Origin of the sequence: Streptomyces sp. NPDC001890 (assembly GCF_042891445.1) — a bacterium.
Classification (GTDB): domain Bacteria; phylum Actinomycetota; class Actinomycetes; order Streptomycetales; family Streptomycetaceae; genus Streptomyces.
Map to the genome: position 1 here is coordinate 111,862 of NZ_JBIATE010000007.1, position 54,377 is coordinate 166,238.

The following is a 54,377-nucleotide window of genomic DNA, read 5'->3' on the forward strand; positions in this document are numbered from 1 at the left end:
TGCTGACGGATGTCGCCGGGCTGGACTCGGGCTGGGTGCCGACGGTGCTGGCGCTGTTCGGGATCGGGGCGCTGGTCGGTACGACGATCGGCGGCCGGGTCGCGGACGCGCATCTCTTCGGGGTGCTGATGAGCGGTATCGCGGCCTCGACGGTCTTCCTGGCCGCGCTGGCCCTGTTCGCGTCGAACCAGGTCGCGGCGATCGGGCTCTCGTTCCTGCTGGGCCTGTCGGCGTTCTACACGGCCCCGGCGCTGAACGCCCGGATGTTCAACGTGGCGGGCGCCGCCCCGACGCTGGCCGGTGCGACGACCACGGCCGCGTTCAACCTGGGCAACACCGGCGGCCCCTGGCTGGGCGGCGCGGTGATCGACGCGGACTTCGGTTTCGCGGCGACCGCGTGGGCCGGGGCGGCGATGACGGTACTGGCGCTGGTGGCCGTGGTGTTCTCGCTGCGGCTGCAGCGCAGCCGCGCCTCGTCGTCCCGGCTGGTGGCGGGCGCCCCGGCCGCCGCGTCGCAGGACGCGGCGCAGGCGGTCGCGCCTTCGACGACCGCCTGAGCGGTCTCCAGCCCGGTGCGGCCCCAGCCCTGTGCGGGCCGCACCGGTGCGGTCTCAGCCCTGCGCGGGAAGCCTCCAGGCGGTCTCAGCCCTGTGCGGGAAGCCCCTCCGCGGGAAGCCCTGGTGCGGGCCGCCCCTTGGGACGCCGCAGTCCCGCCTGCGTGATCCGGCGGACGAGCTCCTTCGAGCCGATCTGCCGGGCCCCGGCCCGCACCGCGTCCTCGTACCGCGTCTCCGGTACGTCGTAGTGGTCCCGCTCGAACGCGCGCGGTGGGCATCCGATGGACGCCGCGAAGGCGTGCAGCTCCTCGAAGGAGACATCGCTGACCAGGTGCGACCAGAGCCGCCCGTGCCCCGGCCACTCGGGCGGGTCGATGTAGACGGTCACCGCCGCAGTATCCCGCTCAGCGAACCGACCGGCGCCACCGCCACCGCGGCCTTGGTGCACACCCAGTGCGGGTCCGGGCCCAGTTCGGGTTCGACGTCGAGGGCGTGCGGGTCGCCCGCGTCACAGACCGGGCAGAGCGGCCACCGCCCGTACCGTTCGAGCAGCGCGTCCTGCACGTCCTGGGCGACGAGGCCCACCACGAACGCGGCACCGTCGGGCCACTGCTCGACCCACCAGCGGCGGTGCGTCACCGCGTCCTCGACCAGCGAGACGATCCCGGCCTCGGCGACGTCACCTGCGGCGAGATCGGCCATGACCAGCGCACGGGCCGTATGCAGCGCCTGTTCCAAGGGGTTCATCTCCATGGGCCCATTGTCACCTGCCCGCGAATCCGCCTCGCGCGCCTGCCCTCACCGTTTCCGCGCTGTCGGAGGTGCTGTCGAAGGTGCTGCCGAAGGTGCCGTCGGAGGTACTGCTGGTGGTGCTGCCGGACGTATGGCCGGAGAGGGGGTTGACGGGCCACCGGGTTGAAAATATCTTTCAAATGTGACCCATGACCTGAAGGAAAGTTTCAACGCTGACTCCCCGCCCGCCCCGGCGGCCCTCGCGGCCAAGGTTCGTACGCTCGCGCCGTCCATGACCCGTTCCATGCAGCGCGTCGCCGAGGCCGTCGCCGGTGATCCGGCCGGCTGCGCAGCCCTCACGGTCACCGGTCTCGCCGAGCTCACCGGCACCAGCGAGGCGACCGTGGTCCGCACGGCCCGCCTGCTCGGCTACCCCGGCTACCGCGATCTGCGCCTGGCCCTCGCCGGGCTCGCCGCGCACCAGCAGTCCGGCCGGGCCCCTTCCGTCACGGCCGACATAGCGGTCGACGACCCGATCGCCGACGTGGTCGCCAAGCTGGCCTACGACGAGCAGCAGACCCTTGCCGACACCGCCGCCGGGCTCGACACCGTCCAGCTCGGCGCCGCCGTGGCCGCCGCCGCCACCGCCCGGCGCATCGACATCTACGGCGTGGGCGCCTCCTCCCTCGTCGGCCAGGACCTCGCGCAGAAGCTGGCCCGCATCGGCCTGATCGCGCACTCCCACACGGACCCGCACCTCGCGGTGACCAACGCCGTGCAGCTGCGCTCCGGCGACGTCGCCATCGCGATCACGCACTCCGGCTCCACGGTCGACGTGATAGAGCCGCTGCGGGTCGCCTTCGACCGGGGCGCGACGACGGTAGCGATCACCGGCCGCCCCGACGGCCCGGTCACGCAGTACGCCGACCACGTACTGACCACGTCCACCGCCCGGGAGAGCGAGCTGCGGCCCGCCGCCATGTCGAGCCGTACGAGCCAGCTCCTCGTCGTCGACTGCCTGTTCATAGGCGTCGCGCAGCGTACGTACGAGACGGCCGCACCGGCGCTCGCCGCCTCCTACGAAGCCCTGGCCCACCGCCACACCCCACGCCCGCGCTGACCGGCCCCGCCGATCCGCGATCCCTCCGCACCCGCTGACCGGCCCGCCGGTCCGCCGGTCCGTGAACCCCCCGCACCCGCTGAACCGCACGAGACCGAGAAAGCAGAGCCGCCCTCCATGACCTCCACCACCGACGCCGACCCCACCGCCTCCGACGGCTACGGGGAACTGCGCGCCCAGCTCGCGACACTCACCACCGAGGCGTTCCGGCCCGAGCTCGCCGAGATCGACCGGCTCGGCACACTTGAGATCGCCCGCATCATGAACGGCGAGGACCAGTCCGTCCCGGCCGCCGTCGGCGCCCGGCTGCCCGAGATAGCCGCCGCCATCGACGGCACGGCGGAGCGCATGGCGCGCGGCGGCCGGCTGATCTACGCGGGCGCGGGCACCGCCGGCCGGCTCGGCGTGCTCGACGCCAGCGAGTGCCCGCCCACCTTCAACACCGACCCCTCCGAGGTCGTCGGCCTGATCGCGGGCGGCCCGACCGCCATGGTCAAGGCCGTCGAGGGTGCCGAGGACAGCAAGGAGCTGGCCGCCGCCGACCTCGACGCCCTGGGCCTCACCGCCGACGACACCGTGGTCGGCATCTCCGCCTCCGGCCGCACGCCGTACGCGATCGGGGCCGTCGAGCACGCCCGCGGCAAGGGCGCGCTGACCATCGGTCTCTCCTGCAACGCGGACTCCGCGCTGGGCGCCGCGGCGGAGCACCCCATCGAGGTCGTCGTCGGCCCGGAGCTGCTCACCGGCTCCACCCGGCTCAAGGCGGGCACGGCCCAGAAGCTCGTCCTCAACATGCTCTCGACGATCACGATGATCCGGCTCGGCAAGACGTACGGGAATCTGATGGTCGACGTCCGCGCCTCCAACGAGAAACTGCGCGCCCGCTCCCGCCGGATCGTCTCGCTCGCCACCGGGGCGTCCGACGAGGAGATCGAGGCCGCCCTCGCCGCGACCGACGGCGAGGTGAAGAACGCCATCCTCACCATCCTCGGCCAGGTCGACGGCCCCACCGCCGCCGAGCTCCTGACCGCGTCCGGCGGCCACCTCCGCGCCGCCCTCGCCGCCGCCCCCCGCACCACCTGAACCACCTGCTCCACCCCCGCACCCCCCCGCACAGCAAGGCACCACGCACCATGGCAACAGAAGACAAGAACCGCGCCACCGCCGCCGCGATCCTTCCGCTCGTCGGTGGCGCCGCGAACGTCAGCACCATCGCCCACTGCATGACCCGGCTCCGGCTGGGTCTGCACGACCGCTCGCTCGTCGACGACGAGGCCCTGAAGGCGGTCCCCGCCGTCATGGGTGTGGTCGAGGACGACACGTACCAGATCGTCCTCGGCCCGGGGACCGTCGCCCGGGTCACGCCGGAGTTCGAACAGCTGGTGGAGGAAGGCCGGTCGGCAGCCCCCGAGCCGGCCCCCGTCTCCGCCTCCGCCTCCGTCTCGGCGGACGAGCTGGCAGCCCAGGGCGCCGCGATGAAGGCGGCCCGGAAGGCGAAGAACGCCACCCCGTTCAAGCTGTTCCTGCGCCGGATCGCCAACATCTTCGTCCCGCTGATCCCGGCGCTCATCGGCTGCGGCATCATCGCCGGCCTCAACGGCCTGCTGGTGAACCTGGGCTGGCTGACCTCGGTCACCCCCGCCCTGGCTGCGATGGCGTCCGGTTTCATGGCGCTGATCGCCGTCTTCGTCGGCTACAACACGGCGAAGGAGTTCGGCGGTACGGCGATCCTGGGCGGTGCGGTCGCCGCGATCATCGTCTTCCCGGGCGTCGCGAACATCGAGGCGTTCGGCCAGAAGCTCTCCCCCGGGCAGGGCGGTGTGCTGGGCGCGCTCGGTGCGGCGGTGCTCGCGGTGTACGTGGAGAAGTGGTGCCGCCGCTGGGTGCCCGAAGCACTGGACGTGCTGGTCACCCCGACCCTCACGGTCCTGATCTCGGGCCTGGTGACGATCTTCGGCCTGATGTACGTGGCCGGCGAGGTCTCCACCGCCATCGGTACGTTCGCCGACTGGCTGCTCTCCAACGGCGGTGCGGGCGCGGGCTTCGTGCTCGGCGGTCTCTTCCTGCCCCTGGTGATGCTGGGCCTGCACCAGGCGCTCATCCCGATCCACACCACCCTGATCGAGCAGCAGGGCTACACCGTGCTGCTCCCGATCCTCGCGATGGCGGGCGCCGGCCAGGTCGGCGCGGCCGCGGCGGTCTACTTCCGCCTCCCGCGCAACGAGTCGATCCGCCGCACCATCAAGTCCGCCCTCCCGGCCGGTCTGCTGGGCGTCGGCGAGCCCCTGATCTACGGCGTCAGCCTCCCGCTCGGCCGCCCGTTCATCACGGCGTGCGTGGGTGGCGCGTTCGGCGGCGGCTTCATCGGCCTGTTCAACCAGCTCGGCGACAAGGTCGGCTCCACGGCCATCGGCCCGTCCGGCTGGGCCCTGTTCCCCCTGCTCGACGGCAACCACGGCCTGGGCACCACGGCCGCGATCTACGGGGGCGGCCTGCTGGTCGGCTACTTCGCCGGGTTCCTCGCGACGTACTTCTTCGGCTTCAGCAAGGACCTGCTGGCAGAGTTCAACGTCCCGCAGGAACCCGCCGAGTCCACGGTCACGGCAACGGGCACCCCGGCACCCCCGGCGCCCCCGGCGTCCCCGACATCGAAGGAACCGGCCGGGGTCTGACCCCGGGCACCCGGACATGACCGAGGGCGGCACCCGACCCGGGTGTCGCCCTCATCCGTATCCGCATCCACTCAGACCGGGAACTCATCCGTGAGCAGCGTCGTGCCGAACGGCTCGGGCAGGGTGAGCGGCTTCCCGAACGGCACCGGGTCGGAATGCTTGTACGTCCCGTCCTCATTGGGCTCCGTGAACAGCGTGGCCATCGCCCCACGCGTGTCGAACCGGTCGATGAGCAGATACATCGGCACGCCCGCCCGCGCATAGGCGCGGTACTTCTTCGTCCGGTCGTCCCGGGCATTGCCCTTCGAGGTGACCTCGACGACGAGCAGCGCGTCCGCCGCGTCCATCGGGTCGTTGACCTCCGGGTCGGCGGCGTCGGTGAGCTCGGAGGGCATGACCACGAGGTGGGGGACGTAGAGCTTGCCGAGCGCGGCCACGTGGACGGCGAGGACCTGATAGATCCCCCACGCCTCGGAAATGCCTTCGTAGAGCCTGCGCTGCACTCGGTCGACGATGGCGTGGTGATGCGCGTGCGGCGGCGGCACCAGGACGATCCGCCCTCCGTCGATCTCGGCGCGCCACCCCTCGGGCACGTCCAGTTCGCGCCATGTCCGCAGCAGATAGCCCCACGGGTGCCCTCCGGAGACCTGATCACTCTCAACCATCGCGGGCCCCTTCTTCTGTGCTGTCAGAGGAACGTGGATCGACGGTTCCGCGGAAGTTCGCCGCTCCCCCGGCGGCCGTCCCCATGGCCCCGATCGAAGGGCGGCACCCGACCCGGGTGTCGCCCTTCCGTGTATCCAAAGCCGAGTCACGCCCGGCGCAACAACACCTTCACGGCAGCCTCCCCTCCCTGTTGACCTCCCGGACCCGGGCCCGCAACACCTCCCCCAGCGGCGCCGGGCGCACCGACTCCGGCGGGCAGTCCCACTCCGCCCCACCACCCGGCGCCCGCAGCTGCACGTACGGCCCGACGCGTCCCATCACGCGTCCCACTCGCCCGTCCCGGGTGTCCACCGCGAACGAACCCGGCTCCGGCGCGCTCGACTCAGGTCCTTCACCGTTCATGACCCGCCAGTCCCTGCGCCTCCAGCACCACACTCAGCCTCAGCACCGTGTCGAGATTGCACCGCCCGAGGTCCACCAGTGGCATCACCGGGTCGTTCCCCGCACATGACACCGGGTCGATCCGCAGCGACGGCAGCGTGATCCCGACACCCGAGAACCCCTCCTTCAACCGCGCCACCGCGTCCTCCGCTGCCCGCACTCTGCCCTCCGCCGCCCTGCGCCGTTCCTTGATCGTCATGATCCATTCCTTTCCACGCTGAGTAATGACAATGCATACCCAGCGTGTCCAACGCGCCGCTAACCTGGAAGAGGCGCAGAACCAACAACCGCACATGTGTCACAGGGAGTTGTCATGCCGGGGCCCAAGAAGCTCGATCCCTCCTCTTCTCCCCGCGCCCTGCTCGGCGCGGAACTCCGCCACAGAAGAGAGGGCGCGGGCCTCTCGCAGGAGGAACTGGGCCTCTCGCTGTTCGTGAGCGGCTCCTTCATCGGACAGCTGGAGTCCGGTACGCGCCGGATGCAGTTGGACCAGGCCGAGAAGCTGGACCGGATCCTGACGGCGGACGGGTTCTTCGTACGCAACTGCGCGGCCCTGAAGAAGTCGAAGTACCCGGATCACTTCGCAGAAGCGGCCGATGCCGAGGCCCTCGCAAAGACGATCAGGGAGTACGCGCCTCAGCTGATCCCCGGACTGCTGCAGACGGAGGCGTACGCGCACGCAGTGATCCGCGCCTACCAGCCGACGGCTCCAGAGGACGTCATCAACGACCTGGTCGTAGCGCGGCTGGAGCGAGCGCAGGTTCTGGCCGACCCAACAACGCCCCTGTTCTGGGCAGTTCTCGACGAGACGGTGTTACGCCGCGTGGTCGGCGGCCCGGCAGTGATGGCAGAGGCACTCCGCCACATCCTGAAGCTGGCGCGTGAACACCGGATCATCGTGCAGGTGCTGCCGTTCAGTGCAGGCGCGCACATGGCCATGGAAGGCCAGCTCAAGCTGATGTCCTTCCGGGACGCACCGCCACTCGCCTACCTCCAGAGCCTCGGTTCAGGGACGTTGCACGACGATCCGGCGACCGTCAAACACCACGAACTGACCTACGATCTGGTGGCAGCCAGCGCATTGTCACCCCAGGCGTCCCTGGCCCTGATCGAGTCGGTGGCGGAGGATTACGCCCATGAAGATCAGCAGCTCTGACTACGACCTTTCCGCCGCGACCTGGCACAAGTCCTCCTACAGCGGCGGCGACGGCGGCAACTGCTTGGAAGTTGCGACCTGGCGGAAGTCCACGTACAGCGGGGGCAGCGGCGGCGACTGCCTCGAAGTGGCCGACGGCCACCCCGGCATCGTCCCCGTACGGGACTCCAAGGTGGCCGAGGGGCCGACGCTTGTGTTCCGGGACGCCGCGTGGACGTCGTTCATCGCGGACCTCAAGAGCGTGCGGGCCTGACGGGACGGAGCGGCCCGGCGGCCGGGGCCTGACCCGGCCGCCGGGCGGCGCACCCACTCGATCGAGTGGAGGTTTCAGGCCATATATGGGGTTTACGTGAGGAATACCCCCGGCTGACGCAATCATTCGGCGGTGAACTCAACATTCCGGACGGCCCACCGTCCCAAGTCACTGCGTGCGGCCGGGTTCGGCGCGCTCGCCGTACTGACTCTGCTTCCGGCGATCCCGGCCGCCGCCTCCACCGCGAAGGAGGCATCGCCGCGGCCCGCAGCCCAGGCGCTGCACCGCCCCGTCACCCCGGCCGAGGCCAGGACCTCCGCGCGCCTCGACTCGTTGCAGGGCAGGCCGGAGCGGCTGAAGGCGTTCTTCAAGGCCCTGCCCAAGGGGGGTGACCTGCACAACCACCTGTCGGGTGCGGTCACCACCGAGTACCTGATCCAGCTCGCGAGCGAGGCCGGGCTGTGCATCGACGCGACGGACACGGCCGTGGCGCCGCCGTGCGGGCCGGGCACGAGGCCGGCGGCCGACGCGCAGCACGACGACGCGTTCCGGCAGCGGATCATCCGGGCCTGGTCCATGCAGGACTTCCCGGCCGACCAGTCGGGGCACGACCACTTCTTCGACACGTTCGGCAAGTTCGGCATGGCCACCTGGTACACCCGGGGCAAGATGCTCGCGAACGTGGCCAACACCGTGGTCGAGCAGAACCAGTTCTACCTGGAGACCCTGGTCACCCCCGCTTCGGACGCCAGCCGGGCGCTCGCCGACAAGGTGGGCTACGACGCCGACCTGGCCGCCCTCCACGCCAAGCTCGTGGCCGGTGGCCAGCTCGACCGGGTGGTGGACGAGGCGGTCAAGGAGGCCGACGACACCGACGTGCAGTTCCGGGAGGCCGCGCACTGCGACACGCCGCGCCCCGACCCGGGCTGCAAGCTCCCCATCAGGTGGATCTCCCAGGTGTCCCGGGGCAGCTCCCCGGTGCGGGTGTTCACGCAGATGGCCGTCGGCATGCGCCTGGCCGAGCGCGACGAGAGGTTCCTCGCGGTCAACCTCGTGCAGCCGGAGGACGGCGAGAGCGCGCTGGCCAACTACAGCCTCCAGATGCGGATGCTGAAGTACCTGCGCGGCCAGTACCCGGACTCCCACCTCACCCTGCACTCCGGTGAGCTGGCCCCCGGCCTGGTCAAGCCCGAGGACCTGAAGTTCCACATCCGTGAAGCGGTGCTCGTGGCCGGAGCCGAGCGCATCGGCCACGGCGTGGACCTGGTCCACGAGGACGACTGGCGGAAGCTGGCCCGCACGATGGCGCGGCGCAACGTGGCCGTCGAGGTGCCGTTCTCCAGCAACAAGCAGATCCTCGGCATCGCGGGCGACGACCACCCGTTCAACGCCTACCGCCGCTACGGCGTCCCGATCGTCCTGGCCACCGACGACCCGGGCGTCTCCCGGATCGACATCAGCCACGAGTACCAGTACGCGGCCAAGACGTACAAGCTCAGCTACGTGGAGCTGAAGGACCTGGCCCGCGCCTCGCTGGAATACGCGTTCCGCGAGGGCCGCAGCCTGTGGGCCACCGGCTCCGCCCCGTCCGGCTATCGCCTGGTCTCCGCCTGCCAGGGCAACCGGCCGGGCACCGACCGCCCGAGCGCACGCTGCGCCCACTACCTCGCCGACAACCCGAAGGCGGCGACCGAGTGGCGCCAGGAGGCGGCCTTCGCCGTCTTCGAGCGCGACAACCGCTGACCCGAAACGCCCCGGGCCGGTTGGCCGGGCCCGGGGCTTGAGTCCCGGCCCGGTACGGGGGCTTGAGTCCCGGGCCCGGCCACACGTCTCGTACCGACGCCCGTGCTACTCGCCGCGATCATCCTGCTCCGCCGCCCACAGATGGCCGAGCGTTCCGAGGACCAGCCGGCAGACGTCGTCCGGATCGGCCCCGGCCAGGGGCTCCCGGGCGACGACCGTCCGCATCAGGCCGATTCCCAGCAGCCAGGCCATGGCGAGATCCGCACGCAGCGCGCCGTCCTCGGCTCCGGACAGCCCGGCCAGCGCGCTCTGGTACGCCTCGCCCAGCTCCCGCAAGGTTCCGGCCGCCTCGTCGCCCCGCCCGACCGACCGCAGATAGACCTCCAGGGAACGGTCCTCCGGCCCCTCCGCGCTCCGGGTCAGCATCGAGCGCAGGGCGGTCTCGAACAGCTCCTCCGGCGGCGTCGCCCGCAGCTGCTCCAGCCCGCCGAGCGCTATGACCTCGGTCAGCAGCCCCCGCTTCGAGCCGAAGTACCTGAACAACAGGGCCTGGTTGACCCCGGCCCGCGCCGCTATGTCGCGGACCGTCGCCCCCTCGTAGCCCCGTTCCGCGAACAGGTCCCGGGCCGCCTCCAGCAGGCGGCGACGGGTGGCCGCGGCGTCCCTGCGGCGCTCTTCGGGCGGCGGGGCGGAAGCGGTCTTCATGGCGGCATTCCTCTCGGAACCTCTCGGAACTTCTCTCGGAACTCCCCTCGGACGGCCCGTCAGGATAACGGCCGTAAAGCGTCGTTGACTGCCCGCGAGAGCCACTCCTACCGTTGTAAGCAGCTGCTTACATCCGGGAGGCCCGCAGTGACCACAGCAGATGCCGCACCCCTCGCCTACCCCTTCAACACCCCCGACGGGCTCCAGCTGGCCGATGCCTACGAGCACGTACGCGAACGGCCGGGGCTCTTACGGGTCCAGCTGCCCTACGGCGAACCGGCCTGGCTCGTCACCCGCTACGCCGACGCCCGGCTCGTCCTCGGCGACCAGCGCTTCAGCCGGGCCGCCGCCGCCTCGCACGACGAGCCCCGGCAGTCCGAGGGGCAGCGCGACGGGGGCATCCTCGGCATGGACCCGCCGGACCACACCCGGCTGCGCTCCCTGGTCGCCAAGGCGTTCACCGTCCGCCAGGTCGAGAAGCTGCGCCCCCAGGTCAGGGAGCTGACCGCCGGTCTGCTCGACGAGCTGGAGACCGCGGGGCCACCCGCCGACCTGGTCGACCTGTTCGCCCTCCCGCTGCCGGTCGCCGTGATCTGCCGGATGCTGGGCGTACCCACCGAGGACCGGCCGCGCTTCCGGGTGTGGAGCGACGACGCGCTGTCGACCAGCTCCCTCACCGCCGAGGAGTTCGACGCGAGCCGCGAGGAACTGCGCGCCTACATGGCCGGGTTGATCGACCAGCACCGCCGCGCGCCGCAGGACGACCTGATGACGGCGCTCATCGAGGCCCGCGACGGCGGCGACCGGCTCACCGAGCTCGAACTCGTCGATCTGTGCGTGGGCATCCTGGTCGCGGGGCACGAGACCACCGCGTCCCAGATCCCCAACTTCGTCCTCACCCTGCTCGACCACCCGGACCAGCTGGCCAGGCTCAGGGCCGAACCCGAGCTCGTCCCGAACGCGGTGGAGGAACTGCTGCGCTTCGTCCCCCTGGGCAGTGGAGCCGGTCAGCCCCGGTACGCCACCGAGGACATCGAGGTCGGCGGGACCCTCGTCCGGGCGGGCAGCCCGGTCCTGGTCGCCGTCGGTGCCGCCAACCGCGACGCACTGCGGTTCACCGCCCCGGGCGTCCTCGACATCGCCCGCGAGGGCAACCAGCACCTCGGATTCGGCCACGGCGTCCACCACTGCCTGGGCGCCCCGCTGGCCCGGCTCGAACTCCAGGAGGCGCTGGCCGCCCTCGTCACCCGCTTCCCGGAGCTGCGGCTGGCCGGCGATGTGACCTGGAAGTCCGAGATGCTGGTGCGCGGCCCGCGCGTCATGCCGGTGGAGTGGTGACCGCCATGGCCTGGAACGTACGCTTAGACACCCAGCTCTGCCAGGGCTCGGGCATGTGCGCGGGGACAGTCCCCGAGGTGTTCGCCCTGGACGGTGAGCGCGCCCGCGTCCGGTCCGACGGGATCGAGCCGGACGAACGGGTCCTGGACGCCGCCGACATCTGCCCGGCCCTGGCGATCACCGTGCACGACGGGAACACCGTCATCGGCCCCCGCCGCGACTGACCCGTCCCCCGTCTGCCCCGACGAGGTCGCGTCGCTCAACGGTCGGTCGGTGCGCGATGGGGTGCCCACAGCCGGTCGGCGTCACCGGCGGCGAGTCCGCCCCGGTGGCGTCGACCTTGTGGGCGATGAGCTTCAGGCGGGCTAGCTGAGCCGCTCCAGGACCCACCGGGGGGCGTCGCCGGGGAGGACGACCACGTTGTCGCGCTGCGTGGCCAGGTAGCCGAGCGCTCCATGGCCGAGGGCGATGGCGACCGGCTCGCCGTCGACCGCGCCCAGGATCGACCACTGGTCGGGGCTGTTGCCGCACCGGTCCACCCACACCACCGGCGGGTAGATCCGGAGCGGCGAAAGCGCCAGGCAGCGGTACTCGCTCCGCGGGTCGACGATGCGGACCAGGTCGTCGCCCTGGTTGCGGATGTCCCACGTGGTGTGGGGGCTGCACGGCTCGATGTGGCCCCCGAGCGGACCCGCGCCGCCCGCGAGGCACTTGCCGCTGCTCTGGTCGCGGATGAAGTACGTGCCGTCGGCGGCGGCCTGGGCCGGGGTGGCCAGCGCCACTGCCGCGACGGCGGACACGGCGAGGGAGAGGATCGAACGAATACGCACGGGACTCCTCGTACGAGTGTGTGTGTGGGGGGGAATTCCGGGCCGACCGGCCCGGCGCAGGACCAACCGGCCCGGCGCAAGACCGACCAGCCGGCGCGGGCCGACCGGCCCGGCACCCAGGGTCACAGGAGCCCGCCGCGCCTTCCCGCGCTCCGCGTCGCGCCCCCGCCCGTCCACCCCGCCAGCGGAGGCGTATTCGGAGTGCAACCGGCGCATTCGGATTGACGTGCGCGCCCCCTCTCGTCAGGGATGTTCCCGCCCGGGGCTCAAGCCGCGAAGTCCGAGCGCTCTTTCAGCGGAACGGGAGGCGGGCCACATCCCACCCACCCACCCCGAGCGGCGAGTTGACTTCTTGTGACCGACTTGCCACCGACAGTGGCGACGCTCTAGCGTGCCGAATACGGGGCGATGCTCCGTGACGCAGATCGGCCCCTGCCGGTGGTGGAACACCAGACAGGGGCCTGACCACTTCGACCGCTTACCTCAAGGAGCGATCCGATGGCTGTCGGCCAGCTTAGTGCCGCCCCGTGCGCCCCGCACGTACCCCTGCCAGCACCCCCGCACCCGATGGCCAATCCGGGGTACGGCAAGCGGTCCGCGCCCGGCCAACATCCGCGTACCGATGGCGATTTCGCTCACCTCCCGGCCCGCGAGGCGTCCATCGCCGCGTATCTCGACCGGCTGCCCGAGGGCTCCGACATCTCCGTGAAGACGCTCGCCAAGCACCTCCCGTACGGGCAGTGCGCACTGCGTACCGCGCTCAACCGGCTCCAGGACGCCGGGCATCTGCGGCGCGGCAGCGAGTGCGTCGCCAACGACGAGGTGCTGCTCTGGGTGACCCGGACGTTCTTCTCCCGGACCGCGCGGGACGACGACTGGTGGGCGGCGTTCACCCGGGGTGACGTACCGGTCGAGCAGCCCCGACGCCCCACCCGGTCCCGCGCGTTCGCACTGCTCGCCGCGCTGGGCCGTACCGCGCCCACGCTCACCCTGTCTGCGGCCGACTGCGCGGCGCTGGAACCGCAGGTCGGCGAGTGGTTCGAGCGCGGGGCCACCGAGGCGGAGCTGCTGCACGCCCTCACCGACGGGCTGCCCACGCCCGTCCACCACGCGGCGGCCCTGGTCCGCAGGCGGCTCGCCGACAAGATGCCACCCGAACGGTTCGCTCCGCCGCAACAGCGGACGGTGTTGCGCACCCTCGAATGCAGCGAGTGCCGCTCACCGGGCAGCGCGGAGGCCCTGATCGGCGGCCGGTGCGGGCCCTGCCGGGGCGAATCGGCCGCCGCACCCGCCGGGCCCAGCGGGGCCGTACCGGCGGACGGCGTACGAAATCGGATGAACGACGTACGGGCCGGGCTCGTGCGGCGATCCGTCAGGCCGGGGCGCCCCGGAAGGTCTTGAGCCCGCGAGGCCGAGCCGTCGCCCGGTGTCCCGTGTCCGGCCCGGCGTCCGGTGTCCGGTGTCCGAAAGCGGCTCCCACCTGGGAGTGGTTTGAATCGCCTTCGCTGACCGGTCGCTACGTTCCGTGTTCCTCTTGGCGCGGATCGTAATCAACTGGCCCAAAGGGGAACGAACCATGTCCGAACCCACCCATGAGCAGATCGTCTCCGGGCTCCACGACCGGCCCCCCATCGCACTGGCCCCCGGCCCCCGCCTGGACGCCGAGAGGCCCAGCTCCCTTCCGTTGCCGCCCAGCGATGTGTGGGAGCTGCCGGGCGGTACCGCCTGGGTCTACTACGGCGAGGGGAACCCCGGTCTCGTACGGCCGGTCATCTTCTCCGACGGCTTCGGCACGGGGCCGAGCGAGCTGGAATTCTCCTGGCAGATCATGGAGTTCGGTGACTACGCGCTGATCAGCGAGCTGCGTCGCCGTGGCCACGACGTCGTCCTGCTCGGCTACCACGAGCGCAGTGCGTCGATTCTGGACAACTCGCTCACCGCGCAGGCCGCGATCGCGCGGGCCGTCGCGGAGCGGCTGGGCGACACGCCGCTGGCGGTCGGCGGGTTCAGCATGGGCGGGCTCGTCACCCGGCACGCGCTGGCCAAGATGGAGAGCCAGGGCATCGACCACCAGACCTCGCTGTACTTCTCGTACGACAGCCCGCACCGGGGCGGCTGGATCCCGATCGCGCTCCAGGCGTTCGCGCACTACATCAAGGACCTCGACAGCCGGTTCTCCGACCAGATCAACAGCCCGGCCGCCCGCCAGCTGCTGTGGCGGCACATCGAGAAGTGGGACAGCGCTCCTGACCAGAGCGACGAGCGCGGCGTGTTCCTGGCCCAGATGCAGGCGGTCGGCGAATGGCCGCGCGGGCCCCGGCTGATCGGCGTCTCCAACGGGACGGCCGACGGGACCGGAACCGATGTGCGGGCGGGCGAACTGGCCCTTGAGGGCAAGGGCCTGACGGTGGTGGGGACCAAGCTCTACACCCAGGCGCCAGGGCTCGACGAGCTCGTCGCGAAGCTGCGGGTGGTGACGCTGAAGACCAACGAGGTCCGTACGAAGGGGCTGCCGTCGATCGACGGCGCGCCCGGCGGCTCGCTGGAGGGCTTCGGCATCCTCGCGGACGCCTTCAATGCCCTGAACCCGTTCCTCGGCTTCAAGACCGACGTACGCATCCGGTCGCACTGCTTCGTACCGTCCGTCAGCGCGGTCGACGTCGCCGACCTGGACACGGACGACGAGCTGTACAAGGACATTTCCTCGCTCCCGGAGGGCACCGGCGGGCTGGACGAGTTCAAGCTCGCTTCCCGGAACGAGGGGCACACCCTCGTGACGGAGGAACTCTGCACCTGGCTGCTCGACCGGCTGCCGTAGCGGGAGCGCGGCGCGGTGTCCCGTACCCACGGCGCTCCGGCGGGCATCGTGGGTGCGTCCGCCGCGCAGACGCACGGAGGGTGGCGGGGGCGTGAGGGGACGCGAGCGGCGCCGAAGGCGCCCTTGATGGGGGCCTACCCCTTGAATTCCTCGTCAGGGGGTAAGCCCACGAGTCGGGCTGCCAGTCCCTGGAAGCCGGGCTAGTCCGCGATCCTGGCGTACTGGTAGCTGGTCTGGCCGTTGTCGTCTCCGGAGTGCTGCCGGCCGACCATGACCTCGTATTCGCCCGCCTTGGAGTAGCTGTTGCTCTCCCGCTGGCCCGGGGTCCAGCGGTAGCTGGTCAGTTCCACCGTTCGCCCCCAGGCGCTCAGCGAGGCGGTCGCGTACCGGGTCGGGCCGTTCTCGTCGCCGGAGTGCTGCCGGCCGACCAGGACCTCGTTGCTGGGAGCCGAGAAGAACGAGTTGCTCTCCCGCTGGGCATCGCTCCAGTGCGGGGCGCCCACCCTGGCCATCTGGCCATCGATGAGGACGAGACCGCAGTAGTACGTGGTGCTCCCGTTCTCGTCACCGGAGTGCGACCGGCCGAGCAGGACCTGGTTGGTGGGACAGGTGACGGGGACACCCGACGATTCCTTCACCGTCTGGGTGTAGCCGTCGATGATGATGACTTCCGACGCCGCGGCGGCACTCGCTTCGGGCGCTGTCGTCGCGGCCAGCCCTCCGGACAGGAGAGCGGCGCCGACGAGGGCCATGGACCGCTTGGTGATGCGGGAGAAGTGGATCACGGAATGCCTTTCGCCTCGCGGTGCACTGTGTCAGTGCACTTCGCCGAGGCAGGCTATGCGGCGGGCGGAGCGCCAGATGATCTTCTGCCGTGGTGGCGCCGGGAGAGCACCCGATGGAATGAAAACGCAGCTCAACGCGGTGCGCGCGCCGTCTGCCCCGTAGCGATCGGTTCCGCTGCACCCTCGCGGGCGGTCGCACCGCAGGTGTATCCCTTGCGCTCGCGCGGCCCCCGGAGACGGCATCGGCCCCTTGGACCAGCTGGTCCAAGGGGCCGATGCGGCAAAGCTGTACAGGAACTACCGATCCGTCAGGATCAGAAGTCCATGTCACCGCCCGGCATGCCGCCCGGAGCGGCCGCGGCGGCCTTCTCCGGCTTGTCGGCGATGACGGCCTCGGTGGTGAGGAAGAGCGCGGCGATGGACGCGGCGTTCTGCAGGGCGGAGCGCGTGACCTTCGCCGGGTCGAGGATGCCCTCGGCGATCATGTCGACGTACTCGCCGGTCGCGGCGTTCAGACCGTGGCCGACGGCCAGGTTGCGCACCTTCTCGACGACGACGCCGCCCTCAAGACCACCGTTGACGGCGATCTGCTTGAGCGGGGCCTCCAGCGCCAGCTTGACGGCGTTGGCGCCGGTCGCCTCGTCACCCGAGAGCTCCAGCTTCTCGAAGACGGCCGAGGCCTGGAGCAGAGCCACGCCACCACCGGCGACGATGCCCTCCTCGACGGCGGCCTTGGCGTTGCGCACCGCGTCCTCGATGCGGTGCTTGCGCTCCTTGAGCTCGACCTCGGTCGCGGCACCGGCCTTGATGACGGCCACGCCGCCGGCCAGCTTCGCGAGGCGCTCCTGGAGCTTCTCGCGGTCGTAGTCCGAGTCGGAGTTCTCGATCTCGGCGCGGATCTGGTTGACCCGGCCCTGGACCTGGTCGCTGTCACCGGCACCGTCGACGATGGTCGTCTCGTCCTTGGTGATGACGACCTTGCGGGCGCGGCCGAGCAGGTCGAGACCGGCGTTCTCCAGCTTGAGGCCGACCTCCTCGGAGATGACGGTGCCACCGGTGAGGATGGCGATGTCGCCGAGCATGGCCTTGCGGCGGTCACCGAAGCCCGGAGCCTTGACGGCGACGGACTTGAAGGTGCCACGGATCTTGTTGACGACCAGGGTCGACAGGGCCTCGCCCTCGACGTCCTCGGCGATGATCAGCAGCGGCTTGCCGGACTGCATGACCTTCTCCAGCAGCGGAAGGAGGTCCTTCACGTTGCTGATCTTCGAGTTGACGATCAGGATGTACGGGTCGTCCAGGGACGACTCCATGCGCTCCATGTCGGTGGCGAAGTACGCCGAGATGTAGCCCTTGTCGAAGCGCATACCCTCGGTGAGCTCCAGCTCCAGACCGAAGGTCTGGGACTCCTCGACGGTGATGACGCCTTCCTTGCCGACCTTGTCCATGGCCTCGGCGATGAGCTCGCCGATCTGGGTGTCGGCGGCGGAGATGGAGGCCGTCGAAGCGATCTGCTCCTTGGTCTCCACGTCCTTGGCCTGCTCCAGGAGGGCGGCGGAGACGGCCTCGACGGCCTTCTCGATACCCCGCTTGAGGGCCATCGGGTTGGCACCCGCGGCGACGTTGCGCAGGCCCTCGCGGACGAGAGCCTGGGCGAGAACGGTGGCGGTGGTCGTACCGTCGCCGGCGACGTCGTCCGTCTTCTTGGCGACCTCCTTGACCAGCTCCGCACCGATCTTCTCGTACGGGTCCTCCAGCTCGATCTCCTTGGCGATGGAAACACCATCGTTGGTGATCGTGGGGGCGCCCCACTTCTTCTCAAGGACGACGTTGCGACCCTTGGGGCCAAGGGTGACCTTGACGGCGTCGGCGAGCTGGTTCATGCCGCGCTCGAGACCGCGCCGGGCCTCCTCGTCGAACGCGATGATCTTGGCCATGTGAAGTGGTCCTCCCGGACAGGGGTGGATTTCTCCGGACCGAGTGGCGCCCGCGACGGACGGCCTGCGTGACCGGTGGTTCCTTGCCCCATCGGCCTGCGGGCCTCACCGGCCCGGTCCAAGTTCTGTCACTCTCACCTGGAGAGTGCTAACGCAATGATTAGCACTCGACCCCCGTGAGTGCAAGCGTCCCCCTCGGGATGTGGACAACCTCGGAGGGGCACGGAGGGGGGTGAAGGGCTGTGGAAAACCTCTGGCGGCACAGGCCGGCAGCGGCATGCACCGTCAGGACGCACCGGGGCGCACCGGCGTGCATCGGCGCGCGCGGGGCGGTCGCGGACGCACCGAGGGCCCGTACCCCCGGGGTACGGGCCCTCAGCGCGTGAGTGCAGTGCGTGGATGGTGTCGTTGGCCGACCGTTCGAACTCAGCCGACGGCGAGCTTGACCATGTCTGCCTGCGGCCCCTTCTGGCCCTGCGAGATCTCGAATTCAACTCGCTGACCCTCTTCGAGGGTGCGGTACCCGTCCATCTGGATCGCGCTGTAGTGGACGAAAACATCCGCACCACCGTCGACCGCGATGAAGCCGTACCCCTTCTCCGCGTTGAACCACTTGACGGTGCCCTGAGCCATGCCTAACTCCCCTATTACTGGCCCTTGCGCAGGACCGCACTTCGCGGACCCGGGTCAGAACTCACCCTCCGACAGGAGAGGGTGTGTGCGCCGGAACGCGTCGACCGCGGCTGAATGTATCTGCCCAACTGCCCTCTGCAACAGGTCAATCGGACGAGAATTCTCGGCCGCACCGAACGCCCGAATATGGGAAATTCATGAGATTCCTGGGCAAGTCGGGCCAGACAAAGGCGACTTATGCCGCAAGCACATCGCACACTTTGGCTGCATCTTGTCGCGACCGGGCGCATTCTCATATGCGGGCGGCACGGGCAGCTGGGGGGACTTCCCACACTCTACCGCGCTCAACCATGCAGAATTGCCCCCTCCGCGATTGAAGCGGAGGGGGCAATTCGATAACGCGGTGGGGTCGGACGGGGCGTCAGCAGCCGCCGGCCACGGCCGGGATGATCGAGATACCGGCGCCGTCCGGCGTGGCCGTCTCCAGACCGCCTTCGAAGCGCACGTCGTCGTCGTTGACGTACACGTTCACGAAGCGGCGCAGCTTGCCCTGGTCGTCCAGGACGCGGGCGGCGATGCCCGGGTGGTTCTGCTCCAGGGACTCGATGACCTGGGAGAGGGTCGAGCCCTCGGCCGGGACCTCGGCCTGGCCGCCCGTGTAGGTACGGAGGATGGTGGGGATGCGGACCTTGACGCTCATGATGGGTGCCCTTCCTGAAGTCTCGGGTGGTCAGCTGGTGGCGAGGCCGGCGGCTCGGAACGCGTCCAGGCTGGGACGGATCGTCGCGGTCGCCTGAGAGGTTTCGGCCACCGCGTCGAGGGTCTTGAGGCCGTCACCCGTGTTGAGTACGACGGTGGTCAGCGACGGGTCGATCAGACCGGCCTCGATGAGCTTCTTCGTCACGCCGACCGTCACACCGCCCGCCGTCTCCGCGAAGATGCCCTCGGTGCGCGCCAGCAGCTTGATCGCGTCGACGACCTGATCGTCGTTCACGTCCTCCACGGCACCGCCGGTGCGGCGGGCGATGTCCAGGACGTACGGGCCGTCGGCCGGGTTGCCGATGGCGAGGGACTTGGCGATCGTGTTCGGCTTCTGCGGCCGGACGACGTCGTGGCCGCCCTTGTACGCGACCGAGACCGGCGAGCAGCCCTCGGCCTGGGCGCCGAAGAGCTTGTACGGCTTGTCCTCGACCAGGCCGAGCTTGATCAGCTCCTGGAGACCCTTGTCGATCTTCGTGAACTGCGAGCCGGACGCGATCGGGATGACCAGCTGGTCCGGGAGCTGCCAGCCCAGCTGCTCGCAGATCTCGTACGCCAGGGTCTTGGAGCCCTCGCCGTAGTACGGACGCAGGTTGACGTTGACGAAGCCCCAGCCCTCGCCGAGCGGGTCGCCGATGAGCTCGGAGCAGAAGCGGTTGACGTCGTCGTAATTGCCCTCGATGCCGACCAGTTCACCGCCGTACACCGCGGCCATGACGACCTTGCCCTGCTCCAGGTCGTGCGGGATGAACACGCAGGAGCGGAAGCCGGCCCGGGCGGCGGCGGCGCCGACGGCACCGGCGAGGTTGCCCGTGGAGGAGCAGGAAAGGGTGGTGAAGCCGAAGGCGCGGGCGGCCTCGATGGCCTGGGCGACGACGCGGTCCTTGAAGGAGTGCGTGGGGTTGCCGGAGTCGTCCTTGACGAACAGCTTGCCCTGCTCGACGCCGAGCTCACGGGCGAGGTTGTCGGCCTGGACGAGCTTGGTCCAGCCGGGGTTCAGGTTCGGCTTCTCGGCGACATCGGCGGGGACCGGCAGCAGCGGCGCGTAGCGCCAGATGTTGGCCGGGCCGGCCTCGATGCGCTTCTTCAGCTCCTCGGGAGAGCCGCTCGGCAGGTCGTACGCGACTTCGAGCGGCCCGAAACAGGACGCGCAGGCGAAAATGGGGCCGAGTTCGAAACGCTCGCCGCACTCGCGGCAGGAAAGGCCCGAGGCGGGACCGAGGTCGACGGTGCGGGTGCCGGTGGATTCCGCGGCTTCGGCGTCGACGGAGGAATCGGTGCTTACTGCAACGGTCTGCGCAGCCATGGTGGCGAGGCCCTTTCTCCTCATCTTCCTCGCGGCGCGTTTCGCCACGAGACGGAATTGGCACCTTCCTCACCGGACCTCACGGTCGGTGGGGGGGTTGCCGGGACTTCAACGGGCCGTTCCCTCAGTCCCTCTGGATGAGCGCTGTGGCACCGGATCTTCGATCCGGGCATTTATCGGCGGACGGACCCCGGCATGCGATGGTCGTCCGCGTTGTTCAAGACTGTAACCGAAGCACCGGACTCTTGAGATAGTCGTCCGAACCGCGAGATGGATCACATACAGGGAGTATCGACCGTGCTGGAAGAGGTCGAATGCTGGCTGGCCAGGCGTTCCTGGTCGGCCGCCGACCGCCCGCTGGACAGCCTGCTGGCCGCCAGGGCCAGGGCCGGGGAATCAAGCCGCGGGAGCGTCAGTGTCGTACTGCCGGCGCTGAACGAGGAGGCGACGGTCGGCGAGATCGTCGCGACGATCCGGCGCGAGCTGATGGAGAAGGTCCGGCTGGTCGACGAGCTCGTGGTGATCGATTCCGGTTCCACCGACGCCACCGCGGAGGTGGCCCGGGAAGCCGGTGCCCGGGTGGTGCACCGCGACGCGATACTCCCCCGGATACCGGCCGTGCCCGGCAAGGGCGAGGTGCTGTGGCGGTCGCTCCTGGTGACCGGTGGCGACATCGTCTGCTTCATCGACGCCGACCTGAAGGATTTCTCGGCGGACTTCGTCTCCGGCATCGTCGGCCCGCTGCTGACCGACCCGGACGTGCAGTTCGTGAAGGCGATGTACGACCGCCCGTTCGGTGACACGGCGGGGCAGGGCGGCCGGGTGACCGAACTCGTGGCCCGCCCGCTGCTCAATCTGCACTGGCCGCAACTGGCCGGTTTCGTGCAGCCGCTGGGCGGTGAATACGCCGTACGCCGCTCGCTGCTCGAACGGCTGCCCTTCCCCGTCGGCTACGGCGTGGAACTGGGCCTGCTGGTCGACGCGCTGCACACGGTGGGGCTGGACGCGCTGGCCCAGGTCGACGTGGGGGTGCGCAAGCACCGGCACCAGGACGGGCAGGCGCTCGGCCGGATGGCCGCGGCGATCTACCGGACCGCGCAGCTGCGGCTCTCCCGCGGCCACCTGACCCGCCCGGCGCTCACCCAGTTCGAACGCGGCGAGAACGGCTTCGTGCCGCGCACCCATGCCGTGGACACCGAGGAGCGGCCCCCGATGTGCGAGATCGAGGAGTACGTTTCGCGCCGCGCGGCGTGATGTGGTCCGGTCACGTGGTCCGGCGTGCTCCGGCCACGCGGTCTGGCCACGTGGCCGGATGTGGTCTGACTTCGCACGTTTGGGCGGTTCGTGATCGGGCTAGATTCCGCAACATGGTCTCCGAGCACGATGCCCAGCCCGCTGCCCGGTCCGCTGCACGGTCCGGCGTCCGGTCCGATGCCCAGGTCCTCGTCGCGTCCAACCGCGGCCCGGTCTCGTACACCCTGGGCGCGGACGGATCGCTCGACGCGAAACGGGGCGGCGGCGGTCTCGTCTCCGGGCTGAGCGCCGTGGACGACAAGCTGTGGGTGTGCGCCGCGCTCGGTGACGGGGACCGGGAGGCGGTCCGGCGCGGGGTCGCCGAGCAGGGCGTACGGATGCTCGACATCGACGCGCGGGTGCACGCCGACGCGTACAACGGGATCGCGAACTCGGTGCTCTGGTTCGTCCACCACATGCTGTACCAGACGCCGCTGGAGCCGGTCTTCGACGCGGAGTTCCGGCGGCAGTGGGCGTCCTTCGAGACCTATAACCGGGCCTTCGCCGAGGCGCTCGCCGAGGAGGCGGGGCAGGGCGCGGCGGTGCTGGTGCAGGACTACCACCTGGCGCTGGTGCCGGGCATGCTCCGCGAGCTCCGCCCCGACCTGCGGATCGGCCACTTCTCGCACACCCCGTGGGCGCCCGTCGACTACTTCCGGCTGCTCCCCGACGACATCGCCGAGCAGTTGCTGCACGGCATCCTGGGCGCGGACCGGGCGGCGTTCCTGACACGGCGCTGGGCGGACGCGTTCATCGGCTGCTGCACCCAGATCCTGGGCGGCACCGGGCACACCAGGATCGGGGTGCACGGGCTCGGCGCGGACGGGGACTTCCTGCGCCGCCGGGCCCACGAGGCGGATGTGGACGAGCGGATGGCGGCACTGCGCGAGCAGACCGGCCCCGGCCGGAGGACGATCGTACGGGTGGACCGAACGGAACTGTCCAAGAACATCGTGCGCGGCCTGCTCGCGTACCGGGCGCTCCTGGACGAGCGGCCCGAGTGGCGCGAGCGCGTCGTCCATGTCGCCTTCGCCTACCCCTCGCGGCAGGACCTCGCGGTGTACCGGGACTACACGGCCGAGGTGCGGCGGGTCGCCGACGAGATCAACGCCGTGTACGGCACGGCGGGCTGGACGCCGGTGGTGCTGCACGTCAAGGACGACTTCGCCCGCTCGCTCGCCGCGTACCGGCTGGCCGACGTGGCGCTCGTCAACCCGATCCGTGACGGTATGAACCTGGTCGCCAAGGAGATCCCGGTCGTCTCCGACCACGGCTGCGCGCTGGTGCTGTCGCGGGAGGCGGGGGCGTACGAGGAGCTGGGCAGCGACGCGGTGGTGGTGAATCCGTACGACGTCTCCGCCACGGCGGCGGCGCTGCACGAGGCGCTGACGATGGCGGAGGACGAACGGGCCGCGCGCACGGAACGCCTGGCCGCGGCGGCGGTCGCGCTGCCGCCGCAGCAGTGGTTCCTGGACCAGCTGGACGCGTTGCGGCGGGGCTGAGAGCGGGGTTGACAGCGGGCCGGGTCCGGTCGGATCCGGCCCGCTGTCAGAGCCGCTGGGCCAGTGCCGTCAGGAAGGCGACGACGTCGCCCGGTCCGGCCAGCAGCAGATCGGCCCGCTCGGCCAGTTCGGGCACCTCCGCGCTGCCGCTGCACACCAGCAGACCGGGGATGCCGTCGGGGCCCTCGGCGCGGAGCTTCTCCACCGCCGAGTACGCGGCGAGGTCGCCGAGGTCGTCGCCCGCGTACAGCACCGACTCGGCGTCCGTCTCCCGTACGTACTGCGCGAGTGCCACGCCCTTGTCCATGCCCGGCGGGCGCAGCTCCAGGACCAGCCGGCCCGGCTCGACGATCAGTCCGTGCCGGGCGGCGAGTTCGCCGAGCGGGCGGACCAGCGCCTCGAACGCGGCCTGCGGGTCGGCGGCCCGGCGGGTGTGGACGGCGATCGCCCGGCCCTTCTCCTCTATCCAGGTGCCGTGCCATGAGCCGGACCGGTCGAGCACGCCGGGCAGTTCGGCGCGGACCGAGGCGATGCCGGGGTGCGGGGCGGGGGCGTGGACGGTGCCGGACACGGCGTCCCAGCGTTCGGCGCCGTAGTGGCCGAGGACGACGAGGTGATCGAGGCCCGGGACCCCGGCGAAGCCGCCGTGGCGGACCGCGACGCCGGCCGGGCGGCCGGTGATCACGGCGACGGAGGCCACTTTCGGGGCGAGCGCGGCGAGGGCCTCGACGGCGCCGGGGTGGGCGCGGGCCTGTTCCGGGTCCGGGACGATGTCGGCGAGGGTGCCGTCGAAATCGAGCGCGATGACGGCGCGGTCGGGACGCGCGAGGATCGCGGCGAGGGCCTCTTGGCCGGGGGTGGTGGTGGGGGTCGGGAGTGGGGGTGCGGGTGTTTGTGTGGGTGCGGGTTCGGGTGCGGGTGCTTCCGGGTTGCTGCCCATGGGGCGAGCCTATAGCGGCGGGCCCGGCGCCGGCCCTCCTGCGGCGTGACGGGTGAGACGTGGACGTCATCGGCGAGGCCGACTCCCCGGAGAAGGCCGTCACTGCCACGATGACCTCCGACTGCGGCGCGGGTGTACAGGGAGAGGCAATGGGTGAGGCGGTGCCGGACGCGACCCTGCTCATGGGCGTGCACGGAGTCCTCACCCGGCACCCCTGGCTCACACCGCCCGAGGGCGCTTCGGCGTCCGGCCCGCCCGAGGACGCGTCGGATTCCGGTTCCGACGTGGTCGAGGACGCGTCGGATTCCGGTTCCGACGTGGCCGAGGACGCCTCGGAAGCCGAAGACATCGACGTCTTCGGCCTGGCGGTGAACCGGGCCGAGGCCTACGGGTGGAGCAGCACCCTGCTGGGCGCCGGCATGGAGCTCGGCGGAAGCCGGTGGGGGCACAACGACGCGGGGGAGGACTGGACGCAGGACGGGCGCGTCCGGGAGATCGGCTGGCTCCAGGTGGACGTGTCCTCCTGCCTGAACCGGCAGCGACTGCCCGTGCTGCCGGTGGCGACGGTCCTCGGCGATGTGCTGCGGCAGGTGGGCGATGTCCGGGTCACCGGAGTGCACACCGTGACACCGGTGCATCTGGCGCCGGATCCCGCTGCGGCTCTGCTGTACGCCGCGCACTGGTACGAGCTGGCCGATCCGGGCGCGGCCAGGGACATCACCGTGACCGTGTCGGGCCGCGCTGCGGGGCTGCCGGGCCGGGGCGGGCGCGTTCGCGAAGAGGCGCTGGCGTGCGCCTACGGCCGGATGACCGTCGAGCCGGAGAGCACCGCCGTGAACCTCCCGGGGCTGTCCCGGTCGCCGACCGGGAAGGTGCAGACCGAGGGGATGCGCCGGGCCCTGGCCTTCCGCTGCCGGGTACCGGTGTGGTCCTTGGACGCGGCGGCCTGGACCACGGAGGTCTTCGTCGAGGCGCTCCGTGCCACCGGCACCGCGGAGCCCGTCCTGATCACCGTCTCCTGCTGAGCGGACGCCGGTGCCGGCGCCGCCCCGCCCTGTACTCCGGCCTCAGCGCCGTTCGCGTTTCGCGTCCCTCACCCGGCGCAGGCGGTTCACCGTGACCGGGTCCTCCTCCAGTGCGCGGCGGTCGTCCAGCAGGGCGTTCAGGAGTTGGTAGTAGCGGGTGGGCGAGATGCCCAGCTGTTCGCGGATCGCCCGCTCCTTCGCCCCGGGGCCGGACCACGACTGCCGTTCCACGGCGAGCACGGCACGGTCCCGGTCGGAGAGGCCGGCCGGGTCGTCGGGGCCATGCGTGGGGGCGGTCATATCAGCCAACATATCGCCCGTCCGGAGGGCCGCCACCCGCTACTCCGCGCGCTCCGCCGCCGCCGAGTCGCGCGCGATCTTCCTCAGCACGCCGGCGGGGCTGCCACCCGGCGCGACCGCCTTGCCGATGTTCTCCTTGATCGACTCGCTGGACCGGGCCCAGGACGTCTTGCCGAACGGGTAGAACTGCGAGTCCGGCAGGGCGGCCAGGAACTTCCACAGCGGCTTGAACCTGGCGTCGGTCTCCATGGCCGCGGAGGCGCTGTCGGTGACCGGCAGCAGGTCGTACTCGTCGGCGAAGTCGATGACGTTCTTGTCGCTGAACATGTAGTCGAAGAACTTGCCCAGCGGCACCCGGTGGCCGTTCTGCTTGAAGCCCATGATCCAGTCGGCCACGCCCAGCGAGCCCTTGCTCGGGCCGTCGATGCCGGGCAGCGGCACCATGCCGACGGAGACGCCCTTCCGCTCGGCCTCCCGCAACAGCGTGGGATGGCCGTTCAGCATCCCGACCTTGCCGTCGGTGAACGCGTCGAACGCCTTCTGGCGGTCGAGCTTCCCGGGGGCGACGGGGCCGACGAGGCCCTGATCGACCAGGTTCGATTTCAGCCAGTCGAACGTCCGGATGTTCTGGGCCGAGTCGATCGCGTACGAGCCGCTGTCGTCGGTGAAGCCGCCGCCCCCGCCGAGCAGCCACATCGCGGTCTCGGCCTGCGGCTCCTCCGGGCCGAGCGGCAACGCGTACGGGTAGGCCACCCCGCGCTGCTTGAGCACCGTCGCGTCGTCGCGCATGTCGGCCCAGGTCTTCGGGGCGTCGAGGCCCGCCTGCGCGAAGAGCTGCTTGTTGTAGAAGAGCAGCCGGGTGCTGGCGACGAACGGCAGCCCGTACTGGGTGCGGTCCACGCTGCCCGCCTCGGTGAGGGGCGGCAGGAAGTTGGCCTGGGTGCGGATGGAGAGCATCTGGTCGGCCCGGTAGAGCTTGTCGGCCTTGGCGTAGTCGGCGTACGCGCCGATCTGGGCGATGTCGGGGGCCTGCCCCTTCTTCACCATCGCGGCGACCTCGCGGTCGACCTTCTTCCACGAAAGGACGGTGACATCGACCTTGATGCCGGGGTGAGTGGCCTCGAAGCCCTTGACCAGCCTGTTCCAGTACTTCTCCGAGCTGTTGGCCGGACCGGTGCCGTAGTCGGCCGCGACAAGTCTGAGGGTGACGTCCCCCGAGTCGCCGCCGACGCTGCCGCAACCCGACAACGTCACTGTCATGCCCAGCGCGGTCACTGCCGCGATCAGTACCCGGTGGCGCAGCTGCACAGTCCGTCCTCGTCCATGGCGTCGTCCGTGCCGGCCACGCCGTCGTGGGGCGCTCCGGGCGAGGTGCGATCCTCCCCCAGGCCGTTGCCGATGGTCTACACCAAAGCGGTCTCGCTTTCGCAACGCACCCGGGGCGGCACCCGGTCGAACCGGGCCCGGGAACCGGGGACATGGCCGACGACCGGCCTGGAGGCGTCGGGTTCCCTTCCGGCCGGAGTGAAGACGGTGGCCGCCGCGGCGGTGGACGCGGAGTCGAAGGGGTACGACCCGGACCGGCCGCGCAACCTCTCGCGCAGCGTGATCCCTTCCTTCTGAAGCACGTCCGGAGCGGTCCGGGACGGGCCGGGTCCCGGACCGCTCGATCATGGATGCGATTTTGTATTGATCCGCAACAAACCGGGATAGTGGACTAGACCTTTTTCCTTCCTCGGGCGAAACTGTTTCCCGTGAAACACGTCATCGCCCTCGATGTGGGCGGCACCGGAATGAAGGCCGCACTGGTCGGGGCCGACGGCACCCTGCTGCACGAGGCGCGGCGGGCCACCGGCAGAGAGCGCGGCGCCGAAGCAGTCGTGGAGTCGATCCTCACCTTCGCCGCCGATCTGCGGGCGTACGGCGAGGAGCACCTCGGCGAGAGCGCGGTCGCGGCCGGTGTCGCCGTGCCCGGCATCGTCGACGCCGAGAACGGGATCGCGCTCTACGCCGCGAACCTGGGCTGGCGCGACGTGCCCATGCGGCAGCTGCTCGGCAAGCGGCTCGGCGGCGTCCCCGTCGCACTCGGCCACGACGTACGCACCGGCGGACTCGCCGAGGGCCGGATCGGCGCGGGCAAGGGCGCCGATCGCTTCCTCTTCGTACCGCTGGGCACCGGCATCGCCGGGGCCATCGGCATCGCGGGCACGATCGAGGCGGGCGCGCACGGGTACGCGGGCGAGATCGGGCACATCGTGGTCCGGCCGGACGGGCCGGACTGCAGCTGCGGACAGCGCGGCTGCCTGGAGACCCTGGCCTCCGCCTCCGCCGTCAGCCGTGCCTGGGCCGCCGCGTCCGGCGACCCCGAGGCGGACGCGGCGGACTGCGCGAAGGCCGTCGAGTCCGGCGACCCGGCGGCGCTGGAGGTCTGGCGGAACGCGGTGGACGCGCTCGCCGCCGGGCTGGTCACCGCGCTGACGCTGCTCGACCCGAGCACACTCATCATCGGTGGCGGTCTCGCCGAGGCCGGGGAAACCTTGTTCACACCACTCCGTGCGGCCGTCGAGGAACGCGTCACGTTCCAGAAGCTGCCCCACATCGTCCCGGCGGCCCTCGGGGACACCGCCGGATGCCTGGGCGCAGGGCTGCTCGCCTGGGATCTTCTCTCCACGGAGGTATCCGCCTGATGGCCACACGCGCAGACAGCACAGTTCTCGCAGGCGCCCGGGTGGTGCTTCCCACCGGGACGGTCGAGAACGGCCGGGTGATCGTCGAAGGCACCCGGATCGCGGGCAGCGCGGCCGAGGACGCCCGGACCCTCGACCTCAGCGGCCACTGGGTGGTCCCCGGCTTCGTCGACATGCACAACCACGGCGGTGGCGGCGCGTCCTTCACCTCCGGCACCGTCGACGAGGTCCTCACCGGCATCCGGACCCACCGCGAGCACGGCACCACCACGCTGGTCGCCTCCACGGTCACCGGCGAGATGGACTTCCTCGCCCATCGGGCCGGCGTCCTGTCCGAGCTGGTGGAGCAGGGCGACCTGGCCGGCATCCACTTCGAGGGACCGTTCATCTCGCCGTGCCGCAAGGGCGCGCACAGCGAGAAGCTGCTGCGCGACCCGGACCCGGCCGAGGTCCGCAAGCTGATGGACGCGGCACGCGGCACCGCGAAGATGTTCACGCTCGCCACCGAACTGCCGGGCGGCATCGACTCGGTGCGGCTGCTCGCCGAGCACGGCGTCATCGCCGCGATCGGGCACACCGACGCGACGTACGAGCAGACCGTCGAGGCGATCGACGCGGGCGCCACCGTCGCCACGCACCTCTTCAACGCGATGCCGCCGCTCGCCCACCGCGAGCCCGGCCCGATCGCGGCGCTGCTGGAGGACGAGCGGATCACCGTCGAGCTGATCGACGACGGCACCCATCTGCACCCCGCGGCCCTGCAACTGGCCTACCACCACGCGGGCGCCCACCGCGTCGCGCTGATCACCGACGCCATGGACGCGGCCGGCTTCGGCGACGGCCTCTACCAGCTCGGCCCGCTCGCGGTCGAGGTCAAGGCCGGTGTCGCGCGGCTGGTCGAGGGCGGATCGATCGCCGGCTCCACGCTCACCCTGGACACCGCCTTCCACCGGGCCGTGACCATCGACCGGATCCCGGTCGGCGATGTCGTGCAGTCCATCTCCGCCAACCCGGCCCGGCTGCTCGGTGTGTACGACCGGGTCGGCTCGCTGGAACCGGGCAAGGACGCGGACCTGGTGGTCCTGGACGCGGACTTCGGGCTCAAGGGTGTCATGCGCAGGGGCGAATGGATCAAGGAGCCTCAAATCGGCTGATCCGTCCCAATATTGACGGCGGGTCGAATAAGTAACGAAGAGACGGCGGTTGGTCCACAGCTCTGGGCCGACCGCCACCTCTTTGGCATGATCGCCTGGAAAACAGCTGGAGAAAGCGCATTCCGTCCCAGGTCTCGCGCTTCGGAGCAGGGATCGAGGGAGCGGCCGCGGTGATCCTCACGGTCACACTGAATACGGCACTCGACCTGACGTACGGCGTCCCGGAACTCGTCCCGCACGCCAGTCACCGCGTCGGCGAGATGTCCGAGCGACCCGGCGGCAAGGGGCTGAACGTGGCCCGGGTGCTCTCCGCGCTCGGCCACCGGACGGTGGTCACCGGCTTCGCCGGAGGCTCCACCGGGGCGGTGCTCCGCGAACTGCTGGCCGGCCTGCCCGCCACGGACACACCCGGGCCCGAAGCCGCCGGACCCGAAGCCGCCGGACGTGAAGCACCCGGACCTGGAGCCCCCACGCCGATCGCCCCCGCACCGATCACCGACGCTCTCGTCGCCGTCGCCGGGAACACCCGCCGCACCATCGCCGTCGTGGACCGGGCCACCGGCGACACCACCCAGCTCAACGAACCCGGCCCGCTCGTCACCGCCGACGAGTGGACCGCCCTCCTCGGCCGGTACGAGGAGCTCCTCGCCGGGGCCGACGCCGTCGCGCTCTGCGGCAGCCTGCCGCCCGGCATACACGTCGGCGCCTACGCCGAACTGGTCCGCGCGGCCCGCGCCGCCGGGGTCCCCGTGCTGCTGGACACCAGCGGCGAACCGCTGCGCCGCGGCATCGCCGCCCGCCCCGACCTGATCAAGCCGAACGCCGACGAGCTCGCCCAGCTCACCGGCTCCCGGGAACCGATGCGCGCCACCCGCGACGCCCGCCGCCGCGGCGCGCACGGGGTCATAGCCTCGCTGGGCCCGGACGGCATGCTGGCCGTCACCCCCGACGGAATCTGGCAGGCAACGCCGCCCGCCAGGGTCCAGGGCAATCCGACCGGCGCGGGCGACTCCGCGGTGGCCGGGCTGCTCTCCGGACTCGTCGAGGGGCTGAGCTGGCCGGACCGGCTGCGGCGGGCGGTGGCACTGTCGACGGCGACCGTGCTCTCCCCGACGGCCGGTGACTTCGACCGCGCGGCCTACGAGGAGCTGCTGCCGCGCGTCGCAGTCGAGGAACACACACCGGCGGCACGATAGGCCGCGCCCGTCCCGAACCGGCCCGATCGCTGGTTCGAAAGAAGTAGCAAGAGGTCAGCATGCCGCTCGTCAGCACCGGTGAACTCGTCTCCGCCGCCCAGGCCGAGGGACGCGGGATCGCCGCCTTCAACGTCATCACGCTGGAGCACGCGGAGGCCATCGCGGCCGGCGCGGAGCGCGCCGGCGCCCCCGCCATCCTCCAGATCTCCGAGAACGCCGTGAAGTTCCACGGCGGACGGCTCTCCGCGATCGCCGCCGCGGCCGCCGCCGTCGCCCGCACCTCCGGCGCCCCGCTCGCCCTCCACCTCGACCACGTCGAATCCGTGGAACTGCTGCACCAGGCGCACACGGAGGGCTTCGGCTCCGTCATGTTCGATGCCTCCAAGCTGCCGTACGAGGAGAACGTGCGGGCCACGGCCGCCGCGGTGGCCTGGGGCCACGAGCACGGCATCTGGATCGAGGCCGAGCTCGGCAAGGTCGGCGGCAAGGAGGGCGAGGCCCCGCTCGACGCCCACGCCCCCGGCGTCCGTACCGACCCGGCCGAGGCCGCCGCGTACGTCCGCGACACCGGGGTGGACGCCCTGGCCGTCGCGGTCGGCTCCTCGCACGCCATGACCGAGCGCACCGCCGCCCTGGACCACGAGCTGATCGGCCGGCTCCGCGACGCCGTCCCGGTCCCGCTGGTGCTGCACGGCTCCAGCGGCGTCCCGGACGAGGAGATCCGCCGGGCCGTCGCCGCCTCCGGCATGGTCAAGATCAACGTGGGCACGGCGCTGAACACCGCGTTCACCGGTGCGGTACGGGCGTACCTGGCCGAGAACACCACGGGCGTCGACCCGCGGAAGTACATCGCCCCGGGGCGCGAGGCGATGGCCGCGACGGTGGCCGGCTTCCTGGCCCTGATGGGCTGACCGACCCGGCGACACGGAACAAGAGAACGGTCCGGCCCCATCGCCTCGCTGGGCGATGGGGCCGGACCGTTCTCGTCACACACTCAGCCCTTCACGTGACCGGCCTTCAGCGACAGCTGGTCCAGATTGGCGTCGCACTGGTCGCCCTCGTTGCAGGAGATCATCAGGGTGTTCGCACCCTTGTTGAGATTGACGTAGGCGAACGTGTTCGTCCAGCCCTTCTCCAGATCGCCCTCGGGGGCCTTCGCGTAGTTCTTCATGTTGATGCCGCGCGGGGCCTCGGAGTTGACCGTGAGGGACGTCTTGGCGTCCTTGCCCGGCACTCCGTACGTCACGAACAGCGTGTACGGACCGGCCTCCGGCACCTCGACCGACCAGGTCGCGGACCTGCCGACCTCGTTGAGGTTGATGTACTGGCCGTTGGAGCTCTCGGCGCCCTTGACCGTGTTGTCCAGCTGGGCCGTACCACCGAGCTTCAGCGTCGCCGCGTCCTGCTCGGGCAGCTCGACCGGCGCCTCGGAGCTCGGCGACTGCTGGGGCTTCGGGGACTCCTCGACCTGTTTGCCGGGGCCCGCCGAGGACGTGGACTCGTCCTTCTTCTTGTCCTTGTCCGGGTCACCGGTGAGCAGCGCGGCGCCGATCCCGATGAGCACGACCAGGACCACCGCGACCGCGGCGATCAGCAGGCCCTTGGTGTTCGGCCCGCCGCTGCCGGAGGAACCGCCGGACCGGCCGCGGCCGCCCTGCTGCGGAACCTGCGCGGTGGCGGCACCGGGGTACGTCTCGGGGGCGGCGTACTGCGCGTTCGGCTGGTGGTACGCCTGCTGCTGCGGCACCTGCTGGCCGTACTGGCGCTCGCCGACGGTGCGCACCTGGTTGTACGAGGTCCGGGGCACACCCGGCTGCGGGGCTGCCGGTCCCGGGTAGCCGTAGCCGCCCTGCCGCGGCGGCTGGGCGCCCGCCGCCTGTCCGTCCTCGTACAGGTAGCCGAACGGATCGTCGTCCTCGGGCTTGTTTGCGCCGTTGTTGCCGGCCGTCATCCCTGGGTCACTCCTCACCATGTCGCCAGCCGTCGCCGGATATCGCCAGCCGTGGCCGACCGGCCGAGCCTACCCCGAACGGACGACACCGGGCATTGCCGTCGGCGGTACCCGAAGTGCGGCGGAGCGCGGGGCCCGCGCCGCCGTGAACGTCAGCCGGCCCTGCGGTGAACCTTCGACCGCGACCGCTTCTCCACGTACATCCGCTGGTCGGCGGAGCGCAGCACCTCTTCGGCGGTCATGCCGCAGGCGGCCCACCCGATGCCGAAGCTCGCCCCCACGCGCACCGCCCGGCCGTCGACCCGGATGGGCGGAATGATGGCGTTGCGCAGGCGTACGGCCAGGTCCGCGGCGTCCGCGTTGCCGAGCCCGTCGGCCAGGACGACGAATTCGTCACCCCCGAGCCGGGCCACGGTGTCGCCGTCGCGGACACAGGTGCTGAGCCGGCGGGCGACCTCGATCAGCACGGCGTCACCGGTGTGGTGGCCGAAGCGGTCGTTGATCGACTTGAAGCCGTCGAGGTCGCAGAAGAGGACCGCGAGCCCCTTCGCCCCGTCGTCGTGCTCGGTGTCGGGCGCGACAGCGTGCACATGGTGGTCGTACGGGCCGCCGGGCGCCGGGTCCACCTCGTAGCCGTGCGCCGGCCGCGCGTCCGGGTCGTCGACGTCGCCGTAGGCCGCGTCCAGCGCCTCCACCGGGGTGGTGGCCGTGGAGTCCGGGCGTTCGCAGAGCCGGGCGCCCAGCCGGGAGCGCAGCTCGGCGCTGTTGGGCAGGCCGGTGAGCGCGTCGTGCGAGGCGCGGTGCGCCAGATGCAGCTCGTGGCGCTTGCGCTCCTCTATGTCCTCGACGTGGGTGAGCAGGAAGCGCGGGCCGTCCGCGGTGTCGGCGACGACGGAGTTGCGCAGCGAGACCCAGAGGTAGGTGCCGTCCCGCCGCCCGAGCCGCAGCTCGGCACGGCCGCCCTCGGCGGAGGTGCGCAGCAGGGTGCCGATGTCCTCGGGGTGGACGAGGTCGGCGAAGGAGTAACGGCGCAGGACGGACGCGGGCCGGCCGATCAGCCGGCACAGCGCGTCGTTGGTGCGCAGCAGCCGGCCCTGCTGGTCGCCGCCCATCTCGGCGATGGCCATGCCGCTGGGGGCGTACTCGAAGGCCTGGCGGAAGGACTCCTCGCTGGCCCGCAGCGCCTGCTGCTCCCGTTCGAGCCGGACGAGCGCCCGCTGCATGTTGGCCCTCAGCCGGGCGTTGCTGATCGCGATGGCGGCCTGCGAGGCGTACATCTGGAGGGCCTCGCGGCCCCAGGCGCCGGGGCGGCGGCCGTTGCGTGGGCGGTCCACGGAGATCACGCCGAGCAGATCGGCGCCGCCGCCGGACGCGTACATCGGGGCGTAGAGCCGGTCCTGGGGGTGCCACTCGTCCTCGAACCGGGGGTCCGGCCCGTCGGTGTGCCACTGCGGTACGTCGTCGTCGAGGAGGACCCAGCCGTCGGTGTGCGGTATGAAGCGGAGCTCGTCCCAGGCCCGGCCCATCGACAGCCGGCGCTCCCAGGAGGTGCGCGAGCCGACCCGGCCGGTGATCAGGGCCTCGGCCGCGCTGTTGCCCGCGAAGGCGGCGACGACGAGGTCACCGTCGGCGCGGACCAGGTTCACACAGGCCAGCTCGTAGCCGAGACCGTTGACGATTCCGTCGGCCACGGTCTGCAGCGTGTCGGCCAGGCTCCGCGCCGTGTTGAGATCGGCGACGGCCTGGTGCAGTTGCCGCATCGTCGCAAGGCGGACGTACGGCTCCGACTCGGCCTCCATTGCTCGCACTCCCCGAGACCTCGACAGCACTCCAGGTTTCATATCGACGTACTTGCTGCAGTGTCACCGCAACTGAATCACAGTGAGCTGTGCAGTCGGTACACAGGGTCAACAAATATTGCACTCTGTGACTCAAGTCACAACAGATGGTAAAGGGTCGCGAGTGCCGTACGGATCCGCTCCGTACGTTCCTTGAACACGGATCCGGACCTTCCCCGGCCACGGGTCCTAGGACCCGGCTGGTCCCCTGGCCCGATGCGGAGGCGGGCGCCGCGCGATTAGCGTGCCCGATGTGTTGCAGACGAAGACCCCCGCCCCGCACCCCCGGCCCATCCCCCATGCTGAGGGGGTGAGCAACGATGAGTTCCGAGGCGCCCTCGCCCGGCTGGCCGCCGGTGTCGTGCTGATCACCGCCCAGGAGCCGCCGCTGGACGAGAACGGGCGCGGCGAGGACGTCGGCATGACGGCGACCGCCTTCATGTCGGTCTCGCTGGACCCGCCCCTGGTGATGGTCAGCCTGCGCAACGGCTCCCGGATGGACGACCTGCTGTCGGAGCAGCCGCTGTGGGCGGTGTCGGTGCTCGCCGAGAGCCAGCGGCACGTCGCGGGACGGTTCGCGATGAAGGGCCGGATCAGCGACCGGCTGCTGTTCGAGGACATCCCCTACGCGCGGGGGGAGGTCACCGCCGCGCCGTTGATCTCAGGGGCGCTGGCCACGCTGGAGTGCCGGACCGAGCAGCGGGTCGTGGCCGGTGACCACACGCTGGTGATCGGCCGGGTGCTGAGCGCGGCGCTGCCCAGCGGGGAAGGGGCGCCGCTGACGTACTTCCGGGGGCGGTACCGGCAGCTGGGGTGAGGACGGGGCGGGGGCGGGGCCGGGCGCCGGTACGGAGTCCGGGCCTCCGCCAGGCGCCCGGACCGTCACCAGTCGCGGCCGGAGCGGCCCCGCTTGGTCTCGCCGCGCTGCTTCTTCTCGCGCAGCCGGCGTTCGTTGATGCCTCGTGGGATGCGGGTCTTGCGGCGCGGCCTGGGGGGCGGCGCCGTCGCCTCGGCGAGCAGCGAGGCGAGCCGTACGAGAGCGGTCTCGCGGTTGCGCCACTGGGAGCGGTGCTCGGAGGCGCGCACCGAGAGCACCCCGCCCACGAGCCGGCTCTCCAGGCGCTCCAGCGCCCGCTGCTTCCACACCTCGGGCAGTGACTCGGTCGCCGCGAGGTCGAAGCGGAGCTCCACCTGGGAGTCGCTGGTGTTGACGTGCTGCCCGCCGGGCCCCGAGGACCGCGAGAAACGCCACATGAGCTCGGCCTCCGGCAGGGAGACCGAACCACGGATGACATAGGGCCCGGACATGACACCCATGTTCCCCGGCCCGAGGGGTGTTCGTCACCTTCTTTTGCGGTACCGGGCACCAGCTTTTGCGGTACCGGGCACCGGGCCGACCGGGCGATTTCGGTAAAGAAAGCAAAGGGGTCAGGAACCTCCTGGCCCCTTGCCCGCGTTATGGCCTGTAACGGTAGCTTCGTGATGGCATGAAGCCCGCAAGCGACGATGAAAGGGACTTCCCATGGCTGTAAGCCTGTCCAAGGGCGGCAACGTCTCCCTCACCAAGGAGGCCCCGGGCCTGACCGCCGTCACGGTCGGCCTCGGCTGGGACGTCCGCACCACCACCGGCACCGACTTCGACCTCGACGCCTCGGCGATCGCGGTCAACCCGGCCGGCAAGGTCGTCTCGGACGGCCACTTCGTCTTCTTCAACAACAAGTCGACGCCCGACCAGACCATCGTGCACACCGGTGACAACGTCACGGGCCAGGGCGAGGGCGACGACGAGCAGATCAACGTCAACCTGGCGGGTCTGCCGGCCGACGTCGACAAGATCGTCTTCCCGGTCTCGATCTACGACGCCGAGACCCGCAGCCAGAACTTCGGCCAGGTGCGCAACGCGTTCATCCGCATCATCAACCAGGCCGGCGGCACCGAGATCGCCCGCTACGACCTGAGCGAGGACGCCGCCACCGAGACCGCCATGGTCTTCGGCGAGCTGTACCGCAACGGCGCCGAGTGGAAGTTCCGTGCCGTCGGCCAGGGGTACGCCTCCGGCCTGCGCGGCATCGCCCAGGACTTCGGCGTCAACCTCTGACGCACCGGCACCATCGCGAAAGCCCCCGGCCGTCGGGCCGGGGGCTTTCGCGTGCCCGCGTCCCGACCGCATGCGCGCCACCCTCCCCGTGTGCGCGGCCGAATCAGGTCCACAGCATCCCGTATACGGCGCCACCGGACATCCGTGCTCAACTCCCGCCGATTAACGGACACATGTGTATTCCATTCGGACAAGAAGTGGTCAAATAAATGTGAGGTATTTGTTAGTGCACCGTCAATGTTGCTGATTCGGTGGCACGCTCTCCGCTCGTAACCCCCCACGGAACGAGCAACGGAGAACGCATGACCCCCCACATGAACACCCGTCGCGCCGCAGCCCTGGCCGCCGTGGCCGCGATGGTCGTCGTAGGCATGCAGACCGGTGCGGCGAACGCCGTGCCGGACAACGGAAATGACGCCCCCTCCGCCACTCGCAGCGTCGTCCCCTTCGGCGCGAACAAGGCCGCGGTGCGCACCGCCGCCATCAAGTCCGCACAGGGCGAAGCCTCTTCGACCGCCGCCTCGCTCGGTCTCGGCGGCAAGGAGAAGCTGGTCGTCCGCGATGTGATCAAGGACGCCGACGGCACCGTCCACACCCGCTACGAGCGCACCTACGACGGTCTGCCCGTGCTCGGCGGCGACCTCGTCACCCACACCGCCCCGGGCGGAAAGCTCAAGGGCGTCACCAAGGCGACCAAGGCCCGGATATCGGTGCCGTCCACCACGCCGAAGATCAAGACCGCGGCCGCCGCCCGCAAGGTGATCTGGGCCGGCTCCGGCAAGCCCGTCCTCGCCCTGGAGACGGTGAGGACCGGCGTGCAGAAGGACGGCACGCCGAGCCGGCTGCACACCATCACCGACGCGATCACCGGCAAGAAGCTCCAGAGCTACGAGGCGGTCGAGACCGGCGTCGGCCACAGCCAGTACAGCGGCGACGTCGACCTGACGACCACCGAGTCCGGCTCCGGCTTCGAGCTGACCGACGGCGACCGCGGCGGCCACAAGACGTACGACCTCAACCAGGGCGAGAGCGGCACCGGTGACCTCGTCACGGACGACGACGACACCTGGGGCGACGGCACCGGCGACGACCGCCAGACCGCCGCCGTCGACGCCGCCTACGGCGCCGCGCAGACCTGGGACTTCTACAAGTCGGCGTTCGGCCGCGACGGCATCGCCGGTGACGGCAAGGCCGCGTACTCGCGGGTCCACTACGGCGACGCGTACGTCAACGCGTTCTGGGACGACAGCTGCTTCTGCATGACGTACGGCGACGGCGCCGACAACAAGAGCGCGCTGACCGCCCTGGACGTCGCCGGCCACGAGATGAGCCACGGCCTGACCGCGTCCACCGCCAACCTCGACTACTTCGGTGAGTCCGGCGGCCTGAACGAGGCGACCAGCGACATCCTCGGCACCTCGGTCGAGTTCGCCGCCGACAACAGCACCGACGTCGGCGACTACCTCATCGGCGAGAAGATCGACATCAACGGCGACGGCACCCCGCTGCGCTACATGGACGAGCCGAGCAAGGACGGCGGCTCGGCCGACTACTGGGACAGCAGCGTCGGCGACCTCGACGTGCACTACTCCTCCGGCGTCGCCAACCACTTCTTCTACCTGCTGTCCGAGGGCAGCGGCGCGAAGACCATCAACGGGGTCGACTACGACTCCCCGACCTCCGACGGCTCGACCGTCACCGGCATCGGCCGGGACAAGGCCGTCCAGATCTGGTACAAGGCCCTCTCCGAGTACATGACCTCGTCCACCGACTACGCGGGCGCCCGTGAGGCGACCGAGAAGGCGGCGACCGACCTGTACGGGGCGGACAGCGCCGAGCTCACCTCCGTCCAGGCCGCCTGGAGCGGCGTCAACGTGAAGTAGCCCGAACAGCGCGGTACTCCGGGAGCCGGTCAGTCCTTCGGGGCGGGCCGGCTCCTGCCGTACAGCCAGGTGTCCCACAGCCGCGTCAGGTCCTGGCCGGTCGTCTTCTCCACGTAGGCGGTGAATTCGGCGGTCGACGCGTTGCCGTGCCGGTGGGCCTTCGTCCAGCCCTTGACGAGCGCGAAGAACCGCTTGTCGTCGTCCACAGCCTGCCGGACCTTGTGGACGACCATCGCCCCGCGCCCGTAGACCGGCGGCTGCGAGATGTCCGCCGCCGTCGGCGGATCGGCCGGCGGGAAGGCCCAGTTGTCGTCGTCCGCGTAGGCCGCGTCGAACAGGTCCTGGATGGGGACGCCCTCCTTGTCGGCCGCCCACAGCCACTCCGCGTAGGTCGCGAAGCCCTCGTTGAGCCACATGTCGCGCCAGCTCCGGGGCGTCACGGAGTCCCCGAACCACTGGTGGGCCATCTCGTGGACGAGCAGCCCGGCGTCCGGCGGCCCGGGGAAGAAGGGCCGGGTCTGGGCCTCCAGGGCGTAACCGGCGTCCCCGTGGCGCTCGACGACCGCGCCCGTGGCGGAGAAGGGGTACGGGCCGAACCGCTCCGCCTCCCACTTCACGACCTCGGGAACCCTGGCGAGAATCCGCGCGCTGTCCTTCGCCACCGTCGTGTCCGCTGCGGTGAACACCTCGATGCCGTCCGCGGTCGTCGAGGACTTCGTCTCGAAGCGGCCGATGGCCACGGTCGCGAGATAGCTCGCCATCGGTTCGGGGACGTGCCAGCGGAACGTGGTGGTGGTGCCCGAGCCGTGCCGGGAGACCAGCTCGCCGTTGGACACCGCCGTCAGCCCCTGGGGGACGGTGACGGAGATGTCGTACGACGCCTTGTCGCTGGGGTGGTTGTTGCCGGGGAACCAGGCCATCGAACCGGTCGGTTCACCGAGCGCGACCGAGCCGTCCGCTGTTCTCAGCCAGCCCTCCTTCGACCCGTCGGGATCGGTGATGGTCCGCGGGGAGCCCGAGTAGCGGACGACCGTACGGAAGGTCCTGCCCTTGCGCAGATGGTCGGCGACCTCCGCGTCGGGGCGCAGCGTCAGCTCGTCGCCCGCCCGGTTGACGGCGGCGGGGCGGCCCTCGACGGTCGCGGAGTCCACGGTGAGTCCGGCGAGGTCCAGGTTGAAGGCGCTGAGGTCCTGGGTGGCGCGGGCGGTGATCGTGGCGGTGCCGCGCAGCCGCTGGGCGGCCGGGTCGGCGTCCAGCACGAGGTCGTAGTGCGTGACGTCGTAACCGCCGTTGCCGAGCTTCGGGAAGTACGGGTCGCGCAGCCCGGCGGCACCGGGCCTGCCCTCGACGCCGCCCGAGCAGCCGGTGGACGTCGTCAGCACCAGCAGGACGAGCGCGGCGGCGCGTGCCGTGCGGCGTACGGGTGTTCGCTGATCCACAACGGCGATCCTAAGCGCGGAATGTCCGATTCGGGGGATTCCGTCGACCGGATCCGGTCGCTGAGCGGATCCAGTGGATTCAGAGGATCGCGATGCCCAGTGGACGGGAACCCGCAGCCAGTTCGAACGGCTGCTTCTTGCCCGTCAGGTCGACGACGGTGATGCCGTTGCCGTACCCGTCGCGGGTGAAGCCCTGGGTGACGTACGCCGTGCGGCCGTCGGCGGAGACCGTCACGTCCTCGTGCGGCCCGTCCAGCGGCACGACCCGCTCGGAACCCCCGGGGGTACGGATGGTCAGGGACGGGCCCTTGTCGTCGGAGAGGATCGGGCCGGTGCCGACGACGAGCAGGGTGCCGTCGGGGGCGAGCGTCGTGCCGTGCTGGTGGGTGTCGGCGGTCATCCGCTCGATGGTGCTCCGCCCGGTGCGCGGATCGAGGACGACGAGCCGTTCGCCCTCGAACGGCAGCAGCAGCTTGCCGTCGGCGGGGCGCACGACGGCGTAGTGCGGCTTCAGCCAGGAGCCGAGACCGCCCTCGGTGCCGTACGGGGCGACCTCGAAGCGCCGCGTCCTGCCGTCGGCCGTGTTCACGGCCGTGACGTCGAAGGAGTCGTGATCGGTGGCGTACACCTCGGCGCCGTCCGGCGAGACGTCCACGTCGAAGGGGCGGCGGCCCACCGCAGCCGTGTCGGTCACCTCGCGGGTCGCGGTGTCGATGGTCTCCAGCACACCGTTGCCGCCGGGCACATTGACACCGACGTAGACGTGCCGGCCGTCGGGGGCCAGGGCGATGCCCATGCCCCCGCCCCGGTACTCGCCGGTCGTGACGGGGCCGGTCCGCGTCCGGTACGGGATCCGGGCGAGGCGGGTGCGGTTCGCCGTGTCGACGACCGCGACGCCCTCGGCGGTCGCCACCCAGGCGGTGCCCTTGTCGTCGACGACGAGGCCGTAGGGGGCGGTGCCGACCTCGACGGAACCGAGCGTGCGCCGGTCGTGGCCCGGATCCGGGTCGACGAACGTCACGGTGTCGGCGCCGAAGTCGGCGACGAGGAGCGTGCCGTGCGGGGTGGCCGCGGCGGCGGGCTTCGAAGGGGCCGGGGAGGGGGCGGCCGGTGCGGTCGGTACGGCCGTTGCGCTGTCCGGCGTACGGGGTGTGGCCGGGGCGGCCCCGGTGCCGCCCGCACAGCCCGCGAGGACCGCCGCCGCGGCGAGTGCCGGCACCGCGTGGCGCGCGTTCACCGGGCGCTCCTCAGCAGCGCGGCGATGTGCGCGAAGCCGCGGCGCTCCGCGTGCTCCAGCGCGGTCATCCCGTCGCCGTCCGCCAGGTCCACGTTCGCGCCGGCCGCCAGCAGGAGCTCGATGACCTCCTGGTGTGCCCGGCCGCCGTCGCCGAGGATCACGGCCTCCAGCAGGGCGGTCCAGCCGAGCCGGTTGACGTGGTCGACGTCGATGTCGGTGACGCGGAGCAGCTCCCGCACGTAGGCGGCGTGGCCGCGCTCGCTCGCCGGGATGAGGGCGATGCCGCCGAAGCGGTTGCGGAGCTTCAGATCGGGGCCGGCCGGCAGCAGGACGTGCAGCATCCGGACGCTGCCGGTGACCCCGGTCGCCAGCCAGGGGCTCTCCTCGCGCCCGTCCTGGGCGTTCGGGTCCGCGCCCGCCCCGACCAGCAGCCGGGCGGCCTCGACGTGGTCGCCGTGGACGGCGAGGAGCAGCGGGGTGCGCAGCTCCTCGTCGCGGCAGTCGACCCTGGCGCCGCCCTCGATCGCGGTCCGCACGCGGTAGGTGTCGCCGGTGCGTGCGGCGTCGAGCAGTTGTCGATCGAGGGCGTTCATCTCGTACTCCTGTTTGCTGAGCGTGCTCGACTTGCTGAGCGTGCTCGACTTGCTGAGCGTGCTCGACGGGTCGGGCTGCCTGTTACTTGGCGAGCTCGGCGACGCCGGCCTGGGCGAACTTCTCGTCCAGGTCGCCCGACGGGGCGCCGGCCACGCCGATGCCGGCGATCGGGGCACCGTTGGCGGCGACCGGGGCACCACCGGCGAGGAAGAGGGTGCCGGGGATGTCCTTCAGGGTCGGGGCGTTGGTCAGGCGCTTGGCGAGCTCGGAGGTGGGGGCGTTCCAGGAGACGGCGGTGAACGCCTTCTTCTGCGCGGCCTCGTAGGACTGCGGGCCGGCGCCGTCGCCGCGCAGGGTGACGATGGTGTTGCCGTTGCGGTCGACGACGGCGACGGAGACGCGCTGGTTCTCGTCCTCGGCGGCGTCGAGGGTCGCCTGCGCGGCCTTGGTGGCGGCGGCGATGGTCAGGTGGGTGGACTGCTGGAGGTTGCCGTTCGAGGCGTCGGCCTTGAGGGCGACCGCGGGGGCGGCGGCCGGGGTGGAGGCGCTGGCGGACACGGCGCCGAAGGTGCCTGCGCCGAGGGCGGCGACGGCGACGGCACCGGTCAGGACGCGGGTGCGCAGCGACAGCTTCTTCATGGTGGACTCCTCAGCAGGGGTGGATGAGCAGGTGTGGGGCGGTGATGCGGTGGAGCAGTGGTGCGGTGAAGCGGTGGACGAGCTGTTCGGCTCTGGGATCAATCCTCCGACCGCGACCCGCCCCGCACCGTCGACGGACCGGCTCGACGCCGCACGCGGGACGGTCGACGGCCCCATCAGCCGATCGGTTGATGCGAGGGTCGTCGTCCGGGGTGACGATGGGTGTATCCGTGCAGCTCAGCGGCGCCGCTGACGGTGAGGAGCGAGAGGTACGACGTGAAGCACCGAAGCCGGTCGGCACCCCGCACGGGCCCGGGAACGCACCCGGACGTGGACACGGACGTGAACATGGACGTGGACGTCGGCATGGGCATGGGCGCGGGGACGGGCGGGACGCCCGGGACCGGAAACGCCGCCCGGGACCGGTCCGGTGACCCGGACGCCCGGTGGCTCACGTTCCTGATGCACGCCGCGTTCTTCCTGCTGCTCGGCGCCTCGCTCACCCGCTTCCTGCTGCGCCACCCCGGCGAGGCCCGCACCCCGTGGATCATCGCGCTCTCCGTCGCCGCCGCCGTGCTGTACGTGGTCGGGCCGGTGCTGGGCTCGCGTCCGACGCCGCGCTCCCTGCTGTGGCTGGGGGTGCTGGTCGCCGTGTGGATGGTGCTGGTGGTCCTCGCGCCGAGCTTCGCGTGGTGCGCGGTGCCGCTCTTCTTCACCGGGCTGCGCATCCTCCCGCCGCGCGCCGCGCTCGCGCTCGTCGCCCTGCTCACCTTGTTCGTCGTCGCCGCACAACTACGGCTGGCCAAGGGCTTCGACCCGAATCTGGTGCTCGCCCCGCCGGCCGTGGCGGCGGTCGCGACGGCGGTCTTCGTCCATATGCAGCGTCAGGCCGTGCGCCAGCGCGAGCTGTCCGAGCGGCAGGGCGAACTCATCAACGACCTGCTCCGCACCCGCCGGGAACTGGCCGCCACCGAACGGCGCGAAGGAACCCTCGCCGAACGCCAGCGGCTCTCCATGGAGATCCACGACACCCTCGCGCAGGGCCTCTCCAGCCAGCAGATGCTGCTCCAGGCCGCCGACCGCACCTGGAACGCCGACCCGGCGACCGCCCGCAGCCATGTCCGTACCGCCACCGGCATCGCGGAACACAACCTCGCCGAGGCCCGCCGCTTCGTCCACGACCTCGCGCCGGCCGACCTCGCGGAGGGCGGCGGCCTGGAGGCGGCCCTGCACGCACTGGCCACCCGCGAGACGGTGCAGGCACAGGGACGGCTCACCGTCCACTGCCACGTGGAGGGCGAAGGGCTCACCGCGCTGCCCGACCGGACGCAGTCCGCGCTCCTGCGCATCGCCCAGGGCGGGCTGGCCAACGTGAAGGAGCACGCGCACGCGACGGAGGCGGCGCTGACGCTGACCCACCTCGGCGACCGGGTCGTCCTGGACATCGCCGACAACGGGCAGGGCTTCGTCCCCGACGAAACCACCAGGGCCACCGGCAGCGTGCGCGGTCACGGGCTGCCCGCGATCCGGGCCCGGCTCCAACAGCTCGGCGGCACACTGACGATCGAGTCGGTGCCGGGCGAGGGTACGGTGCTGTCCGCCGCCGTCCCCCTCACCGCCGCCCCGCCGACCACCCCGGAGGACCTCGCATGACCGCGACGACGCCCGTACGCATCCTGCTCTGCGACGACCACGTCGTCGTACGCGCCGGTCTGCTCGCCCTCCTCGGCAGCGAACCGGACATCGACGTCGTCGGCGAGGCCGGCAGCGGCGAGGAGGCGGTCGCCCTGGCCGCCAAGCTCACCCCGGACGTCGTCCTGATGGACCTCCAGCTCGGCGAGGGCATCGACGGTGTCGAGGCCACCCGCCGCATCGCCACCACCGGTGTCCATGTGCTGGTCCTCACCACGTACGACACGGACGCCGACATCACCCGGGCCATCGAGGCGGGCGCCACCGGCTATCTGCTGAAGGCCGAGCGCCCCGAGGAGCTCTTCGCCGCGATCCGCTCGGCCGCCCAGGGCCGTACGACACTCTCCCCGCCGGTGGCCAGCCGGGTCATGGCCCGGATGCGCAAGCCCCTGCCCACGCTCACCGACCGCGAGCTCGACATCCTGGCCCAGCTCTCCCAGGGCCTGGGCAACCGCGACATCGCCCGCGCCCTGTTCATCAGCGAGGCCACGGTCAAGACCCACCTGGGCCGGATCTACGACAAGCTCGGCGTCGACACCCGCGCGGGTGCCGTCGCCATCGCGAAGGAGCAGCGACTGCTGTCGTAGGAACCACCGCCCGGCAGTCCGGAGCCCCGGGCCGCCGGACTCCAGGCCCGCCCGAACCGGGCCCCGGAGCACGCCGGACGGCCTCCCGGCACGGGCGCCCCGCCGGGCATGACACCATCGAAGCGTGCTCGACATCGGCTACTCCCTCTCCCGGCGCTTCCCCGATCCCCCGCAGACCGACTACCGCCGCGCGGACGTCCATGCCCTGCGGCACGACCTGTTCTCCGGGGACGTCTACCTCGCGGACACCAAGGAGGACCGCGAGCTATCCACCGCCTGGGGATGGGTTCCGGTGCTCGACTTCGCGTGGGCGCTGTGCGACATCGTCGAGCAGATCGACCAGGACCCTCGCGGCAACCGCTCGCACCGGGAGCAGTTCGCCGAGCTGGACTTCACCGAGTCGTCCGACCGGATGCTCTTCGCACGCCGCTTCGGCTGGGTCGACATCGAGGCCGACTGGATGCCCGGCGACGAGCCCCCGCTCACCTTCAGCCACTCCCTGCTGCGCCGCGAGGCCCGCGACTTCCTGCACGACCTGATCGCCGACCTCGCCGACATGCACGAGGGCCTCGCCGACAACCCCGCGATCTGGGACCTCCAGGCCCGCTTCCCCCGTATCTGACCCCGCTCCCCCTCCGCTACGCCTCCACCCGCACCCCGATCTGCGCCGCGAACGCCGGTGCCAGCTCCATCAGCTGGGCCGGGCTGATCACCGCACCCGACAGCCGCTCCACCCCACGCGCGATGTCCAGCTCCGCGACCGTACGCAGGTCCACCGACTCCATCCGTGCGGAGCTGAAGTCGGCCCGCTTCAGCACGCAGTCACGGAACTCCACCCGCACCAGCTGCGCGTCCCCGAAATCCGGCTCGGACAGCACACAGCCCTCGAAGACCACGTCCTTGAGCCGCGCCCTGCGCAGATTCAGGTAGTCGATCTTCCCGCCGCGCACCAGCACCCGCTCCAGCACCCCGCCGTGCAGCTGCACCCCGCCCAGCCGTGCGTCCACCACCTCCACGTCGCGCAGCGACGCCCCCGCGAGATCGGTGCCCACACCCCGTACGCCCGTCAGCACCGAATCGATGAAACGGGCCCTGACCAGCTCCGTGCGGTCCAGTGCGCAGCCCTCCAGCGCACAGTCCATGAACCGGGCCCCCGGGCCCGACTCGTCGGCGAGATCCGCCCCGTCGAACCGCACACCGTCGTAGTCCCCGTCCGGCTCCAGTCCTCCCCCGTCGTACGGAACGAGGGGTGGGAGCCGCACTTCCGGGCGCCGGGCCGCCGGGACGGTGTCCGTCTTCCTGCTGTTGCTGCGTGCCATGCCCTCCATCGTGGCCCATGCCACTGACAACGCCCCGGGGCCGACGCCACGGACGCGGCCGGACCAGGACGGAGGGCCCGGACCAGGACGGAGGGCCGGCCGCCCCTCCTACTGCTGCCCGCCGAGCCCTGCCAGCGCCTCGTCGGTCAGCCGGTACACCGTCCACTCGTCCTGCGGGCGCGCGCCCAGCGACTCGTAGAACGCGATGGACGGGGCGTTCCAGTCCAGCACCGACCACTCCAGGCGCTCGTAGCCGCGCTCCACGCAGATCCGCGCCAGCTCCGTCAGCAACGCCTTCCCGTGCCCGCCGCCGCGCCGCTCCGGGCGCACGTACAGGTCCTCCAGGTAGATGCCGTGCACCCCGCGCCAGGTGGAGAAGTTCAGGAACCAGAGCGCGAAACCGGCCACCTCGCCGTCGTCCGACTCGGCGATGTGCGCGTACGCGGCGGGCCGCTCACCGAACAGCGCCTCGTGCAACTGCTCCTCGGTGGCCTTCGCCTCGTGCGGAGCCTTCTCGTATTCGGCCAGCTCACGGACCATGGCGTGGATGACGGGGACATCGGCTGGGACAGCGGTACGAATCATGGGGGCAGAGTAAGCAAAGCCCCCGGCCCCGCTCGCTCTGCCCCCTCGTTCCCCCTCGCACCACTCCCACCCCCGCTCCGGCCGCTCGTTCCGCGCCGCTCGGCTCCGCCCCTGCCGGAATGTCGATCACGCCACCGGTCCCGGGGCCGTGCGTCAATCGGATATGACTCCGAGCAGCCCCGCACCGCCCGCCCGGCGCCGCACCACCGCCGGCTCGTGGCTCCGCAGCGCCGGCTCCTGGATCCGCAGCGCACCCGGCACCTACACCTGGCTGGCCGCGCTCTTCGTCACCACGGTGATCGTCCATCAGATGTCACCGGACTTCGAAGAGGACTTCCTGCGCCAGCGCTCGACCAACATCCACGAACTCACCGAGGACCCCCTGCGCGTCCTGTTCGCCAGCGCCTTCTGGATCGACGGCGGCCGCTGGCTCCCCTACGCCGTCCTGTACACCGTCTTCCACGCCCCCGCCGAACGCTGGCTCGGCACCCTGCGCTGGCTCGCCGTCGCCCTCCTGGCGCACGTCCTCGCCTCGCTCGTCAGCGAAGGCGTCCTGGCCTGGGCGATCCGGCACGGACACGTGCCCTGGTCGGCCACGAACACCCTCGACGTCGGGGTCAGTTACGCGCTCGCGGGGGTCGTCGCCGTGCTCACGTACCGCATCCCGCGGCCCTGGCGGTACGTGTACCTCTTCGCCGTCCTCGTCTTCTACGGCATCCCCCTCGTCGCCGGCCGCTCCTTCACCGACCTCGGCCACTTCACCGCCGTGCTCATCGGCCTGGCCTGCTACCCATTGACCCGGTCCCGGCACGGGACGGGAGCGCCCCTCGCGCAGTAACGTCCCGCCCGAGAGCCAACAGGGCTTCACACCGGACAAAGCAGGGGCAAAATGAGCACCGTCAGCACCGTCAACGGCGGCATATCGTTCTGGTACGCGGACCAAGGCACCCCCCTCGCCCGGGAGCCTCTGCCCGGCGACGCCACCGCCGACGTCTGCATCGTCGGGGGCGGGTACACCGGGCTGTGGACCGCCTACTACCTGAAGAAGGCCGTCCCCTTCCTCAACATCACCGTCCTGGAAGCCAAGTTCTGCGGCTACGGCGCCTCCGGGCGCAACGGCGGCTGGCTCTACAACGGCATCGCGGGCCGCGACCGCTACGCGAAGCTCCACGGCCACGAGGCCGCCGTCCGGCTCCAGCAGGCGATGAACGAGACGGTCGACGAGGTCGTACGGGTGGCCGCCGAGGAGGGCATCGACGCCGACATCCACCAGGGCGGCGTCCTCGAAGTCGCCTACACACCCGCGCAGCTGGCCCGGCTCAAGGACTTCCACTCCGTCGAGATCGCCTTCGGCGAGACCGACCGGGTGCTGCGCGGCGCCCGTGAGACCTGCGAACGCGTCAACGTCACCGGGGCCGTCGGGTCCTCCTGGACCCCGCACGGCGCCCGGCTGCACCCGGTCAAGCTCGTCCAGGGCCTCGCCGCGACCGTCGAGGCGCTCGGCGTCACCATCCACGAGTCGACGCCGGTCACCGAGATCAAGCCCAAGCACGCGCACACCCCGTACGGCACCGTCCGCGCCCCGTACATCCTGCGCTGCACCGAGGGCTTCACCGCGAACCTCAAGGGCCAGCGGCGCACCTGGCTCCCCATGAACTCCTCGATGATCGCCACCGAGCCGCTCCCCCGGTCGGTCTGGGACACCATCGGCTGGGACGGCCGCGAGACCCTCGGTGACATGGCCCACGCCTACATGTACGCCCAGCGCACCGCCGACGACCGCATCGCGCTCGGCGGGCGCGGCGTCCCGTACCGCTTCGGCTCGGGTGCCGCGCACTTCAACGACACAGCACGCACCCAGCCCGCCACCATCGAGGCCCTCCGGGACATCCTGGTCCGCTTCTTCCCCGCCACCGCGGGGGCCCGCATCGACCACGCCTGGTCCGGTGTCCTCGGCGTCCCCCGCGACTGGTGCGCCACGGTCACCCTGGACCGTTCCACCGGGCTCGGCTGGGCGGGCGGCTACGTCGGCTCCGGCGTCGCCACCACCAACCTCGCCGCCCGCACCCTGCGCGACCTGATCCAGCAGGACTCCGGCCAGTCGGGCCCCACCGATCTGACCACCCTCCCCTGGGTCGGCCACAAGGTCCGCCGCTGGGAGCCGGAACCCTTCCGCTGGATCGGTGTCCACGGCATGTACGCCGCCTACCGCGCCGCCGACCGCCGCGAACTCACCTCGCCGCGGGCCGGCACGGACCCGGTGGCGAAGGCCGCGGACCGGCTGGCCGGGCGGCACTGACCGGAGGAACGGACCCCGGCAGACCCCGGCTCGGGCCCCGACGGGCCCGAGCCGGACCCGAGCGGGGACCGTGAGGAAGGCCGGCGCCCCTCCCGGGACGCCGGCCTTCCTCGCGGGGTCAGGCGACGAGCTCGGCGTCCTTCGCCGCGGCGGGGCTCTGGCTTCCTGTCGCGCATGACCGAACACCGGGCGGCCGGGTACCGGGCACAGCCGGGCACCCGACAACTGAACAAACGTTCAGCACCCGCGTGCATTGACAGGGGCGATCCACACTCCGAATACTGACTACTCATTCAGTAAGGAGCCTGTGCAGTGCCTGGACACCCCATGCCGGATCCCTCCGCCGCCCCCATCCCGATGACCGGCGGGGAAGCCCTGGTCCGGGCGCTGGCCGCGCACGGGGTGACCCGGGCCTTCGGCATCCCCGGCACCCACAACCTGGAGATCTACCGGCACCTGGCCGCCTACCGGATCGACCACCTCAACCCCCGCCACGAACAGGGCGCGGGCTACGCCGCCGACGCCTACGCCCGGGTCTGCGGGCGCCCCGGCGTGGCGATCACCACCACCGGACCGGCCCTGCTGAACATCGCGGCCGCCGTCGGCCAGGCGTACTCCGACAGCGTCCCGCTCCTCGTCGTCTCACCCGGCATGCCGCTGCGCCACCCCCGGCAGCCCACCGGCCTGCTCCACGAGATGCGCAGCCAGACCGAGGCGCTGCGGGGCGTCGCGGCCGTCAGCCACCGGGTGTCCTCGGCCGAGGAGATCGGCGTGGCGGTGGCCCGCGCCTTCACTCTCTTCCGTACGCGGCGCCCCCGCCCCGTACACATCGAGATACCGCTGGACCTGCTCACCGCCGTGGAACCGGCCGGGCCGGTACGGACCGCCCCGCCGTCCTCCCCCGCGACGGCGGACCCGGACGCGCTCGCGGCGGCCGTCGGGGCACTGTGCTCGGCCGCCCGGCCCGCGATCGTGCTCGGCGGCGGAGCGCGCGCCGCCGCCGCCGAGTGCCTGCGGCTGGCCGAGGAGCTGGGCGCCCCCGTGGTGACCACCGCCAACGGCAAGGGGATCGTCGCCGAGACCCACCCGCTGTCGCTCGGCGTCTCCCTGCACAGCCGGGCCGTCCGGCACTGGCTGGCCGAGCGCGACGTGGTGCTCGCCGTCGGCACCGAACTCGCCGAGTCCGACCTGTGGGAGCCCCTGCCCGCGCTCGGCGGCACCCTCGTCCGGGCCGACATCGATCCGGCACAGATGTACGCGGGGCTGCCCGCCGCGATCCCCCTGGTCGGCGACGCCCGCCACACCCTGCGCGCCCTCCTCGCCGCCCTCCCCGGAGCCACCGGAGCGCCCCCCGAAGCCCGGTCCGAAGCCCACCGGGCCGCCGCCGCACTGCGCGCGGAGCGGAACGCCGAGACCCGCGGCGAGGACGCCCCCCTCCTGCCCTACCTGGCGGCCATCAGGTCGGTCCTCCCGGCGGACACGGTGCTCACCTCCGACAGCGCCCAGTGCTGCTACTACGGCGCGATCCCGCACCTGCCCGTCGCCCCGGAGGGCCGCTACCTGCACCCGACGGGCTTCGGCACGCTCGGCTACGCGCTGCCCGCCGCCATCGGTGCCAAGACCGCGGACCCCGCCCGGCCGGTCGTCGCCCTGAGCGGTGACGGCGGCCTCCAGTTCTCCGTACAGGAGCTGGCCACCGCCGTACAGCTGCGGCTCCCGCTGCCCGTCGTGGTCTTCGACAACGGCGGCTACGGCGAGATCCGCGACGAGATGGTCTCCCGCGGCGACCGCCCCACCGCGGTCGACCTGCCGCCGGTCGACCTGCCCGCCCTGGCCCGCGCCTACGGCGGCCACGGCGTACGAGCCGACTCGCCCGAGGCGCTGGCAGAGGCACTGCGCCACGCCCTGGACACCCCCGGCCCCACCCTCATCACCGTCCCCCTCGCCACCGCCCCCAGGGAGCTCCCCCGATGACCACCGCTGCCGCCGTCGATCCCGCCCCTCCCCTGATCTCCCTCACCTGGACCGACCAGGAGACCGGCCACCAGGGGCACCTGGTCATCGACCGCCTGGTGCGCGGCGTCTCCAGCGGCGGTCTGCGGATGCGCTCCGGCTGCACGCTGGCGGAGGTCACCGGCCTGGCCCGGGGCATGACGATGAAGGAGGCGCTGCACTACAACCCGCAGGGCCGCTACATCCCGCTGGGCGGCGCCAAGGGCGGCATCGACTGCGACCCGCGCGACCCCGCCGCCTACGGCGTCCTCGTCCGCTATCTGCGCGCCGTACGCCCCTACATCGAGAACTTCTGGACCACCGGCGAGGACCTCGGTCTCACCCAGGACCTGGTCGACCGGGCCGCCGCCGAAGCGGGCCTGGTCTCCTCCATCCAGGCGGTCTACCCGCTCCTGGACGACGAGGAGGCCGCCCGGCGGCGCCTCGCCGACGCGTTCGCCATCGATGTGGACGGCATCGGCCTGGACGAGCTGGTGGGCGGCTGCGGAGTCGCCGAATCGGTGCTCACGGCTCTGGACCGGGCCGGCGTCGCCCACCGGGAAACCCGTGTCGCGGTGCAGGGCCTCGGCACCATGGGCGGCGCCACCGCCCGCTTCCTGGCCCGCGCCGGGCTGCGCGTCGTCGCGGTCGCCGACATCAAGGGCACCATCGCCAACCCCGCCGGCCTGGACGTCGAGGCACTGCTCGCCGCCCGCGACGGCCACGGCACCGTGGACCGCGCCGTACTCCGCGCCGAGGACCGCGAACTGCCGGCCGGCGCCTGGCTGACCGCCGACGCCGAGGTACTGGTCCCGGCCGCCGTCTCGTACGCCGTGGACACCACCAACCAGGCGGGCATCACCGCCCGTTGGATCGTCGAGGCCGCCAACATGCCGGTGGTGCCGGAGGCGGAGACACTGCTGGCCGCCCGCGGCATCACCGTACTGCCGGACGTGGTCGTCAACTCCGGTACGAACGCCTGGTGGTGGTGGACCCTGTTCGGCGACATCGGCGCCGACGCCGACGAGGCGTTCACGTACACCCGCCGCTCGATGCGCGCCCTGGTCGACCGGATACTGACCCGCGCCGAGTCCGAGAACACCACCCCCCGGGCCGCCGCGCACGCCCTGGCCACGGACCGGCTCCCGATCGTCGCCGAACGCTTCGGATCGTTCCGCTGACGGCCGGAGGGCTTTTGGGCCGGGACAGCGGACGGTGGATCACGGTCGGCGGGGGCCCGGTCCGGGGAGACGTACGCCTGCGGCACGGAGCCTGCTCTCGACGAGCGCGGCCAGCCGGGCCGTGGCCGGCGCCTCTTCCTCGCCGTGGCGGGCGATCAGCTCGTACCGGGTCGCGGCCTCGGTACGGGCCTGCAGGCCGGTCACGATCTTGAGCTGTTCGGGGCTGGCGAGGTAGTGGTCGGCCAGGGCGGTGGCGAGTTCGGCGATGCGGGGGTCGTCGGGTTCCCAGGCCGCGGATTCGGCGGCGCGCCTGCTCAGGGCGACGAACCGGGAGTCCCGCAGGGCGTGTTCGACATGGGCGAGGTGGTCGTCGAAGCCCTCGGGGACCAGGGCCCTGGCGAGCACCAGGCCCTCCCGGGCGGCCGCCACCTCGTCCGCGGTGAAGCCGAGGCCGGCCATCCGCTCCAGCAAGGCCACGGCGCGGTCGGGCAGCAGGGCCCGGTTGCCGTCGGAGAGCCGGTGCAGCATGTCCCGCCGGGCGGTCAACTCCCTGATCCGCTCGGTGAGCTGCCGCTCGACATCGACCAGTGCGGTGGCGAACCGCGCGGCGTCGGCATCGAGCAGGGGCCCGATCTCCGCCAGCGGAACCCCGGCGACGGCCAGCGTGCGGACCTGCACCAGCCGCAACAAGTCGGCCGATCCGTACCGCCGGTAGCCGGAGCCGTCGCGCACGGGCTCCTCGGCCAGGCCGAGCTTGTGGTAGTGCCGCACCGTCTTCACCGTGATGCCGACGAATTCCGCCGCCTGACCGATCGTGACCCCGTTGCTCATCAGCCAAGCCTGCCTCATGGGCCGGGCTGCCGGACCGGACTGCCCGGCCGCCTGCCCGCCTGCCTGCCCGCCTGCCCGCCTGCCTGCCCGCCTGCCCGCCTGCCGCAGAACACCTCACTCGCCGAACACTGCGCCGACGAGCCGCTGCGTCGCCTGCTGGAACGCCACGGCCAGGGACAGCGCGGCGTCGTCCACGTAGTTCAGGGTGGCGGTCAGGGTCCTGCCGCCGTCGGGCGTGCTGTACATCAGTGCCGCATGACCGGCGGCGCCGCCGTTGTGGGTGATGACGGTGCCGCCGCTGCCGATGTCCTGCACGAACACCCCCAGGCCGTAGCCCATGCCCGGGGCGGGCGTCGGGCGCGGCGTGCACATCTCGGCCAGCAGCTCGGCCGGCAGGAGCCTGCCGCCCACCAGCGCGGAGATGAACGTGTGCAGGTCCCGGGAGGTCGAGATCATGTCACCGCCGCTGGAGATCCAGGACGGGTTCAGCCTGGTGACGTCGACCGTCCTCTCCTCGCCGGCGTCCTCGTAGCGGTAGTAGGCATGGGCGTGCGGCTCGGCGATCCCGGTCTGTGTGGTGGGTGCCGCGGTGCCCGACAGCCCGAGCGGCCCCAGGATCAGCCGCTGCATCTCCTCGGCGACCGGGCGGCCGGTGACCTGCTCGATCAGCAGCCTGGCCAGCACGTAGTTGGTGTTGGAGTAGCTCCAGTCCGTCCCCGGCTCGAACCGCGCCGGCTTGGACAACGCCAGCCGCACCAACTCCGCCGGCGGATAGGTCCTGAAGCGGTTGTCCACCCACTCCTTGCCCGCGGTGGTGGCGGGGATCCCCGGCACCATCGTCCCGTCCTCGTAGTACTCGCCGGTGAAGTTGAAGATCCCGCTGGTGTGCTGCAGCAGCATCCGCACGGTGATCCGCCGGTCCAGCCCGAACTCCGGCAGGCGGTCGGCCACCGGGGTGTCCAGCCCGATCCTGCCCTCGGCCACCAGTTGCAGCACCAGGGTCGCGGTGAAGGTCTTGGTGTTGCTGCCGATCCGGACGTGTCCGTCCACCGGCGGCTTCGCGGCCTCCCCCAGCCTGCTCACCCCGGCGCTGCCGGCCCACTCGCCCCGCTCGTCGTGCACGCGCAGCGTGATCCCCGCGATGCCGGAATCGACGATCTCCTCCAGGATCTCGCGGAGTTCCGGGCGGTCCTGCCCGGCAGCGGCGTCGTCGAACGTGCTCTTGTCCTGGTCGGAAGGATCGATGTCCATGGTGGTCGGCTCCCTTGAGTCCGTCGTGCCCGGATCGGCGCCCGTCGCGGCCTGCCGATGCGACGAGCGTCCACCCTGACCCGAGGTCAACCTCAATGGTGATCCAGCTCACACCGGCTTCCGGGGTGGCCACGCGCGAGACAAGCCGTTCCGTCATGTGCGGACACGACGAAACGGAACCGGAATCAGAGCCCTCATTTAGCCAACACCCCTATTCGGCAGCCGACTTGAATTCGAATACTCGTTGCAGACGCCGATGGGAATGATTAGGGTCACGGGAGTGCAAAGGCCGATCCACGGGGGAACAGGCCGATCGATCCACCCATGAGGCACAAGGAATTCCGGCGTGCTCGGACTTTCCCTGCCCATGCGCGTGCGCCGGGCACTTCACCCCCGTACGGCCCGAATGGCCA

55 protein-coding genes and 1 riboswitch (1 of these 56 running past the window's edge) are annotated in these 54,377 nt (G+C 71.4%); of the genes, 29 read left to right on the top strand and 26 right to left on the bottom strand.

The window, feature by feature from the left end; translation table 11 throughout:
• A protein-coding gene (locus ACFYY1_RS19985) for a Cmx/CmrA family chloramphenicol efflux MFS transporter (protein WP_388587563.1) crosses the window boundary here: on the top strand, positions 1-557 show its 3' portion. Its footprint begins 676 nt before the window's first position; only the last 557 of its 1,233 coding nucleotides appear in the window; its start codon lies off the left edge, out of view; the stop codon is at positions 555-557.
• 85 nt (positions 558-642) lie between these two features.
• On the opposite strand, the gene ACFYY1_RS19990 is transcribed toward ACFYY1_RS19985, so the two are convergent.
• Together ACFYY1_RS19990 and ACFYY1_RS19995 are read right to left on the bottom strand one after the other, a co-directional pair.
• Positions 643-945 carry a DUF4031 domain-containing protein gene (locus tag ACFYY1_RS19990; protein ID WP_388587144.1) on the bottom strand — a complete coding sequence of 101 codons (303 nt, stop codon included), beginning with the start codon at positions 943-945 and terminating at the stop codon, positions 643-645.
• Positions 942-1,310 (bottom strand): hypothetical protein, encoded by a 369-nt coding sequence (locus ACFYY1_RS19995; RefSeq protein ID WP_072487914.1) that lies wholly within the window; start codon positions 1,308-1,310, stop codon positions 942-944. Before ACFYY1_RS19995 ends, ACFYY1_RS19990 begins: the two co-directional genes overlap by 4 nt.
• A gap of 181 nt (positions 1,311-1,491) precedes the next feature.
• On the opposite strand from ACFYY1_RS19995, the gene ACFYY1_RS20000 reads away from it, so the two are divergent.
• The 3 genes from ACFYY1_RS20000 to ACFYY1_RS20010 all read left to right on the top strand — a co-directional run bounded on the left by ACFYY1_RS20000 (position 1,492) and on the right by ACFYY1_RS20010 (position 5,081).
• Positions 1,492-2,409: a MurR/RpiR family transcriptional regulator gene (locus ACFYY1_RS20000; RefSeq protein ID WP_266730761.1), complete on the top strand. Its 918-nt coding sequence runs from the start codon at positions 1,492-1,494 to the stop codon at positions 2,407-2,409.
• A 117-nt stretch (positions 2,410-2,526) separates the two neighbouring features.
• On the top strand, positions 2,527-3,492 hold the full coding sequence (gene murQ / locus ACFYY1_RS20005) for an N-acetylmuramic acid 6-phosphate etherase (RefSeq protein ID WP_388587147.1): 966 nt from the start codon (positions 2,527-2,529) through the stop codon (positions 3,490-3,492).
• A 50-nt stretch (positions 3,493-3,542) separates the two neighbouring features.
• Positions 3,543-5,081: a PTS transporter subunit EIIC gene (locus ACFYY1_RS20010; protein WP_388587149.1), complete on the top strand. Its 1,539-nt coding sequence runs from the start codon at positions 3,543-3,545 to the stop codon at positions 5,079-5,081.
• Positions 5,082-5,152: 71 nt separating this feature from the next.
• On the opposite strand, the gene ACFYY1_RS20015 is transcribed toward ACFYY1_RS20010, so the two are convergent.
• The 3 genes from ACFYY1_RS20015 to ACFYY1_RS20025 all read right to left on the bottom strand — a co-directional run bounded on the left by ACFYY1_RS20015 (position 5,153) and on the right by ACFYY1_RS20025 (position 6,387).
• Entirely contained in the window at positions 5,153-5,746 is a 594-nt protein-coding gene (locus tag ACFYY1_RS20015; protein ID WP_388587152.1) for a Uma2 family endonuclease, read from the bottom strand.
• Between the two features lie 169 nt (positions 5,747-5,915).
• Positions 5,916-6,149, bottom strand: coding sequence for a hypothetical protein (locus tag ACFYY1_RS20020; protein WP_388587153.1), 234 nt, complete (start codon positions 6,147-6,149; stop codon positions 5,916-5,918).
• The gene (locus tag ACFYY1_RS20025; RefSeq protein WP_388587156.1) at positions 6,139-6,387 is read right to left on the bottom strand and encodes a hypothetical protein; all 249 of its coding nucleotides are present in this window, start codon (positions 6,385-6,387) and stop codon (positions 6,139-6,141) included. Before ACFYY1_RS20025 ends, ACFYY1_RS20020 begins: the two co-directional genes overlap by 11 nt.
• Positions 6,388-6,501: 114 nt before the next feature.
• Between ACFYY1_RS20025 and ACFYY1_RS20030 the strand changes: the two genes are divergently transcribed.
• The 3 genes from ACFYY1_RS20030 (at position 6,502) to ACFYY1_RS20040 (ending at position 9,340) form a co-directional block, all read left to right on the top strand.
• On the top strand, positions 6,502-7,344 hold the full coding sequence (locus ACFYY1_RS20030; RefSeq protein ID WP_388587159.1) for a Scr1 family TA system antitoxin-like transcriptional regulator: 843 nt from the start codon (positions 6,502-6,504) through the stop codon (positions 7,342-7,344).
• A complete protein-coding gene (locus ACFYY1_RS20035) occupies positions 7,325-7,597 on the top strand; it encodes a DUF397 domain-containing protein (RefSeq protein WP_388587161.1) in 273 nt (90 codons plus the stop codon). Before ACFYY1_RS20030 ends, ACFYY1_RS20035 begins: the two co-directional genes overlap by 20 nt.
• Positions 7,598-7,729: 132 nt before the next feature.
• The gene (locus ACFYY1_RS20040) at positions 7,730-9,340 is read left to right on the top strand and encodes an adenosine deaminase (RefSeq protein WP_388587164.1); all 1,611 of its coding nucleotides are present in this window, start codon (positions 7,730-7,732) and stop codon (positions 9,338-9,340) included.
• 105 nt (positions 9,341-9,445) lie between these two features.
• Here the strand turns inward: ACFYY1_RS20040 and ACFYY1_RS20045 are convergent, their stop codons facing one another.
• Positions 9,446-10,045 (bottom strand): TetR family transcriptional regulator, encoded by a 600-nt coding sequence (locus ACFYY1_RS20045; protein ID WP_388587166.1) that lies wholly within the window; start codon positions 10,043-10,045, stop codon positions 9,446-9,448.
• 147 nt (positions 10,046-10,192) lie between these two features.
• On the opposite strand from ACFYY1_RS20045, the gene ACFYY1_RS20050 reads away from it, so the two are divergent.
• Both ACFYY1_RS20050 and ACFYY1_RS20055 read left to right on the top strand, forming a co-directional pair.
• On the top strand, positions 10,193-11,383 hold the full coding sequence (locus tag ACFYY1_RS20050; protein ID WP_388587169.1) for a cytochrome P450: 1,191 nt from the start codon (positions 10,193-10,195) through the stop codon (positions 11,381-11,383).
• Between the two features lie 5 nt (positions 11,384-11,388).
• Positions 11,389-11,607, top strand: coding sequence for a ferredoxin (locus tag ACFYY1_RS20055; RefSeq protein ID WP_388587171.1), 219 nt, complete (start codon positions 11,389-11,391; stop codon positions 11,605-11,607).
• Positions 11,608-11,748: 141 nt separating this feature from the next.
• Here ACFYY1_RS20055 and ACFYY1_RS20060 read toward each other — a convergent pair whose 3' ends face one another.
• The gene (locus ACFYY1_RS20060) at positions 11,749-12,213 is read right to left on the bottom strand and encodes a hypothetical protein (protein WP_388587174.1); all 465 of its coding nucleotides are present in this window, start codon (positions 12,211-12,213) and stop codon (positions 11,749-11,751) included.
• Positions 12,214-12,711: 498 nt separating this feature from the next.
• Here ACFYY1_RS20060 and ACFYY1_RS20065 point away from each other — a divergent pair, with 498 nt between their 5' ends.
• Together ACFYY1_RS20065 and ACFYY1_RS20070 are read left to right on the top strand one after the other, a co-directional pair.
• Entirely contained in the window at positions 12,712-13,614 is a 903-nt protein-coding gene (locus ACFYY1_RS20065) for a hypothetical protein (RefSeq protein WP_388587177.1), read from the top strand.
• Between the two features lie 175 nt (positions 13,615-13,789).
• Entirely contained in the window at positions 13,790-15,031 is a 1,242-nt protein-coding gene (locus tag ACFYY1_RS20070; RefSeq protein ID WP_388587179.1) for a hypothetical protein, read from the top strand.
• 200 nt (positions 15,032-15,231) lie between these two features.
• Here ACFYY1_RS20070 and ACFYY1_RS20075 read toward each other — a convergent pair whose 3' ends face one another.
• The 5 genes from ACFYY1_RS20075 to thrC all read right to left on the bottom strand — a co-directional run bounded on the left by ACFYY1_RS20075 (position 15,232) and on the right by thrC (position 20,451).
• Positions 15,232-15,816, bottom strand: a complete 585-nt coding sequence (locus ACFYY1_RS20075; RefSeq protein ID WP_388587182.1) for a hypothetical protein — start codon at positions 15,814-15,816, stop codon at positions 15,232-15,234.
• A gap of 314 nt (positions 15,817-16,130) precedes the next feature.
• The gene (gene groL / locus ACFYY1_RS20080) at positions 16,131-17,753 is read right to left on the bottom strand and encodes a chaperonin GroEL (protein ID WP_124717206.1); all 1,623 of its coding nucleotides are present in this window, start codon (positions 17,751-17,753) and stop codon (positions 16,131-16,133) included.
• A gap of 426 nt (positions 17,754-18,179) precedes the next feature.
• Entirely contained in the window at positions 18,180-18,386 is a 207-nt protein-coding gene (locus tag ACFYY1_RS20085; RefSeq protein ID WP_003967346.1) for a cold-shock protein, read from the bottom strand.
• A 421-nt stretch (positions 18,387-18,807) separates the two neighbouring features.
• A complete protein-coding gene (locus tag ACFYY1_RS20090) occupies positions 18,808-19,086 on the bottom strand; it encodes a MoaD/ThiS family protein (RefSeq protein ID WP_072487929.1) in 279 nt (92 codons plus the stop codon).
• 30 nt (positions 19,087-19,116) lie between these two features.
• Positions 19,117-20,451 (bottom strand): threonine synthase, encoded by a 1,335-nt coding sequence (gene thrC, locus ACFYY1_RS20095; RefSeq protein WP_388587187.1) that lies wholly within the window; start codon positions 20,449-20,451, stop codon positions 19,117-19,119.
• 17 nt (positions 20,452-20,468) lie between these two features.
• A riboswitch (SAM riboswitch) is annotated at positions 20,469-20,595 on the bottom strand.
• Between the two features lie 153 nt (positions 20,596-20,748).
• Here thrC and ACFYY1_RS20100 point away from each other — a divergent pair.
• Positions 20,749-21,705, top strand: a complete 957-nt coding sequence (locus ACFYY1_RS20100; RefSeq protein ID WP_376634940.1) for a glucosyl-3-phosphoglycerate synthase — start codon at positions 20,749-20,751, stop codon at positions 21,703-21,705.
• A gap of 113 nt (positions 21,706-21,818) precedes the next feature.
• Positions 21,819-23,246 carry a trehalose-6-phosphate synthase gene (locus ACFYY1_RS20105; protein ID WP_388587189.1) on the top strand — a complete coding sequence of 476 codons (1,428 nt, stop codon included), beginning with the start codon at positions 21,819-21,821 and terminating at the stop codon, positions 23,244-23,246.
• 46 nt (positions 23,247-23,292) lie between these two features.
• Here the strand turns inward: ACFYY1_RS20105 and otsB are convergent, their stop codons facing one another.
• Positions 23,293-24,186: a trehalose-phosphatase gene (otsB, locus tag ACFYY1_RS20110; RefSeq protein WP_388587192.1), complete on the bottom strand. Its 894-nt coding sequence runs from the start codon at positions 24,184-24,186 to the stop codon at positions 23,293-23,295.
• Between the two features lie 59 nt (positions 24,187-24,245).
• Between otsB and ACFYY1_RS20115 the strand changes: the two genes are divergently transcribed.
• Positions 24,246-25,211, top strand: a complete 966-nt coding sequence (locus ACFYY1_RS20115; RefSeq protein WP_388587193.1) for a hypothetical protein — start codon at positions 24,246-24,248, stop codon at positions 25,209-25,211.
• A 42-nt stretch (positions 25,212-25,253) separates the two neighbouring features.
• Here ACFYY1_RS20115 and ACFYY1_RS20120 read toward each other — a convergent pair whose 3' ends face one another.
• A complete protein-coding gene (locus ACFYY1_RS20120) occupies positions 25,254-25,511 on the bottom strand; it encodes a DUF3263 domain-containing protein (RefSeq protein WP_388587195.1) in 258 nt (85 codons plus the stop codon).
• A 39-nt stretch (positions 25,512-25,550) separates the two neighbouring features.
• Positions 25,551-26,771, bottom strand: a complete 1,221-nt coding sequence (locus ACFYY1_RS20125) for an extracellular solute-binding protein (RefSeq protein ID WP_388587565.1) — start codon at positions 26,769-26,771, stop codon at positions 25,551-25,553.
• A 138-nt stretch (positions 26,772-26,909) separates the two neighbouring features.
• On the opposite strand from ACFYY1_RS20125, the gene ACFYY1_RS20130 reads away from it, so the two are divergent.
• From ACFYY1_RS20130 to ACFYY1_RS20150, 5 genes are all read left to right on the top strand, one after another.
• Entirely contained in the window at positions 26,910-27,134 is a 225-nt protein-coding gene (locus ACFYY1_RS20130; protein ID WP_388587198.1) for a hypothetical protein, read from the top strand.
• 131 nt (positions 27,135-27,265) lie between these two features.
• Complete coding sequence (locus tag ACFYY1_RS20135) at positions 27,266-28,198, top strand: ROK family protein (RefSeq protein ID WP_388587200.1); 933 nt, start codon at positions 27,266-27,268, stop codon at positions 28,196-28,198.
• Positions 28,198-29,352 carry an N-acetylglucosamine-6-phosphate deacetylase gene (gene nagA, locus ACFYY1_RS20140; protein WP_388587203.1) on the top strand — a complete coding sequence of 385 codons (1,155 nt, stop codon included), beginning with the start codon at positions 28,198-28,200 and terminating at the stop codon, positions 29,350-29,352. The genes ACFYY1_RS20135 and nagA overlap by 1 nt, the downstream gene beginning before the upstream one ends.
• Positions 29,353-29,522: 170 nt before the next feature.
• Positions 29,523-30,548, top strand: a complete 1,026-nt coding sequence (locus ACFYY1_RS20145) for a 1-phosphofructokinase family hexose kinase (RefSeq protein WP_388587204.1) — start codon at positions 29,523-29,525, stop codon at positions 30,546-30,548.
• A gap of 59 nt (positions 30,549-30,607) precedes the next feature.
• Positions 30,608-31,459, top strand: coding sequence for a class II fructose-bisphosphate aldolase (locus ACFYY1_RS20150; protein WP_356083505.1), 852 nt, complete (start codon positions 30,608-30,610; stop codon positions 31,457-31,459).
• Between the two features lie 83 nt (positions 31,460-31,542).
• Here the strand turns inward: ACFYY1_RS20150 and ACFYY1_RS20155 are convergent, their stop codons facing one another.
• Together ACFYY1_RS20155 and cdgB are read right to left on the bottom strand one after the other, a co-directional pair.
• Positions 31,543-32,499 (bottom strand): carbohydrate-binding protein, encoded by a 957-nt coding sequence (locus ACFYY1_RS20155; protein ID WP_388587208.1) that lies wholly within the window; start codon positions 32,497-32,499, stop codon positions 31,543-31,545.
• 152 nt (positions 32,500-32,651) lie between these two features.
• Entirely contained in the window at positions 32,652-34,298 is a 1,647-nt protein-coding gene (gene cdgB, locus ACFYY1_RS20160; protein ID WP_388587210.1) for a diguanylate cyclase CdgB, read from the bottom strand.
• A 349-nt stretch (positions 34,299-34,647) separates the two neighbouring features.
• Here cdgB and ACFYY1_RS20165 point away from each other — a divergent pair, with 349 nt between their 5' ends.
• Entirely contained in the window at positions 34,648-35,154 is a 507-nt protein-coding gene (locus ACFYY1_RS20165) for a flavin reductase family protein (protein WP_388587212.1), read from the top strand.
• Between the two features lie 65 nt (positions 35,155-35,219).
• On the opposite strand, the gene arfB is transcribed toward ACFYY1_RS20165, so the two are convergent.
• The gene (gene arfB / locus ACFYY1_RS20170; protein ID WP_388587214.1) at positions 35,220-35,654 is read right to left on the bottom strand and encodes an alternative ribosome rescue aminoacyl-tRNA hydrolase ArfB; all 435 of its coding nucleotides are present in this window, start codon (positions 35,652-35,654) and stop codon (positions 35,220-35,222) included.
• Between the two features lie 205 nt (positions 35,655-35,859).
• Here arfB and ACFYY1_RS20175 point away from each other — a divergent pair, with 205 nt between their 5' ends.
• Together ACFYY1_RS20175 and ACFYY1_RS20180 are read left to right on the top strand one after the other, a co-directional pair.
• A complete protein-coding gene (locus ACFYY1_RS20175; RefSeq protein ID WP_072487943.1) occupies positions 35,860-36,435 on the top strand; it encodes a TerD family protein in 576 nt (191 codons plus the stop codon).
• 302 nt (positions 36,436-36,737) lie between these two features.
• Positions 36,738-38,318 carry a M4 family metallopeptidase gene (locus tag ACFYY1_RS20180; RefSeq protein WP_388587217.1) on the top strand — a complete coding sequence of 527 codons (1,581 nt, stop codon included), beginning with the start codon at positions 36,738-36,740 and terminating at the stop codon, positions 38,316-38,318.
• A 29-nt stretch (positions 38,319-38,347) separates the two neighbouring features.
• On the opposite strand, the gene ACFYY1_RS20185 is transcribed toward ACFYY1_RS20180, so the two are convergent.
• The 4 genes from ACFYY1_RS20185 to ACFYY1_RS20200 all read right to left on the bottom strand — a co-directional run bounded on the left by ACFYY1_RS20185 (position 38,348) and on the right by ACFYY1_RS20200 (position 42,227).
• Positions 38,348-39,757 carry a M1 family metallopeptidase gene (locus tag ACFYY1_RS20185; RefSeq protein ID WP_388587220.1) on the bottom strand — a complete coding sequence of 470 codons (1,410 nt, stop codon included), beginning with the start codon at positions 39,755-39,757 and terminating at the stop codon, positions 38,348-38,350.
• A gap of 79 nt (positions 39,758-39,836) precedes the next feature.
• On the bottom strand, positions 39,837-40,994 hold the full coding sequence (locus tag ACFYY1_RS20190) for a hypothetical protein (RefSeq protein WP_388587222.1): 1,158 nt from the start codon (positions 40,992-40,994) through the stop codon (positions 39,837-39,839).
• Positions 40,991-41,587, bottom strand: coding sequence for an ankyrin repeat domain-containing protein (locus ACFYY1_RS20195; RefSeq protein ID WP_388587225.1), 597 nt, complete (start codon positions 41,585-41,587; stop codon positions 40,991-40,993). The genes ACFYY1_RS20190 and ACFYY1_RS20195 overlap by 4 nt, the downstream gene beginning before the upstream one ends.
• An 82-nt stretch (positions 41,588-41,669) precedes the next feature.
• Positions 41,670-42,227, bottom strand: a complete 558-nt coding sequence (locus ACFYY1_RS20200) for a heme-binding protein (protein WP_388587227.1) — start codon at positions 42,225-42,227, stop codon at positions 41,670-41,672.
• 372 nt (positions 42,228-42,599) lie between these two features.
• On the opposite strand from ACFYY1_RS20200, the gene ACFYY1_RS20205 reads away from it, so the two are divergent.
• From ACFYY1_RS20205 to ACFYY1_RS20215, 3 genes are all read left to right on the top strand, one after another.
• Positions 42,600-43,880, top strand: coding sequence for a sensor histidine kinase (locus tag ACFYY1_RS20205; RefSeq protein ID WP_388587568.1), 1,281 nt, complete (start codon positions 42,600-42,602; stop codon positions 43,878-43,880).
• Entirely contained in the window at positions 43,877-44,506 is a 630-nt protein-coding gene (locus ACFYY1_RS20210) for a response regulator (RefSeq protein WP_388587230.1), read from the top strand. Before ACFYY1_RS20205 ends, ACFYY1_RS20210 begins: the two co-directional genes overlap by 4 nt.
• A gap of 124 nt (positions 44,507-44,630) precedes the next feature.
• The gene (locus tag ACFYY1_RS20215; protein WP_388587233.1) at positions 44,631-45,128 is read left to right on the top strand and encodes a hypothetical protein; all 498 of its coding nucleotides are present in this window, start codon (positions 44,631-44,633) and stop codon (positions 45,126-45,128) included.
• A 16-nt stretch (positions 45,129-45,144) separates the two neighbouring features.
• On the opposite strand, the gene ACFYY1_RS20220 is transcribed toward ACFYY1_RS20215, so the two are convergent.
• The gene (locus ACFYY1_RS20220; RefSeq protein ID WP_388587235.1) at positions 45,145-45,825 is read right to left on the bottom strand and encodes a pentapeptide repeat-containing protein; all 681 of its coding nucleotides are present in this window, start codon (positions 45,823-45,825) and stop codon (positions 45,145-45,147) included.
• A gap of 108 nt (positions 45,826-45,933) precedes the next feature.
• A complete protein-coding gene (locus ACFYY1_RS20225) occupies positions 45,934-46,410 on the bottom strand; it encodes a GNAT family N-acetyltransferase (protein WP_388587237.1) in 477 nt (158 codons plus the stop codon).
• Positions 46,411-46,573: 163 nt separating this feature from the next.
• Here ACFYY1_RS20225 and ACFYY1_RS20230 point away from each other — a divergent pair, with 163 nt between their 5' ends.
• From ACFYY1_RS20230 to ACFYY1_RS20245, 4 genes are all read left to right on the top strand, one after another.
• A complete protein-coding gene (locus tag ACFYY1_RS20230) occupies positions 46,574-47,248 on the top strand; it encodes a rhomboid-like protein (RefSeq protein ID WP_388587239.1) in 675 nt (224 codons plus the stop codon).
• 51 nt (positions 47,249-47,299) lie between these two features.
• A complete protein-coding gene (locus ACFYY1_RS20235) occupies positions 47,300-48,709 on the top strand; it encodes an NAD(P)/FAD-dependent oxidoreductase (RefSeq protein WP_388587241.1) in 1,410 nt (469 codons plus the stop codon).
• Between the two features lie 327 nt (positions 48,710-49,036).
• Entirely contained in the window at positions 49,037-50,683 is a 1,647-nt protein-coding gene (locus ACFYY1_RS20240) for a thiamine pyrophosphate-binding protein (protein WP_388587244.1), read from the top strand.
• Positions 50,680-51,882, top strand: coding sequence for a Glu/Leu/Phe/Val dehydrogenase dimerization domain-containing protein (locus tag ACFYY1_RS20245; RefSeq protein WP_388587247.1), 1,203 nt, complete (start codon positions 50,680-50,682; stop codon positions 51,880-51,882). The genes ACFYY1_RS20240 and ACFYY1_RS20245 overlap by 4 nt, the downstream gene beginning before the upstream one ends.
• A gap of 39 nt (positions 51,883-51,921) precedes the next feature.
• Here ACFYY1_RS20245 and ACFYY1_RS20250 read toward each other — a convergent pair whose 3' ends face one another.
• Together ACFYY1_RS20250 and ACFYY1_RS20255 are read right to left on the bottom strand one after the other, a co-directional pair.
• Positions 51,922-52,713 carry a MerR family transcriptional regulator gene (locus tag ACFYY1_RS20250; RefSeq protein WP_388587249.1) on the bottom strand — a complete coding sequence of 264 codons (792 nt, stop codon included), beginning with the start codon at positions 52,711-52,713 and terminating at the stop codon, positions 51,922-51,924.
• A 114-nt stretch (positions 52,714-52,827) separates the two neighbouring features.
• Complete coding sequence (locus ACFYY1_RS20255) at positions 52,828-53,964, bottom strand: serine hydrolase domain-containing protein (RefSeq protein ID WP_388587251.1); 1,137 nt, start codon at positions 53,962-53,964, stop codon at positions 52,828-52,830.
• Positions 53,965-54,377: the final 413 nt, after the last annotated feature.

Bases quoted from the DNA above. Each gene is read 5' to 3' on its own strand.
- ACFYY1_RS19995 (WP_072487914.1), bottom strand. From the start codon at position 1,310: ATGGAGATGAACCCCTTGGAACAGGCGCTGCATACGGCCCGTGCGCTG.
- murQ (WP_388587147.1), top strand. From the start codon at position 2,527: ATGACCTCCACCACCGACGCCGACCCCACCGCCTCCGACGGCTACGGG.
- ACFYY1_RS20010 (WP_388587149.1), top strand. From the start codon at position 3,543: ATGGCAACAGAAGACAAGAACCGCGCCACCGCCGCCGCGATCCTTCCG.
- ACFYY1_RS20015 (WP_388587152.1), bottom strand. From the start codon at position 5,746: ATGGTTGAGAGTGATCAGGTCTCCGGAGGGCACCCGTGGGGCTATCTG.
- ACFYY1_RS20020 (WP_388587153.1), bottom strand. From the start codon at position 6,149: ATGAACGGTGAAGGACCTGAGTCGAGCGCGCCGGAGCCGGGTTCGTTC.
- ACFYY1_RS20025 (WP_388587156.1), bottom strand. From the start codon at position 6,387: ATGACGATCAAGGAACGGCGCAGGGCGGCGGAGGGCAGAGTGCGGGCA.
- ACFYY1_RS20030 (WP_388587159.1), top strand. From the start codon at position 6,502: ATGCCGGGGCCCAAGAAGCTCGATCCCTCCTCTTCTCCCCGCGCCCTG.
- ACFYY1_RS20035 (WP_388587161.1), top strand. From the start codon at position 7,325: ATGAAGATCAGCAGCTCTGACTACGACCTTTCCGCCGCGACCTGGCAC.
- ACFYY1_RS20045 (WP_388587166.1), bottom strand. From the start codon at position 10,045: ATGAAGACCGCTTCCGCCCCGCCGCCCGAAGAGCGCCGCAGGGACGCC.
- ACFYY1_RS20055 (WP_388587171.1), top strand. From the start codon at position 11,389: ATGGCCTGGAACGTACGCTTAGACACCCAGCTCTGCCAGGGCTCGGGC.
- ACFYY1_RS20065 (WP_388587177.1), top strand. From the start codon at position 12,712: ATGGCTGTCGGCCAGCTTAGTGCCGCCCCGTGCGCCCCGCACGTACCC.
- ACFYY1_RS20070 (WP_388587179.1), top strand. From the start codon at position 13,790: ATGTCCGAACCCACCCATGAGCAGATCGTCTCCGGGCTCCACGACCGG.
- groL (WP_124717206.1), bottom strand. From the start codon at position 17,753: ATGGCCAAGATCATCGCGTTCGACGAGGAGGCCCGGCGCGGTCTCGAG.
- ACFYY1_RS20085 (WP_003967346.1), bottom strand. From the start codon at position 18,386: ATGGCTCAGGGCACCGTCAAGTGGTTCAACGCGGAGAAGGGGTACGGC.
- ACFYY1_RS20090 (WP_072487929.1), bottom strand. From the start codon at position 19,086: ATGAGCGTCAAGGTCCGCATCCCCACCATCCTCCGTACCTACACGGGC.
- thrC (WP_388587187.1), bottom strand. From the start codon at position 20,451: ATGGCTGCGCAGACCGTTGCAGTAAGCACCGATTCCTCCGTCGACGCC.
- ACFYY1_RS20105 (WP_388587189.1), top strand. From the start codon at position 21,819: ATGGTCTCCGAGCACGATGCCCAGCCCGCTGCCCGGTCCGCTGCACGG.
- otsB (WP_388587192.1), bottom strand. From the start codon at position 24,186: ATGGGCAGCAACCCGGAAGCACCCGCACCCGAACCCGCACCCACACAA.
- ACFYY1_RS20120 (WP_388587195.1), bottom strand. From the start codon at position 25,511: ATGACCGCCCCCACGCATGGCCCCGACGACCCGGCCGGCCTCTCCGAC.
- ACFYY1_RS20125 (WP_388587565.1), bottom strand. From the start codon at position 26,771: ATGACAGTGACGTTGTCGGGTTGCGGCAGCGTCGGCGGCGACTCGGGG.
- ACFYY1_RS20130 (WP_388587198.1), top strand. From the start codon at position 26,910: ATGGTCTACACCAAAGCGGTCTCGCTTTCGCAACGCACCCGGGGCGGC.
- nagA (WP_388587203.1), top strand. From the start codon at position 28,198: ATGGCCACACGCGCAGACAGCACAGTTCTCGCAGGCGCCCGGGTGGTG.
- ACFYY1_RS20150 (WP_356083505.1), top strand. From the start codon at position 30,608: ATGCCGCTCGTCAGCACCGGTGAACTCGTCTCCGCCGCCCAGGCCGAG.
- ACFYY1_RS20155 (WP_388587208.1), bottom strand. From the start codon at position 32,499: ATGACGGCCGGCAACAACGGCGCAAACAAGCCCGAGGACGACGATCCG.
- cdgB (WP_388587210.1), bottom strand. From the start codon at position 34,298: ATGGAGGCCGAGTCGGAGCCGTACGTCCGCCTTGCGACGATGCGGCAA.
- arfB (WP_388587214.1), bottom strand. From the start codon at position 35,654: ATGGGTGTCATGTCCGGGCCCTATGTCATCCGTGGTTCGGTCTCCCTG.
- ACFYY1_RS20175 (WP_072487943.1), top strand. From the start codon at position 35,860: ATGGCTGTAAGCCTGTCCAAGGGCGGCAACGTCTCCCTCACCAAGGAG.
- ACFYY1_RS20180 (WP_388587217.1), top strand. From the start codon at position 36,738: ATGACCCCCCACATGAACACCCGTCGCGCCGCAGCCCTGGCCGCCGTG.
- ACFYY1_RS20195 (WP_388587225.1), bottom strand. From the start codon at position 41,587: ATGAACGCCCTCGATCGACAACTGCTCGACGCCGCACGCACCGGCGAC.
- ACFYY1_RS20200 (WP_388587227.1), bottom strand. From the start codon at position 42,227: ATGAAGAAGCTGTCGCTGCGCACCCGCGTCCTGACCGGTGCCGTCGCC.
- ACFYY1_RS20205 (WP_388587568.1), top strand. From the start codon at position 42,600: ATGGGCGCGGGGACGGGCGGGACGCCCGGGACCGGAAACGCCGCCCGG.
- ACFYY1_RS20210 (WP_388587230.1), top strand. From the start codon at position 43,877: ATGACCGCGACGACGCCCGTACGCATCCTGCTCTGCGACGACCACGTC.
- ACFYY1_RS20220 (WP_388587235.1), bottom strand. From the start codon at position 45,825: ATGGCACGCAGCAACAGCAGGAAGACGGACACCGTCCCGGCGGCCCGG.
- ACFYY1_RS20225 (WP_388587237.1), bottom strand. From the start codon at position 46,410: ATGATTCGTACCGCTGTCCCAGCCGATGTCCCCGTCATCCACGCCATG.
- ACFYY1_RS20230 (WP_388587239.1), top strand. From the start codon at position 46,574: ATGACTCCGAGCAGCCCCGCACCGCCCGCCCGGCGCCGCACCACCGCC.
- ACFYY1_RS20235 (WP_388587241.1), top strand. From the start codon at position 47,300: ATGAGCACCGTCAGCACCGTCAACGGCGGCATATCGTTCTGGTACGCG.
- ACFYY1_RS20240 (WP_388587244.1), top strand. From the start codon at position 49,037: ATGCCGGATCCCTCCGCCGCCCCCATCCCGATGACCGGCGGGGAAGCC.
- ACFYY1_RS20245 (WP_388587247.1), top strand. From the start codon at position 50,680: ATGACCACCGCTGCCGCCGTCGATCCCGCCCCTCCCCTGATCTCCCTC.
- ACFYY1_RS20250 (WP_388587249.1), bottom strand. From the start codon at position 52,713: ATGAGCAACGGGGTCACGATCGGTCAGGCGGCGGAATTCGTCGGCATC.
- ACFYY1_RS20255 (WP_388587251.1), bottom strand. From the start codon at position 53,964: ATGGACATCGATCCTTCCGACCAGGACAAGAGCACGTTCGACGACGCC.